This window comes from Pseudarthrobacter sp. NPDC058362 (assembly GCF_042723515.1).
GTDB lineage: Bacteria > Actinomycetota > Actinomycetes > Actinomycetales > Micrococcaceae > Arthrobacter.
Genome location: NZ_JBHXIW010000001.1, coordinates 450,624 through 504,976 on the forward strand (window position 1 = coordinate 450,624; position 54,353 = coordinate 504,976).

The 54,353-nt window shown below is 64.9% G+C and carries 65 protein-coding genes and 1 riboswitch (2 of these 66 cut by a window edge); of the genes, 47 read left to right on the top strand and 18 right to left on the bottom strand.

Annotation, left to right across the window (positions count from 1 at the left end):
• A protein-coding gene (locus ACFWIX_RS02070; RefSeq protein ID WP_377214446.1) for a DUF1540 domain-containing protein crosses the window boundary here: on the bottom strand, window positions 1-147 show its 5' portion. 138 nt of this gene lie to the left of the window's left edge; the window shows 147 of its 285 coding nt (coding positions 1-147); its start codon is at window positions 145-147; its stop codon lies off the left edge, out of view.
• Between the two features lie 220 nt (window positions 148-367).
• Between ACFWIX_RS02070 and ACFWIX_RS02075 the strand changes: the two genes are divergently transcribed.
• The 3 genes from ACFWIX_RS02075 to ACFWIX_RS02085 all read left to right on the top strand — a co-directional run bounded on the left by ACFWIX_RS02075 (window position 368) and on the right by ACFWIX_RS02085 (window position 1,857).
• Entirely contained in the window at window positions 368-724 is a 357-nt protein-coding gene (locus ACFWIX_RS02075; RefSeq protein ID WP_377214447.1) for an SPW repeat protein, read from the top strand.
• Window positions 725-1,029: 305 nt separating this feature from the next.
• Window positions 1,030-1,401, top strand: a complete 372-nt coding sequence (locus tag ACFWIX_RS02080) for a response regulator transcription factor (RefSeq protein ID WP_377214448.1) — start codon at window positions 1,030-1,032, stop codon at window positions 1,399-1,401.
• A gap of 120 nt (window positions 1,402-1,521) precedes the next feature.
• Window positions 1,522-1,857 (top strand): hypothetical protein, encoded by a 336-nt coding sequence (locus tag ACFWIX_RS02085; RefSeq protein ID WP_377214449.1) that lies wholly within the window; start codon window positions 1,522-1,524, stop codon window positions 1,855-1,857.
• A gap of 13 nt (window positions 1,858-1,870) precedes the next feature.
• Here the strand turns inward: ACFWIX_RS02085 and ACFWIX_RS02090 are convergent, their stop codons facing one another.
• The 6 genes from ACFWIX_RS02090 to ACFWIX_RS02115 form a co-directional block, all read right to left on the bottom strand.
• Window positions 1,871-2,563, bottom strand: a complete 693-nt coding sequence (locus ACFWIX_RS02090; protein WP_377214450.1) for a potassium channel family protein — start codon at window positions 2,561-2,563, stop codon at window positions 1,871-1,873.
• On the bottom strand, window positions 2,556-3,905 hold the full coding sequence (locus ACFWIX_RS02095) for a TrkH family potassium uptake protein (RefSeq protein ID WP_377214917.1): 1,350 nt from the start codon (window positions 3,903-3,905) through the stop codon (window positions 2,556-2,558). Before ACFWIX_RS02095 ends, ACFWIX_RS02090 begins: the two co-directional genes overlap by 8 nt.
• A 171-nt stretch (window positions 3,906-4,076) precedes the next feature.
• On the bottom strand, window positions 4,077-5,660 hold the full coding sequence (locus ACFWIX_RS02100) for a signal peptidase I (protein ID WP_377214451.1): 1,584 nt from the start codon (window positions 5,658-5,660) through the stop codon (window positions 4,077-4,079).
• 69 nt (window positions 5,661-5,729) lie between these two features.
• Window positions 5,730-6,140, bottom strand: coding sequence for a hypothetical protein (locus ACFWIX_RS02105; protein ID WP_377214452.1), 411 nt, complete (start codon window positions 6,138-6,140; stop codon window positions 5,730-5,732).
• Window positions 6,141-6,162: 22 nt separating this feature from the next.
• Window positions 6,163-6,238, bottom strand: a riboswitch (cyclic di-GMP riboswitch).
• A 200-nt stretch (window positions 6,239-6,438) separates the two neighbouring features.
• Window positions 6,439-6,945 (bottom strand): hypothetical protein, encoded by a 507-nt coding sequence (locus ACFWIX_RS02110; RefSeq protein ID WP_377214453.1) that lies wholly within the window; start codon window positions 6,943-6,945, stop codon window positions 6,439-6,441.
• Window positions 6,939-7,403: a hypothetical protein gene (locus ACFWIX_RS02115; RefSeq protein WP_377214454.1), complete on the bottom strand. Its 465-nt coding sequence runs from the start codon at window positions 7,401-7,403 to the stop codon at window positions 6,939-6,941. The genes ACFWIX_RS02110 and ACFWIX_RS02115 overlap by 7 nt, the downstream gene beginning before the upstream one ends.
• Before the next feature lie 330 nt (window positions 7,404-7,733).
• Between ACFWIX_RS02115 and paaA the strand changes: the two genes are divergently transcribed.
• From paaA to ACFWIX_RS02145, 6 genes are read left to right on the top strand one after another with little or no spacing between them, the layout of a single operon-like run.
• Complete coding sequence (gene paaA / locus ACFWIX_RS02120; RefSeq protein ID WP_377214455.1) at window positions 7,734-8,756, top strand: 1,2-phenylacetyl-CoA epoxidase subunit PaaA; 1,023 nt, start codon at window positions 7,734-7,736, stop codon at window positions 8,754-8,756.
• Window positions 8,753-9,130 (top strand): 1,2-phenylacetyl-CoA epoxidase subunit PaaB, encoded by a 378-nt coding sequence (paaB, locus tag ACFWIX_RS02125; RefSeq protein WP_377214456.1) that lies wholly within the window; start codon window positions 8,753-8,755, stop codon window positions 9,128-9,130. Before paaA ends, paaB begins: the two co-directional genes overlap by 4 nt.
• Window positions 9,127-10,050, top strand: a complete 924-nt coding sequence (gene paaC / locus ACFWIX_RS02130; RefSeq protein WP_377214457.1) for a 1,2-phenylacetyl-CoA epoxidase subunit PaaC — start codon at window positions 9,127-9,129, stop codon at window positions 10,048-10,050. The genes paaB and paaC overlap by 4 nt, the downstream gene beginning before the upstream one ends.
• Before the next feature lie 5 nt (window positions 10,051-10,055).
• Window positions 10,056-10,583 (top strand): 1,2-phenylacetyl-CoA epoxidase subunit PaaD, encoded by a 528-nt coding sequence (gene paaD / locus ACFWIX_RS02135; protein WP_377214458.1) that lies wholly within the window; start codon window positions 10,056-10,058, stop codon window positions 10,581-10,583.
• Between the two features lie 11 nt (window positions 10,584-10,594).
• Window positions 10,595-11,821 (top strand): 1,2-phenylacetyl-CoA epoxidase subunit PaaE, encoded by a 1,227-nt coding sequence (gene paaE, locus ACFWIX_RS02140; protein WP_377214459.1) that lies wholly within the window; start codon window positions 10,595-10,597, stop codon window positions 11,819-11,821.
• A gap of 27 nt (window positions 11,822-11,848) precedes the next feature.
• Window positions 11,849-12,628 carry an enoyl-CoA hydratase/isomerase family protein gene (locus ACFWIX_RS02145; protein WP_377214460.1) on the top strand — a complete coding sequence of 260 codons (780 nt, stop codon included), beginning with the start codon at window positions 11,849-11,851 and terminating at the stop codon, window positions 12,626-12,628.
• Here ACFWIX_RS02145 and ACFWIX_RS02150 read toward each other — a convergent pair.
• Window positions 12,625-12,999 carry a response regulator transcription factor gene (locus ACFWIX_RS02150; RefSeq protein ID WP_377214461.1) on the bottom strand — a complete coding sequence of 125 codons (375 nt, stop codon included), beginning with the start codon at window positions 12,997-12,999 and terminating at the stop codon, window positions 12,625-12,627. The genes ACFWIX_RS02145 and ACFWIX_RS02150 overlap by 4 nt on opposite strands.
• A 146-nt stretch (window positions 13,000-13,145) precedes the next feature.
• The gene (locus ACFWIX_RS02155; protein WP_377214462.1) at window positions 13,146-13,370 is read right to left on the bottom strand and encodes a hypothetical protein; all 225 of its coding nucleotides are present in this window, start codon (window positions 13,368-13,370) and stop codon (window positions 13,146-13,148) included.
• Window positions 13,371-13,806: 436 nt separating this feature from the next.
• Between ACFWIX_RS02155 and ACFWIX_RS02160 the strand changes: the two genes are divergently transcribed.
• From ACFWIX_RS02160 to ACFWIX_RS02170, 3 genes are all read left to right on the top strand, one after another.
• Window positions 13,807-14,337 carry a hypothetical protein gene (locus ACFWIX_RS02160; protein ID WP_377214463.1) on the top strand — a complete coding sequence of 177 codons (531 nt, stop codon included), beginning with the start codon at window positions 13,807-13,809 and terminating at the stop codon, window positions 14,335-14,337.
• A gap of 531 nt (window positions 14,338-14,868) precedes the next feature.
• Window positions 14,869-15,369: a hypothetical protein gene (locus ACFWIX_RS02165; protein WP_377214464.1), complete on the top strand. Its 501-nt coding sequence runs from the start codon at window positions 14,869-14,871 to the stop codon at window positions 15,367-15,369.
• 148 nt (window positions 15,370-15,517) lie between these two features.
• Window positions 15,518-16,210 (top strand): D-alanyl-D-alanine carboxypeptidase family protein, encoded by a 693-nt coding sequence (locus ACFWIX_RS02170; RefSeq protein ID WP_377214465.1) that lies wholly within the window; start codon window positions 15,518-15,520, stop codon window positions 16,208-16,210.
• Window positions 16,211-16,221: 11 nt separating this feature from the next.
• Here ACFWIX_RS02170 and ACFWIX_RS02175 read toward each other — a convergent pair whose 3' ends face one another.
• From ACFWIX_RS02175 to ACFWIX_RS02195, 5 genes are read right to left on the bottom strand one after another with little or no spacing between them, the layout of a single operon-like run.
• Complete coding sequence (locus ACFWIX_RS02175) at window positions 16,222-16,725, bottom strand: hypothetical protein (RefSeq protein ID WP_377214466.1); 504 nt, start codon at window positions 16,723-16,725, stop codon at window positions 16,222-16,224.
• Window positions 16,726-16,746: 21 nt separating this feature from the next.
• The gene (locus tag ACFWIX_RS02180; RefSeq protein WP_377214467.1) at window positions 16,747-17,121 is read right to left on the bottom strand and encodes a flagellar assembly protein FliW; all 375 of its coding nucleotides are present in this window, start codon (window positions 17,119-17,121) and stop codon (window positions 16,747-16,749) included.
• On the bottom strand, window positions 17,118-18,005 hold the full coding sequence (flgL, locus tag ACFWIX_RS02185; protein WP_377214468.1) for a flagellar hook-associated protein FlgL: 888 nt from the start codon (window positions 18,003-18,005) through the stop codon (window positions 17,118-17,120). The genes ACFWIX_RS02180 and flgL overlap by 4 nt, the downstream gene beginning before the upstream one ends.
• Window positions 18,006-18,008: 3 nt before the next feature.
• Window positions 18,009-19,430, bottom strand: coding sequence for a flagellar hook-associated protein FlgK (gene flgK / locus ACFWIX_RS02190; RefSeq protein WP_377214469.1), 1,422 nt, complete (start codon window positions 19,428-19,430; stop codon window positions 18,009-18,011).
• 8 nt (window positions 19,431-19,438) lie between these two features.
• On the bottom strand, window positions 19,439-19,921 hold the full coding sequence (locus tag ACFWIX_RS02195) for a flagellar protein FlgN (protein ID WP_377214470.1): 483 nt from the start codon (window positions 19,919-19,921) through the stop codon (window positions 19,439-19,441).
• Between the two features lie 245 nt (window positions 19,922-20,166).
• On the opposite strand from ACFWIX_RS02195, the gene ACFWIX_RS02200 reads away from it, so the two are divergent.
• From ACFWIX_RS02200 to galU, 32 genes are all read left to right on the top strand, one after another.
• On the top strand, window positions 20,167-21,030 hold the full coding sequence (locus ACFWIX_RS02200; protein ID WP_377214471.1) for a flagellin: 864 nt from the start codon (window positions 20,167-20,169) through the stop codon (window positions 21,028-21,030).
• Window positions 21,031-21,189: 159 nt separating this feature from the next.
• The gene (gene fliD / locus ACFWIX_RS02205) at window positions 21,190-22,524 is read left to right on the top strand and encodes a flagellar filament capping protein FliD (RefSeq protein ID WP_377214918.1); all 1,335 of its coding nucleotides are present in this window, start codon (window positions 21,190-21,192) and stop codon (window positions 22,522-22,524) included.
• Entirely contained in the window at window positions 22,521-22,952 is a 432-nt protein-coding gene (gene fliS, locus ACFWIX_RS02210; RefSeq protein ID WP_377214472.1) for a flagellar export chaperone FliS, read from the top strand. The genes fliD and fliS overlap by 4 nt, the downstream gene beginning before the upstream one ends.
• On the top strand, window positions 22,939-23,268 hold the full coding sequence (locus tag ACFWIX_RS02215; RefSeq protein ID WP_377214473.1) for a hypothetical protein: 330 nt from the start codon (window positions 22,939-22,941) through the stop codon (window positions 23,266-23,268). The genes fliS and ACFWIX_RS02215 overlap by 14 nt, the downstream gene beginning before the upstream one ends.
• Before the next feature lie 139 nt (window positions 23,269-23,407).
• Window positions 23,408-23,749 carry a flagellar basal body rod protein FlgB gene (gene flgB / locus ACFWIX_RS02220; protein WP_377214474.1) on the top strand — a complete coding sequence of 114 codons (342 nt, stop codon included), beginning with the start codon at window positions 23,408-23,410 and terminating at the stop codon, window positions 23,747-23,749.
• On the top strand, window positions 23,749-24,141 hold the full coding sequence (locus ACFWIX_RS02225) for a flagellar basal body rod protein FlgC (protein ID WP_377214475.1): 393 nt from the start codon (window positions 23,749-23,751) through the stop codon (window positions 24,139-24,141). The genes flgB and ACFWIX_RS02225 overlap by 1 nt, the downstream gene beginning before the upstream one ends.
• Complete coding sequence (fliE, locus tag ACFWIX_RS02230; RefSeq protein WP_377214476.1) at window positions 24,141-24,446, top strand: flagellar hook-basal body complex protein FliE; 306 nt, start codon at window positions 24,141-24,143, stop codon at window positions 24,444-24,446. Before ACFWIX_RS02225 ends, fliE begins: the two co-directional genes overlap by 1 nt.
• Window positions 24,446-26,041, top strand: a complete 1,596-nt coding sequence (gene fliF, locus ACFWIX_RS02235) for a flagellar basal-body MS-ring/collar protein FliF (protein WP_377214477.1) — start codon at window positions 24,446-24,448, stop codon at window positions 26,039-26,041. Before fliE ends, fliF begins: the two co-directional genes overlap by 1 nt.
• Window positions 26,038-27,054, top strand: coding sequence for a flagellar motor switch protein FliG (fliG, locus tag ACFWIX_RS02240; protein ID WP_377214478.1), 1,017 nt, complete (start codon window positions 26,038-26,040; stop codon window positions 27,052-27,054). Before fliF ends, fliG begins: the two co-directional genes overlap by 4 nt.
• Entirely contained in the window at window positions 27,038-27,676 is a 639-nt protein-coding gene (locus tag ACFWIX_RS02245) for a FliH/SctL family protein (protein WP_377214479.1), read from the top strand. The genes fliG and ACFWIX_RS02245 overlap by 17 nt, the downstream gene beginning before the upstream one ends.
• On the top strand, window positions 27,673-29,001 hold the full coding sequence (locus tag ACFWIX_RS02250; protein WP_377214480.1) for a FliI/YscN family ATPase: 1,329 nt from the start codon (window positions 27,673-27,675) through the stop codon (window positions 28,999-29,001). Before ACFWIX_RS02245 ends, ACFWIX_RS02250 begins: the two co-directional genes overlap by 4 nt.
• Window positions 29,001-29,426: a flagellar export protein FliJ gene (locus ACFWIX_RS02255; RefSeq protein WP_377214481.1), complete on the top strand. Its 426-nt coding sequence runs from the start codon at window positions 29,001-29,003 to the stop codon at window positions 29,424-29,426. Before ACFWIX_RS02250 ends, ACFWIX_RS02255 begins: the two co-directional genes overlap by 1 nt.
• Complete coding sequence (locus ACFWIX_RS02260) at window positions 29,426-30,163, top strand: C40 family peptidase (protein WP_377214482.1); 738 nt, start codon at window positions 29,426-29,428, stop codon at window positions 30,161-30,163. The genes ACFWIX_RS02255 and ACFWIX_RS02260 overlap by 1 nt, the downstream gene beginning before the upstream one ends.
• Complete coding sequence (locus tag ACFWIX_RS02265; RefSeq protein ID WP_377214483.1) at window positions 30,160-31,650, top strand: flagellar hook-length control protein FliK; 1,491 nt, start codon at window positions 30,160-30,162, stop codon at window positions 31,648-31,650. The genes ACFWIX_RS02260 and ACFWIX_RS02265 overlap by 4 nt, the downstream gene beginning before the upstream one ends.
• Before the next feature lie 18 nt (window positions 31,651-31,668).
• On the top strand, window positions 31,669-32,091 hold the full coding sequence (locus ACFWIX_RS02270; protein WP_377214484.1) for a flagellar hook assembly protein FlgD: 423 nt from the start codon (window positions 31,669-31,671) through the stop codon (window positions 32,089-32,091).
• A 32-nt stretch (window positions 32,092-32,123) separates the two neighbouring features.
• Window positions 32,124-33,296: a flagellar hook protein FlgE gene (locus ACFWIX_RS02275; protein WP_377214485.1), complete on the top strand. Its 1,173-nt coding sequence runs from the start codon at window positions 32,124-32,126 to the stop codon at window positions 33,294-33,296.
• A 143-nt stretch (window positions 33,297-33,439) separates the two neighbouring features.
• The gene (locus ACFWIX_RS02280; RefSeq protein ID WP_377214486.1) at window positions 33,440-33,721 is read left to right on the top strand and encodes a flagellar FlbD family protein; all 282 of its coding nucleotides are present in this window, start codon (window positions 33,440-33,442) and stop codon (window positions 33,719-33,721) included.
• 8 nt (window positions 33,722-33,729) lie between these two features.
• Window positions 33,730-34,551 carry a motility protein A gene (locus tag ACFWIX_RS02285; RefSeq protein ID WP_377214487.1) on the top strand — a complete coding sequence of 274 codons (822 nt, stop codon included), beginning with the start codon at window positions 33,730-33,732 and terminating at the stop codon, window positions 34,549-34,551.
• Window positions 34,551-35,345 carry a flagellar motor protein MotB gene (locus ACFWIX_RS02290; protein WP_377214488.1) on the top strand — a complete coding sequence of 265 codons (795 nt, stop codon included), beginning with the start codon at window positions 34,551-34,553 and terminating at the stop codon, window positions 35,343-35,345. The genes ACFWIX_RS02285 and ACFWIX_RS02290 overlap by 1 nt, the downstream gene beginning before the upstream one ends.
• 40 nt (window positions 35,346-35,385) lie before the next feature.
• A complete protein-coding gene (locus ACFWIX_RS02295) occupies window positions 35,386-36,294 on the top strand; it encodes a flagellar motor switch protein FliM (protein WP_377214489.1) in 909 nt (302 codons plus the stop codon).
• A complete protein-coding gene (fliN, locus tag ACFWIX_RS02300; protein ID WP_377214490.1) occupies window positions 36,291-37,013 on the top strand; it encodes a flagellar motor switch protein FliN in 723 nt (240 codons plus the stop codon). The genes ACFWIX_RS02295 and fliN overlap by 4 nt, the downstream gene beginning before the upstream one ends.
• Window positions 37,013-37,543 carry a FliO/MopB family protein gene (locus tag ACFWIX_RS02305; RefSeq protein WP_377214491.1) on the top strand — a complete coding sequence of 177 codons (531 nt, stop codon included), beginning with the start codon at window positions 37,013-37,015 and terminating at the stop codon, window positions 37,541-37,543. Before fliN ends, ACFWIX_RS02305 begins: the two co-directional genes overlap by 1 nt.
• A 77-nt stretch (window positions 37,544-37,620) precedes the next feature.
• Window positions 37,621-38,382: a flagellar type III secretion system pore protein FliP gene (gene fliP / locus ACFWIX_RS02310; RefSeq protein ID WP_377214919.1), complete on the top strand. Its 762-nt coding sequence runs from the start codon at window positions 37,621-37,623 to the stop codon at window positions 38,380-38,382.
• Window positions 38,382-38,657, top strand: a complete 276-nt coding sequence (gene fliQ, locus ACFWIX_RS02315) for a flagellar biosynthesis protein FliQ (RefSeq protein ID WP_377214492.1) — start codon at window positions 38,382-38,384, stop codon at window positions 38,655-38,657. Before fliP ends, fliQ begins: the two co-directional genes overlap by 1 nt.
• Before the next feature lie 2 nt (window positions 38,658-38,659).
• Window positions 38,660-39,418: a flagellar biosynthetic protein FliR gene (locus ACFWIX_RS02320; protein WP_377214493.1), complete on the top strand. Its 759-nt coding sequence runs from the start codon at window positions 38,660-38,662 to the stop codon at window positions 39,416-39,418.
• Window positions 39,419-40,543: a flagellar biosynthesis protein FlhB gene (locus tag ACFWIX_RS02325; protein WP_377214494.1), complete on the top strand. Its 1,125-nt coding sequence runs from the start codon at window positions 39,419-39,421 to the stop codon at window positions 40,541-40,543.
• Entirely contained in the window at window positions 40,540-42,591 is a 2,052-nt protein-coding gene (locus ACFWIX_RS02330; RefSeq protein WP_377214495.1) for a flagellar biosynthesis protein FlhA, read from the top strand. Before ACFWIX_RS02325 ends, ACFWIX_RS02330 begins: the two co-directional genes overlap by 4 nt.
• Before the next feature lie 188 nt (window positions 42,592-42,779).
• The gene (locus ACFWIX_RS02335) at window positions 42,780-43,601 is read left to right on the top strand and encodes a sigma-70 family RNA polymerase sigma factor (protein ID WP_377214496.1); all 822 of its coding nucleotides are present in this window, start codon (window positions 42,780-42,782) and stop codon (window positions 43,599-43,601) included.
• 8 nt (window positions 43,602-43,609) lie between these two features.
• Entirely contained in the window at window positions 43,610-44,551 is a 942-nt protein-coding gene (locus tag ACFWIX_RS02340) for a hypothetical protein (RefSeq protein ID WP_377214497.1), read from the top strand.
• 58 nt (window positions 44,552-44,609) lie between these two features.
• On the top strand, window positions 44,610-44,849 hold the full coding sequence (gene csrA / locus ACFWIX_RS02345; RefSeq protein ID WP_377214498.1) for a carbon storage regulator CsrA: 240 nt from the start codon (window positions 44,610-44,612) through the stop codon (window positions 44,847-44,849).
• A gap of 60 nt (window positions 44,850-44,909) precedes the next feature.
• On the top strand, window positions 44,910-45,329 hold the full coding sequence (locus tag ACFWIX_RS02350; RefSeq protein WP_377214499.1) for an Hpt domain-containing protein: 420 nt from the start codon (window positions 44,910-44,912) through the stop codon (window positions 45,327-45,329).
• Between the two features lie 9 nt (window positions 45,330-45,338).
• The gene (gene galU, locus ACFWIX_RS02355; protein ID WP_377214500.1) at window positions 45,339-46,232 is read left to right on the top strand and encodes a UTP--glucose-1-phosphate uridylyltransferase GalU; all 894 of its coding nucleotides are present in this window, start codon (window positions 45,339-45,341) and stop codon (window positions 46,230-46,232) included.
• 55 nt (window positions 46,233-46,287) lie between these two features.
• Here galU and ACFWIX_RS02360 read toward each other — a convergent pair whose 3' ends face one another.
• From ACFWIX_RS02360 to ACFWIX_RS02375, 4 genes are all read right to left on the bottom strand, one after another.
• A complete protein-coding gene (locus ACFWIX_RS02360) occupies window positions 46,288-46,644 on the bottom strand; it encodes a VanZ family protein (RefSeq protein WP_377214501.1) in 357 nt (118 codons plus the stop codon).
• Between the two features lie 291 nt (window positions 46,645-46,935).
• Complete coding sequence (locus ACFWIX_RS02365; RefSeq protein WP_377214502.1) at window positions 46,936-47,493, bottom strand: LPXTG cell wall anchor domain-containing protein; 558 nt, start codon at window positions 47,491-47,493, stop codon at window positions 46,936-46,938.
• A gap of 174 nt (window positions 47,494-47,667) precedes the next feature.
• The gene (locus tag ACFWIX_RS02370) at window positions 47,668-49,518 is read right to left on the bottom strand and encodes a DUF4012 domain-containing protein (RefSeq protein WP_377214503.1); all 1,851 of its coding nucleotides are present in this window, start codon (window positions 49,516-49,518) and stop codon (window positions 47,668-47,670) included.
• A gap of 57 nt (window positions 49,519-49,575) precedes the next feature.
• Window positions 49,576-51,048, bottom strand: a complete 1,473-nt coding sequence (locus ACFWIX_RS02375; RefSeq protein WP_377214504.1) for a sugar transferase — start codon at window positions 51,046-51,048, stop codon at window positions 49,576-49,578.
• Window positions 51,049-51,494: 446 nt separating this feature from the next.
• On the opposite strand from ACFWIX_RS02375, the gene ACFWIX_RS02380 reads away from it, so the two are divergent.
• The 3 genes in view from ACFWIX_RS02380 to ACFWIX_RS02390 are tightly spaced (at most 37 nt apart) and all read left to right on the top strand, a layout consistent with a single transcriptional unit that may run on beyond the window.
• Window positions 51,495-52,940 (top strand): lipopolysaccharide biosynthesis protein, encoded by a 1,446-nt coding sequence (locus ACFWIX_RS02380; protein ID WP_377214505.1) that lies wholly within the window; start codon window positions 51,495-51,497, stop codon window positions 52,938-52,940.
• Between the two features lie 37 nt (window positions 52,941-52,977).
• Window positions 52,978-53,898 carry a glycosyltransferase gene (locus ACFWIX_RS02385; protein WP_377214506.1) on the top strand — a complete coding sequence of 307 codons (921 nt, stop codon included), beginning with the start codon at window positions 52,978-52,980 and terminating at the stop codon, window positions 53,896-53,898.
• Window positions 53,895-54,353 carry the 5' portion of a glycosyltransferase gene (locus ACFWIX_RS02390; protein WP_377214507.1) on the top strand. Its footprint extends 372 nt past the window's final position, so only the first 459 of its 831 coding nucleotides appear in the window; its start codon is at window positions 53,895-53,897; its stop codon lies off the right edge, out of view. Before ACFWIX_RS02385 ends, ACFWIX_RS02390 begins: the two co-directional genes overlap by 4 nt.

Here is a 54,353-nt window from a genome sequence, read left to right on the forward strand (position 1 = left end):
CAGGCCGCCGTGGGATCCGGTGTCAATGAAGGTGGCGCAGTGCGCATGGTTTTCGGCGCCGCCGACCGTGATGGCGGCTGCGTTGCAGTTCGTGTGGTCGTTAAAGGAACAGTTCGTTACGCTGCAGTCAGCGACGTGCGTTGTCATGGAAAGTCCTCCTGCCAGGCCACCCCGGGCGGGCGGCTCCGTGGGACTACCGTAAACCCCCATCACCGGATCAAAAAGACCCAGTTGTGTTGCGTAATTGCTGGTCACTGCCCTGTAAAACACCTCCGCTTAGGAGTTCAATAGGAGTGTGGGCGGTTATCCGTCCACACGCCCGGAACGCCCGGTGCGTTCCCCGCGTCGAACAGGAAGGAAGGACCCAATGGAAAAGTGGCATCGTTGGCAGGATTGGGTCAGCGTGGCTGCCGGGCTTGTGGCAGCGGCGTCAGTCCTGTGGATGCGGCAGGAAGGCATGTCCACCACCCTGATGCTCGCGTTCGGCGGGCTTTTGGTAGTCAGCGGAATCATCAACCTGGCCATGCCCGGCACGCCGGTCATGGAGTGGGTGCAGGCGGTCCTCGCCGCCGGCCTGATCCTTTCCCCTTGGCTCGGTAGCTACTCAAGCACCGTGGGGGCTGCCTGGACTTCGTGGATCGCAGGTGGTGTGGCCCTGGTTGTGACAGCGGCCGCCATCAAACCGAGCACGGAGCTCCACCACCAGTACCGCATGTCCCACTAGGAGAAGCGTTTCCCGGATGCCCGGCCCGGCCGTCAAGGCCCGGCCCGCACCCGGGAAGCACGCTTGCGGAATTCACTCGCCCGAGTTATTCCATTTGTTGTCAGAACCCTTATTCGTCCGTTATGTATTCCGCGTTGGCGAGGGGCGATTCGGCATTTCGATATTTCGGCGGCAATATTTTTGATTTTCCGCTATCACTTGCGCTCATACCGGGGCCGGAAGTAAGTATTAAGCGTAGACTGCAATTTATCGGGGGAATGCGGCTTTTGCGCTGGGCAAGGGCTGGGGGACTTCCGGGAGGCACCATGGGCGGCATACGCGTGGTTGTCATTGAAGACGATTTGGACATGCGGAACCTGCTGGAGGCAGTGCTGCATCAATCCGGCTATGAGGTGTTCTCCGCTGCGGATGGCCGCTCCGGAATTGAACTGGTGCGCACCGAACAGCCGGATGTGGTGACCGTCGACGCGGGCCTGCCGGACCTTGACGGAATGGAAGTCCTGCGGAAAGTCCGCGAGATCAGCTGCAGCCGCGTTGTCATGCTCACTGGCCGCGCCCACGCTGCGGACCAAGAAGCCGCACTCGAGGCCGGCGCCGCGGACTACATCATCAAGCCGTTCCGTCCCCGCGACGTTCGTGCCCGGATCGCAGCGCTGCTGGAGACATCCAAGCACTGACTACCATCCCTGGAACGGCCCTCGCCGCATTACTACTTTGCGGAGACCCTTTCATCAGCTTATTAAGGCTACTTATCATGATGGCTCCGGAACAGATCATTAGAGACGGAGATGAAGAACATGACCGATGCACCTGAGCACAAGGATCTGCCACTGCCCGATTACGACCATTTGCCGGTGGGAACTTTGCCCACCCGGATCGCCGGATTGAACCAGCAGGACCTGTCCCTGCTGGTCGCCTATGAAAAGGAGCACGGAAACCGCCTGCCCGTCCTGCAGATCCTCGAAAAGAGGGTGAAGGACCTGGAGGGCGGCGCCGTCCCGAGCGGTCCGGAGACTCCCGCGAGGCCGGAGGCAGGCTCGGGTGAGCCCAGTACCCCGCCGCCGGCCAACGTTCCAGGTCCGCCGGTCAATCCGCCGCCGCATGGCGTGCCGGGCAATCAGGATCGGCGATAGCTGCCAAGGGCGGCTATGCCCGCGTGCTGAACCCCTCAGCGAGGTTCTTGGGACCCTGCACGATGATCTGGTCCTCTTCGTAGAGCACGGTCTGGGCAGTGGTGTGCTGCCACGTTCCGCCGGGACGCTTCACCGCAACGATGGTGATCCCGTACTGGTCGCGCAGGCCCAGGACGCCGAGCGGACGGTCGCGGGCTTCGGACGGCGGCTGCGTGCGGATCATCACGAAGTCGTCCTCGAACTCCACGTAATCCAGGATCGCGCCGCGGACCAGGTGCGCCACGCGCTTTCCCATGTCATGCTCGGGCCGGATGACGTGCTGCACTCCCAGCTGGTCCAGGATTTCGGCGTGCGGCTCGCTGATGGCCTTGGCCCAGATCTCGGGGTGTTTGAAGGTCAGCAGGCGGGAGGTGGTGAGGATGCTGGCTTCAAGGTCGGAGCCGATGCCCACCACGGCCCGGTCGAACTCGTGGACCGAGAGCTGGCGCAGCACCTCTTCGCGGGTGGAGTCCGCGCGGACCACATGGGTGAGCCGGCCGTTGTAGGACTGCACGATTTCCTCATTGGTGTCGATGCCCAACACCTCGGTGCCCTGGGCCTCGAGCTCGAGGGCGAGTGCCCCGCCGAAACGGCCAAGGCCGATCACGGCCACGGAGTCCGTCTGCGCCACGCGCTCGGCCTTGCGGGAGAAGATGTCCTTAGCCAATGAGGGGCCTTTCCTTCGGGTATTCGAACAGTATGGGGCGGCTGCGGAGGGCCAGTGCGGTTCCCAGTGTCACGGGACCCAGGCGACCGATGAACATCAGCAGGATGAGCACCACCTGCCCGGCTGGCGGCAGCCCGGCGGTGATGCCGGTGGACAGGCCCACGGTGGCAAACGCGGAAATCACCTCGAAGAGGATCCGCTCCTGCCCGAAGTCGGTGATGAGCATCAGGAACATCGTGGAGGCCACCACCAGCGCGATGGCCAGCAGGACCACGGTAATCGCCTGCCGGTGCACCGCGCGGGAAAGGCGCTTGCCGAATATATTCACTGCGGTGCCGCCGCGCAGTTCCGTGGACAGGATGAAGAACAGCACCGCGAACGTGGTGACCTTCAGGCCGCCGGCGGTTCCGGCCGGGCCACCGCCGATGAACATCAGGATGTCCATCCCCATCCAGGAGACCGGGTGCATCTGCGAGATGTCGATGCTGTTGAAGCCCGCGGTGCGCGTGATGACGGATTGGAAGAAACCGTTCAGTATGCGGTCGCCCGGGGAAAGGCCTGCCATCGTGCCCGTGTTGGTCCATTCGGCGGCGGTGAGGAACAGGGTGCCGCCAGCCAGGAGCGTTGCGCTGCCGGCCAGGACCAGTTTGGTGTTCATGCTCCAGTGGATCGGGCGGCGGTACCGGCGTCGCAGTTCGAACAGCACGGGGAAACCGAGCCCGCCGATGATCACCGCGGCCGCCACCGGCAGCAGAACCCAGGGATCGGACGCGAACCCCATCAGGCTGTCCGAATACAGGGCGAAGCCGGCGTTATTGAACGCGGAGATCGAGTGGAAGGCGCCGAACCAGATGGCTTCACCGGCCGGGTAGTCGTACGCCAGCGCGAAACGCAGCGTCAGTACGGCGGCCAGGATGACCTCGGCCGCGACGGTGATCTTCAGGACCCCGAACAGCACCGACCGGACGTCACCAAAGCCCGTGCTCTTGGTTTCGGCGGCCGCCAGCATCCGGGAGCGCAGCCCCAGTTTCCGGGCCATGAGCACACCCAGGAGCGTACTGAAGGACATGACGCCGAAGCCACCGATTTGGATCAGTCCGAGGATCACGGCCTGCCCGAACCCGCTCCAGAACACAGGGGTGTCCACGGTGATTAGTCCGGTGACGCACACGGCGGAGGTGGCGGTGAACAACGATTCGAGGAAGGACGCGCCTCCCGGTCCGGGCGTGGCCACCGGCAGCATCAGCAGCCCGGTGCCCACTGCGATCGCCAGCAGGAAGCCCATGACGATGACTTGGGCCGGATGCCTGGGGACCAGCAGCTGGCCCACCTTGCGCAGCATGGCCACTTGCCTGCCTGCGAAGGATGCGGAGGAACGCCCGACGTCGGCGATAACCTTCCGCGGTTTTCTCTTCTTGGGGCGCTGCGGGATGGGGCCTCGCTGGTAGGCCTTGAGATGCATAGGCGTCACGGTACCACCGGCCGCCGTCGGAACCCATTTTGACGTGCGCGGTTATCGCTTGGGCAGCAATTCGACGGCGGAGGCGTCCTGGACGTCTGGCGTTACGGCCGGTTCTGCGGGGGAGTGGCCGGCGCCCGATCGGTACCGGTAGGTGATGTTTTCGTCCTGCACAATGAAGGTCTCGACGCCGCTGCGGTTCCAGTGGAGGACCAGCAGGCCATATCGCTCGGCGAGCTTGGCCAGGGTTGCGAACGTGGTCACCTCGATGACCGGTCGGCCTTGGGCTGCCGGCATGGGGTGGACGCGGACCAGGAGGTTCGCATAGCGGCGGAGGATGGCCGTGGCTTCGTCCATAGGGGTACTCCGGTTTGCCAGGAGGAGAACAACCGCGGCCGTGATGACGCCGGCGAGCAGCAACAGGGCGGACAGTATCCGGGCGGCTTCGGCGGTGATGCTCCACGCATCGGGGCCAATGGTCCTCGGCACCATGACAGTGCGCTGGTTGGTAGAGCTGTCCGTCACCGTGAGCCCTCCTTCGCCGCCGACCAGCGAGAGCTGAAGCGGAGCCAGGCTGAGTTTAAGTTCGGGACGGAACTCGGCGCTGGATTCCGTGTTGACTTCCGGGACGACGGCGAGCGAGACGGGGGAAATGGCCAGTCCGGTGGCGGCAGCAGCGGCGTCGGCCTTGGCCTCCAGGGCGTCGAGATCCAGCGTGACGGTGCCCTCGTAGGTGTTGCCGCTGAAGGACTGTCCTTCTGCCAGCGGAACCGTTGAGCGCCAACCGCTCGGCGAGGAGAGTTCGGCGTTGACTGCAATGGTCCCGGGCTCGCCCTCGTAGGCGAAACCGACCTGCACGGTGTCGGCGAGCTTGCGGAAGACCGGGTCCGGGGAAGCGGCGGTGGTGCCGTCGTACGCGGCGCTCCGGCCGACGTCGGCGGTGTAGGAGAACTTCATGCTGGTGCCGCTCTGGACTGCGGCTGAACTGGATTCCTCGAGCGGGCCCGCCCAGGCGGCGGCGCCCAGGGAAGCGCCCAGGACTGCCAGAACAGCGGCGGTACCTCCGGCGATGCGCAGGGAGGGGGACAGGCTGCTGATCGACAGGCGGGCATCCGGCAGTCGCTTCGCGGGGCGTTCGCTGAGGTGGCGGGACACTGCGGCTCTCCTTTTTCTGCGGTTCTTGCGGGTTGCGGCGGCGGTTCCGCCGCTGGCGATGAGGGCGAATGCGATGAGGGCAAGGACGGGAGGGCTGGTCAGGACGTTGAGCCACGTTCCGGCGTGGGGGACGTGCAGGATGGCCCGCCCCACGAGGTTGTCGGCCCCCGGCTGGAGGGGGTCGATGGATTCGTTGTTGTCGCCTTGGAAAACAAAGGACTGGGCGTTGCCGCCGACGATCCGGTGAAGGGCGACGTCGTATTCGTTGGAAAGCTTGTAGGCGGCGATGTCGCCAACGGAGTAGGACTTGGCCTTGGAGACGACGACCAGGTCGCCTTGGTAGTACGTGGGCTGCATGCTGACGCCCTCGGTTACTACGATCGCCAACTGGCCGCTGGCCAGCGCTGTTCCGACCAATGCAACAAGACCGGCAGCCAGTGCAATGAACACTCCTGAGAGGCGTCGGGCCAGTCGGTTGGTCATGAACGGTACCTATTCACTAGAGAAGGAGGAACGGCCCGCCCCCAATCAGACGGGCCGTTCCCAGTGGTGCTAGGCCGGGTTAGCTACCGAAACCGCGAGGCTCGTGAGGCCGGTGTAGCCCGATTCGGTGGCAGTTGCCGTGAACGTGCAGTTGGAAACGTTGGCCGTGGCCGCTCCGATTGCTTCACAGGTGAACGTGCCGCCGCTGCCGCCCGTAGTGGTGACCGTGACGGCCTTGCCCTCAGCGCCGGCAGCGAAGGTCAGGGCGATGCTATTGATTTCGTTCTGCGTGTCGGTGTCGTAGAAGCCATAGCCGACGTTCGTCAAAGTGGCACCGGACACGGCCTGGCTGACGGTACCGCCGACGAACTGGGATTCGCCGGCGTTGTTGGTCAGACCGGTACCGGTGAAGGCGGAGCCGGCAGCAACAGCGAGGCCGGCGACGGACAGGGCGGTAACGATCTTTGCGGATTTGCGCATGGTGATTTTTCTCTTTCGGTTTGGTGGTGGCCCGGCTGACCCTGAGCGGTCCCGTGGCTTTGCGTCCCCGGCTTACGGCGGGTTTGCCTTTATCAATGAACCGGCCGTGCAGAAGAAGAAGTTTTTGCGTTTGGCTTGTTCCGATAAATCGAAGTTAGCAAGCAAAATGCGCCCAATTCCGGTATCTAGGGGGATCCTGCGGGAAGCTTTGGGGGATTAAATCCATCCAAGGGACTTATTGCGGAAAACCTGCGTTGGCTGTGGTTTCGTGGGGTTTTCGCTGCGCTGCCAGCGGGCGTCACTGCCGTCCCCGTGCCGAAGAACGCGTCGGACGGCGCGGCACGCCTGCCGCCGCCAGGTCGGCTTCCAGTCGCCCGGGTTCCATCAGGGCCGCCCAGTCCCACCGCACCATCTGCAGCCCGGCGGCGCGGATCCTGTTCTCGCGGTTCTTCTCCGCGACGACCGCCTGTGCTGTGGTGCGGCCCTTGAGGTATTCGGTCTTCACGTACTTCTCTACGCCATCGAACTCGCCCACCACCCTGGCCTCTTTCCAATAGAAGTCCGTATAGCCCAATGAGCCTTCCCTTGTCCGCACGTTGAACTGCAGGATTGGCGCCTCAAACCCCGCTACATGGATCAGTGCCCGGCTCAAGGATTCTCCTGGTGATCCCGAGTCAGGATCCGCGAACTTGATGACTGCCCGGATCCTGCGCGCCCCGGCCGTGGAGTAGTTCGAGCCAATGCCTGCTTCCAGTTCTGCCTTAGTAAGGGCGGGCAGGCCGCGCGCAGTATCCGGTTTCAGCACGTGGTCGAGGGGCGCGATCGCCTCGGTAAACGGGAGGAAAGCGGCCAAGTCCAGGAGGTGCGAAGGCGCCCGGTGACCAGCAGGCCCTCCCGAAGTACCCGATCCACGCTGCCTGGTGCAGCGAAGTGGCGGCGGACTCCCGCACGCGACCGGCCGCCGTCGTTCTTCTGCGTCAATGCTTCGACAGGATGGTGGTACCCGATAAAGGGAATGCCCCACACGCTTGCCGACGAACGCCGCGCAAAAACAGTGGGACTCTCGAAGGTCTCCGCGGCTGCCTGCACCCGGACCCGGTACTGCTCCCACGGCTTCAGGTCCCGCCAGGCCTGCCCGTCCACGTAGACGCCGTGGCGGACGCGGACCAGTTCGCCGTTACGCACGCGCTTTCCGAGGTCCTCCGACGTCAGCCCATGAGCGATTCGGTCCCGGGCCAGGAGCAGTCGCGGAAGGTCTTGCATGGATCCACGGTGGCAGCGCCAGACCGGCGGCGGGAGGGGGAAAGTCCGGCTATGTGGATAACCAAGCCCGTTCGCCACCGCCGCCGCGGGCGTGTTTTCGACGCGCATATTTGTCCTCGACCCCGGCCTGCACTGGCGCACCTCATATATGGGCCGCGCCGGCGCATCTGCGAGTCGATTCCGAATATGCGCATCGAAAACGGAGCAGCGGGCCCGGCAACGAACCACCCGCCCAACACGCTTGACGCCCCGCGCCCCTTCCGCATATCCTGAACGAACGGTCGGTAAATAATTCCGCACGTCCCCGAAGGTCATTGCATAGGAGCAACCATGGCAGCGCATACCCTGCAGTCAGTGCCCGCCGAGCCACCCGCCCAGAGCGGGCCAGGCCAGACGAACCAGGCGCAGCTGGACGCCGAAGGCCAGGCCAACTTCGACCGCATCATCGCCGAGGACTCGCGCATTGAGCCCAGGGACTGGATGCCGGCCGCGTACCGCAAAACCCTGCTCCGCCAGGTGAGCCAGCACGCGCACTCGGAAATCATCGGCATGCAGCCCGAGGCCAACTGGATCTCCCGCGCCCCCAGCCTCAAGCGCAAGGCCATCCTCATGGCCAAGGTCCAGGACGAGGCCGGCCACGGGCTCTACCTCTACTCCGCCGCCGAGACCCTTGGACAAACAAGGGACAAGATGATGGATGACCTCATCGCCGGCAAGGCCCGCTACTCCAGCATCTTCAACTACCCGGCCCTGACCTGGGCGGACATGGGTGCCATCGGCTGGCTGGTGGACGGCGCAGCCATCTGCAACCAGGTCCCGCTGTGCCGCGCCTCCTACGGCCCGTACGGCCGCGCCATGGTCCGCATCTGCAAGGAAGAATCGTTCCACCAGCGCCAGGGCTTCGAGATCCTCCTGGAACTCGCCAGCGGCACCGAAGCGCAGAAGCAGATGGCCCAGGACGCCGTGAACCGCTGGTACGCCCCGGCCCTGATGATGTTCGGCCCGCCGGACGACGATTCCCCCAACTCCAAGCAGTCCATGGCCTGGAACATCAAGCGCTTCAGCAACGATGAGCTCCGCAGCCGCTTCGTGGGCATGATGGTGGAGCAGGTCAAGGTCCTCGGCCTCACGCTCCCCGATGACAAGATCCGCTTCAACGAGGACACGAAGAAGTGGGAGCACGGTCCGCTGGACTGGGAAGAGTTCCATGAGGTGCTCGCAGGCCGCGGCCCGTGCAACGCCCAGCGCCTTGAGCGCCGCCGGGAAGCGCACGACGCCGGCGCCTGGGTCCGCGAGGCAGCGGCGGCTTACGCAGCAAAACAGTCAGCCAAGGCAAAGGAATACGCAGCATGAGTCCCCACGGCAACCCGGAAGCCCCCGCAAGCGCCGCCGCCGAGATCAACCGCGAAGCGCCCAAGGCAAGCCCCGCCCCGGAGCACCACGACAGGAGCGCCTGGGGCCTTTGGGAGGTCTTCGTCCGGTCCAGCCGCGGCCTGAGCCACGTCCACGCCGGCAGCCTGCACGCTCCGGACGCCGCGATGGCCCTCCGCAACGCGCGGGATCTTTACACCAGAAGGAACGAAGGCGTCTCCATCTGGGTGGTCCCCGCGGAGGCGATTGCCTCCAGCGACCCGGACTCCAAGGGCGCGTTCTTCGAGTCGCCGCAGGGCAAGGACTACCGGCACGCCACGTACTACACCAAGAGCGAAGGGGTGAAGCACCTGTGAGCTCCACCCATACCGAAGGCCACGGCGACATCTCCACCGGCGTGGCTGCACCCAGCGGCAGCGGCGACTCCAACGCTTCCGCAACCCGCATCACGCCCGGCAACGCGCTCCGTCCCGAGGACATCGCCCTCGAGGTCAGCACCGGTGCAGCCCGGCCCAGCCAGGACGCCGCCGAGTACGCGCTAAGGCTGGGCGATGACGCCCTGATCCTCGCCCAGCGCCTGGGCCACTGGATCTCCCGGGCCCCGGAGCTGGAAGAGGACATCGCCCTGGGCAACATCGCCCTGGACCAGCTGGGCCACGCCCGCAGCTTCCTCACGTACGCCGGCGCCGGCATGCCCCGCGAGGACGGCACGCCCCGGACCGAGGACGACTTGGCCTACTTCCGCCGCGAGCACGAGTTCCGCAGCGTCCAGCTGTTCGAGCAGCCCAACGGGGACTTCGCGGCCACCATCGCCCGCCAGTTCGTGGTGAGCTACTACCAGTTCCTGCTGTACACAGAGCTCACCAGGTCCACCGACCACACGCTCGCCGCCATCGCAGCCAAGGCCGTGAAGGAAGTGGACTACCACCGGGACCACAGCGCCCAGTGGGTCCTGCGCCTGGCCGGCGGCACGGAGGAATCCCGCCAGCGGATGATCCACGGCCTGCGCACCATGTGGCCGTACGTCAACGAACTCTTCCAGGACGATGACCTGGTGACGCGCCTCGCTGAGGCGGGTGCCGCCGTCGTGCCTTCCACGCTCCGGGAGGAGTTTGACCGGCTCACCGGCGAAATCCTGGCCGAGGCGGAGCTGGACGTCCCGGACGTCCCGCCCGCACCCGGCGGCGGACGCCAGGGCAGGCACTCGGAGTACCTCGGCTATATTCTCGCGGAGATGCAGGTCCTCGCCCGCGAGCATCCCGGGGCGAGCTGGTGACCGTCATGGCCATCGGGATTGACCAGCGCCAGAAGGCCTGGGACATCGCTGCCACGGTGTGCGATCCGGAGATTCCGGTGCTCACCATTGCTGATCTGGGCATCCTCCGCGATGTTGAGGTGACGCAGGGGACGGACGACGGCGGCACGCCCCAGGGCGTCCGGGTCACCATTACTCCGACCTACTCGGGCTGCCCTGCCATGGACGCCATCCGGGATGACCTGAAGACGGCCTTCGCGAAGGAGGGCTACCAGGACGTGCAGGTGGACCTGGTCCTCTCGCCCGCCTGGACCACGGACTGGATGTCGGACGAGGGCAAGGCAAAGCTGCAGGAGTACGGCATCGCCCCGCCCAGCGGCAACTCGAAGGCCGGCGGCCACTCCGGCCCCATCCGCCTGAGCCTGGCCGTGAAGTGCCCGCAGTGCGCCAGCCTCAACACCAAGGAACTCACCCGGTTCGGTTCCACCTCCTGCAAGGCGCTGTATGTCTGCCAGGACTGCAAGGAACCGTTCGACTACTTCAAAGTCCTGTAAAGGAAGCACCCATGCCTGTTGTCCGCCAGACCGCCGCCGAAGAAGCGCAGGTGACCGGCCGCCGTCGTCCGTCCTTCCACACGCTCACCGTGAAGGAGGTCCGCCGGCTCACCGACGACGCCATTGAGGTCTCCTTCCACGTGCCCGCGGAGCTCGCCGGCCAGTTCGACTACCTGCCCGGCCAGTACGTTGCCCTGCGCACCACGCTCCCGGACGAGACCGGGGAGCCGAAGGAAATCCGCCGCAGCTACTCCATCTGCGCCGAGCCCAGGAGCTTCGCGGACGGCACCAGCGAGATCCGCGTGGCCATCAAGAAGGACCTGGGCGGGCTGTTCTCCACGTGGGCCAACGCCGAGCTCAAGGCCGGCGACACCCTGGACGTCATGAGCCCGATGGGCGCGTTCGTGTCCAAGCACGGGCGGGACGGCCAGTCGGTGGACCAGAACGTCATGAATTCGATGAACCACCCGGAGGAGCTGGCAGGGGAGTCGGGCAGCTTTGTGGCCATCGCGGCAGGCTCCGGCATCACCCCGGTGATCGCGATCGCCCGGACGTTGCTGGCCGCCAACCCGGACACCCGGTTCGACCTGATCTACGCGAACAAGGCCGCCATGGACGTCATGTTCCTGGAGGAGCTGGCGGACCTGAAGGACCGGTACCCGCAGCGGCTGGCCATCCACCACGTGCTGAGCCGCGAGCAGCGGATCGCGCCGCTGCTGTCCGGCCGGATCGACGCCGAGAAGCTGCAGCAGCTGCTGGGCACTGCCATCCACGCGGACGATGTGGACGAATGGTTCCTGTGCGGTCCGTTCGAGCTGGTGCAGCTGTGCCGGGACACCCTGGCCGAGCGCGGCGTGAAGCCGGAGAACGTCCGGTTCGAGCTGTTCACCTCCGGCAAGCCGGACCGTCCCGAGGGCAACGCCGGCCGTCCCGTGCTGGTGGACGAGTCCAAGGAAACCTACAAGATCACGTTCAAGCTGGACGGCCTCCAGGGCGAGGTGGCCAGCCCCACGCACGCCCGCGAGTCGATCCTGAACGCCGCGCTGCGGGTCCGACCGGACGTTCCCTTCGCCTGCGCCGGCGGCGTGTGCGGCACGTGCCGGGCCAAGGTGGTCACCGGCAGCGTGACCATGGACGAGAACTACGCGCTGGAGCAGGATGAGCTGGACAAGGGCTATGTGCTCACATGCCAGAGCCACCCCACCAGCAAGGAAGTCACGGTCGACTTCGACGTTTAGCCTTTATTCCGCGATTTGAGGAGCTCCATGATTTCGCTGTCCATCAACAACCATGTTGCCGAGGTGGTGCTGGACGCGCCGCACAAGCTCAATTCGCTCGACGAGCAGGCGCTGAAGGATTTAGCACAGGCGTACGACGACGCCGCTGCCGCCGCCGAACGTGGCGAGGTGCGGGCGCTGCTCCTGCGCGGAGAGGGGCGCGCCTTCTGCGCGGGTCGGGACATCGCGGGCGTCACGCCGGAGAGCGACGACGCCGCAGCGTACCTGGGCGGGCTGGTGGAGCCCTTGCTGAAGAAGATGGCAGCGTTCCCCGCCCCGACCTTCGCGGCGGCGCAGGGGGCCTGCCTGGGCGTCGGGCTGGGGCTGCTGCTGGCCACGGACGTGGTGTACGTGGCGGAGAACGCGAAGTTCGGCTCGCCGTTCGCCAAGCTGGGGGCCACGTTGGATTCGGGCGGGCACTGGTACTTCGCGGAGCGGCTGGGCATGCACCGGACACTGGACCTGATCTACACCGCCGAGCTGATGTCCGGCGCCGAGGCCGTGGCGCAGGGAATGTTCAGCCGGGCGATGCCGGCCGGCTCGCTGCTGGAGACGACGCGGGGGATTGCTGGCCGGGTGGCTCTTGGGGCGACGGGGGCGTTCGTGGCGTCCAAGGAGTTGGTGGCGCACATCCGGGACCAGCGGCTGGGCCTGTGGGCGTCCATGCAGGAGGAGAACGCCGAGCAGGCACGACTCTGCAAGACGGATGATTATGCCGAGGGTTTCCGGGCTTTCCAGGAGAAGCGGGAGCCGCAATTCAAGGGCTAGTTTGACGGATGCGGGCAGCTACAGCGCGGTGTGGTGTCTTCGGGCCGACGCTGGTTCGCGCGCAGCTTTTCCACGCGCCTGCGCAGCTCCAGGGGGCTGAATGGTTTGGCCATGAGCTCGTTGACCCCCGCATCATAAGGGCTGTCCGCGAGTTCCCCGTGTCCGGTGAGCATCTTTACCGGCGTCTGACTGAACGTCCGGATCTGCCGGATGGCTTCGACACCATTGAAGTCCGGGAGCCCGAAATCGACAAGTACCACGTCGGGGCTGTACTTCCGCACGGCTTCGACGCCGGAGGCAGCGGTGCCGGTGGTCCGCACCTCCAGGCCTGCCCCGGTAGCTCGTGGGAAAACCGGTGCGCCTGTAACCATGCCACGCCATCGCCGGCCGGTGCCTTCGGCCTGCTCATGATCACCGGATGTTCCCCTTTGTTCCCGCGTGCAGTCCCTATGCAGAAGCTAGCACAGGCCTAAGGATGCTAAGGCTGAAGAGGAGGTTTAACAAGGTGAGTGGTTCCCTAGTGCAGAATGGCTCTGATCTCAGCTCGAATGAGCCGCTCGGCCAGTTCGCCAAGGTCCAGGTTCAGGACGGCTTTGAGGGCGCGAGCCATATCGGGCGCTGCCGCCACGAAGTCCGCCAGGCCTGGATCGGACTCCAGTTCCCTCCCAAGCTTTATCTTGACGTCATCAGCGGTCCAGTGGCTCTGAGTGTGCAAGCTGGTGAGTATGCTCTTGGCCGTCATGGCTGGTCCTTCGCTGTGCCCTGCAGCAGCCGTTGACGGCTGCTTCCGGATTCGCTTTATAGCTCTGACTATGCCGGACGGGGCTCAAGAACAGCGCCGGTAACAAGCCGGATTTAATCAGGATTTCCCCAAAATTCCGGAACCCGTGTCCGCGACCCATGACTTCGCTTTCCGTTGCTGATGTGTTGACCGCGATAGGAGTTGGGCGCACCGCAAATGCTGGCCCGCTGGATGTTCTGGTCCTAAGGGATTTAGCACAGGCGAACGATGGCGCCGCCGTGTATCCGGACACAATGCTGTGAGTTCAGGTGTATTGGCATATCGGCTGCTAAATTTCATGCAGTCGGGGGACAGCGGCTGACGTCGTACGTGGAGCGTGCGGTCGCAGGCAGTTTGCCTGTCTCCCAGTTCATGGCACTACAAGCGGAGGCCCCGAATGGATCGAATTTCCCATCTTTTCCTTGGTGTTGCGACTACGACGGTGCTGGTGGCTGCGATGGCGGTCCCCTCATCAGCCGCGACTTCATCGGATACCGCAACCACAGTGGTTGTTACTGGCGGTGGCTTATCCATTACGGCACCGGCGACGGCAGCTCTGTCTGATGCCGCCCCAAGTTCAACTGCCACTGCGAACATCGCGGGGGTGCAGGTTACCGACACCCGAGCAGGCACGATTGGATGGAGCGCCACGGTCAGGTCCACGGATTTCACGCCGTCCGTGGGAGGTGCAGGCAGTATTCCCGCAACAGCGGCTGCCTACATTCCTTCCGGCATGGCATCGGTGACAGGCCTAGCCGTGGTTACTCCTTCTAGCCAGTCTGATTTGTCGACGCCCAAAACCGTCCAGACGGCAACGATGGTGGTAGGCAACAACGCGGCGTCGTGGACCGCTGCGTTTCAGGTTGCGATCCCCTCAACCGCTGTAGCCGGCACTTATTCGGGCACGCTCACGCACTCGGTACTGTAACCGGTGCGTTATGCCGTAGCCATAGTCGCTGTTTTCCTCGCTGTCTTGCCGATGCCTGCGGCCTGGGCGTTCAGTCCGCAAGCGCCTGCCTCTCCGGAAGCAGCAGCAGTACTTTCTGACCCTGCGGGACTGGAGATACGGTTACTCGATATACCGGCGAAGGCAGCGGATGATCCCCGTGCGCGCGCCTATGTCGTGGATCGGGTTTCGCCTGGAACGGAAATCAACCGCCGGATCCAGGTCAGGAACAATACCGGGGCGCGCCAGTCGCTACACCTGTACCCCGGGGCCGCCCGCATCCAGGATGGATCCTTCATCGGAGAGGATGCAGGTACAGGGAACGAGCTGAGCTCCTGGGTCTCCCTGGAGACGCCGCGGATTGCACTTGGCTCAGGTGAATCCGCGGAGGTACGGACGACCATCCGGGTGCCGCGGAATGCCGCGGAAGCCGAGCACTACGGGGCCGTCTGGGCCGAATTGAGGAGCGCAAACCCGGACGCCCGGGCTGGAAGCGTCACAACGGTTAATCGGGTGGGAATCCGTGTCTACCTCTCCGTTGGCCCAGGCAACGGCAAACCGGCGGACTTCGCCATCGGTTCCCTCACCGCTGTCCGGGGCGTTGACGGCAAGCCCCGTCTGAGCGCGCTGGTAACGAACACAGGAGGACGGGCCCTGGACCTCCAAGGCAGCCTGACATTGGCTGACGGTCCAGGTGCCCTTTCTGCCGGCCCCTTTGACACCAAGAAGGCGTCAACCCTGGCCACGGGCGAGAGACGGGAGGTGGTCTTTGAACTTCCGGCGGAGATCCCGAACGGGCCGTGGACGGCTGAGGTGCGTTTGAAAAGCGGGCTGCTCGAACGTGTTGCGTCTGCCCGGATCACCTTCCCGGACGAGGGAGAGAACGCGGCCTCGGTCCCCGTTCCGGGATCCGGCGGGTTGCTGTTCATCCTGGGCGCGCTGTCCATATTCGTGCTGGCCTTGCTGCTGGCGATATTGATTCGACGGCACAGGCGGACCAGTCGGGTGCCCTAGTTCGTCCCGCAGTAACCGTCGTGAGAGTTGTGCCGATAGTTCAGCCGTGCCTTTGAAGGGAAACAGAGCGGGAGGTCACCGGCAACAACGCTCTTGGAAGCTTGTTGGTGCTGCCGACGATGGAACCGCGTCTCGGCAGCCCGTCGTCGTGCATCTTGCCCTGGTGGCCGCTGGCTGCCTGGCCGCTTTATCCGCAGCCTACGGTGCGGCCGGACCGGATGTTCAGGCTGCAGTTCCTGCCGGCTCTGCGATCCTTGGCGCCGAGGACCTCCCTGCGCACCAGCAGGATCTTCCGCTTCTGGTCACCAAGGAACGCCCCCTCCAGCCGCTGACGTACGTTCCGGGTGACTTGGTCTCCGTGGCCGGCACCCGGCTCACGGCGGGTGCTGCGCGGGACCTCGCATCCATGCTGAAGGCCGCCGCGGCCGATGGTGCACCTGTCCGAGTAATCAGCGGATACCGCTCTTATCAAGAACAGGACGCCCTGCATTCAGGATATGTGGCGAAGTTTGGCGCCGGGCGGGCATCGGAGTTGTCGGCGGAGCCGGGTCACAGCGAACATCAGGCCGGGCTCGCCGTGGACATCGCTGACCCCTCCGGTGGGTGTGCTCTGAGGCCGTGTTTCGCCGAGACGCCCGCCGGTGCCTGGGCTGCCGAGAACGCGTGGCGGTACGGGTTCATCGTCAGGTACCCGGCGGACGCGCAGGATGTCACCGGCTATAGCTATGAGCCATGGCACCTGCGGCATGTCGGCGTCACCACGGCGGCAAAGATGCACCGCGCTTCGGCAGCGACGCTTGAGGCGTACCTCCAGAGCCAGGAACGCCCTCCGGCGCACTGAAGCGGCTGGCGTCAGACCATTTGCCGGCTGAGTTCCCGGGCCCGGGCCAGCGCTTGCTGGCAGTCCTCGATGAGCTGGTCGCGGTGCCCGGTGGCCCGGTAGAGATCGCGCGCCCACTCGAATTCGGCTGCGGCATCACGGTAGCGTGCTTCGTCGAAGAACCGGCGGCCGATCTGGTGCCGGACGAGTGCTTCCCGGGCCCGGGTGCGTGCCTGGCGGAGTGCTTCTTCCTGGAGTCGGGCCGCTTCATGCCAGGAGTATTGCCGCTGGTAGGCGTGCGCGAGGACCAGCAGCGGACGTAACGGGTCTGTCGAGGCGTCCAAGAGCTGCCGGCCCTCGAGGATGGCTTCCCGTGTGCGGTCCAGCAGGCTGAGGATCCACACCCGTTCCAGCGGCGCGCAGTCCTCCAGGCGGGCTTCCATGGCGTCCCGGTCCAGAACGACGTCCCGCAGCGTCGCGGGGTCGGTCTGCCAGTTGCCCGAGGGTTCCGTCTCCAGGCCGGACGTCGCTGCCATGGCTTATGGTCTCCTTGCTGCTTACCCGGCGAGGGGAAGCTGGGCGCGTACCGGCCAGTTGCTGCCTTCAAGGACCACCTGTGCGCACTTTCCGCTGTCCGGGTTCACCACGATGGGCGCCATGAGGTTCACCGTGGTGCCTTCTTCCGCCGGGTTGGCCACCAGGAGGAACCGCACACCGGCGTCGCCGGGGGCCAGCGGTTCCAGCTGGGCAGCTGACAGGCGGGGCTGGTAATCCGGAGCGTAGATGGCAGGATCCAGCAGGAAGAGTCGAAGTGCTGCTTCGTCAGCCGAGCGGAGCGAATAAAGGCCCTCGGCTCCGTCAACGGCTTCGAGATCGAACTCTACGAACGGCGCAAGCCCGGGTAACGGCGCTGTGAAAGTCAAAGCGCTCATCGCAGGAAGTCCATGAGCGCAGGCTGCAGTACTTTCGCTGTCACGGCCAGAGCGGTCCGGTAATTGACCTCCTGGAGGTTCATTTCCAGGATGGCCTGCCCGGCGTCGACATCCTCGACACCGGAACGCTGGGCCTCCAGCAGGCCGGAAAGGTCCATGTTTATCTCTTCCGCACGTAGGAGCTGGGCATGGCGGGTGCCAATGTCGGCATATTGTCCAATGAAAGCTTCATGCCTGGCGTCGATGGGCGCAAGGTGCCTGCCAACATTCACACCGCCTCGAAGATCAGCCACGATGTTATCCACCAGGCTGAACACGGAGCCTGCGCCGGTGCCGAAAACTGCCGCGCCTTCAGCATCCACCCGGACGGTGGTGCCGGGAGCTATCCGACGCTCCACCGCGGCACCGGGAACGCCGGTAAAAGCCGGGGGATTGTCAGCGGTGAAGGCACCCGCCGCATCCGAGGTGCCGGCGAAGACGCTGCGGCCCAGGTACTGGGTGTTCGCCTGGCTAAGCAGGTCGGCGCGCAGGCCCTCAAGCTCGACGGCGATCGCCTGGCGCGCTGCCGGCGGCACCGAATCGTTCGCTCCCTGCAGGGTCAGGTCCCTGACGCGGTTGAGGATGCCCGTCGCAGTGCCCATCGCGGTATCAAGGGTGGTCAGCCAGCCGTTGCCGTTGGCGATGTTGCGGCCATACTGGCCCACGGCTGCCTGCTCGGCGCGCACCCTGAGGGACGCTGCGGTGCCCGAAGGGTCATCAGAAGGGCGGGTAATTTTTTGCTGCGAGGAGACCTTTTCCTGCAGGGCCGCCATCCGTGTCATGTTCGACTGCAGGTTCCGCTGCGCAGCGATGGTCAGGGTCTGGTTCGTTGAGCGCGCAATCATGGGTTACCTTCCTACCAGGCCGGTGCGGTTGATGAGCACATCCAGCATTTCATCTACAGCAGTCATGACCCGCGCTGCGGCTTGGTACGCGTGCTGGTTACTCAGGAGGTTGACGTTTTCCTCGTCCAGGCTCACGGCAGCCTGGGATAACTGGGCATCCTTCGCGGTGTTGGCAGCGGCTTCCGCCAGCACACCGCGCTGCAGTTCAGTCCTGGCGGCGGAACCGAGTTGGATCACGAAGGTGTTCCAGGCATCGTCCGGGGAGCCGGCGCCTGAACTGATCTGCGATACCGTGTCGGCGTTGCTGCCATCGAACGGTCCCGCGCCGGGCCTGCCGGTGGCGAGGCCGGAGGCATCCGTGGGTACAACGCGCAGGCCGGCCGCCGGGGCCAGGTCGGGGGCGAGGCCGAAAAAGTCCAGGCCGGTGCTGCCATCCACGCTGTTCCCTGAGCGGTGCACGGTGTTCACGGCGCTGGACAGCTTCTCCGCGAAGGCGTTGTAGGACGCTGCTGCCTCGGCGATGGCGCCTCCGGAACCGGCGCTGGCCGGGGCCAGCAGGGACAGGGAACCTGCCATTTCGCCGCTTTCAAGTCCGACGGCGGTACCCGGGCGGTGCGTCCACTCCAACTGGAGGGGGGTCGTGGACGCCTCTTCCATGCGGTTTGCCCCGGCGATCTGGACTGTCCGGTGCCGGTCGCCCGAGACTAGGCTGTTGCCGCCGACGAAAACATCTACGGTGCCGTCCGCATTGTCGCGTACGGTTCCCCCGGCCAGAGCGGCAATCTCCGCGGTGAGAAGGCTTCGCTGGTCCACCAGTTCATTCACGGAACCACCGGCGGAGAGCGCGGTGCGGATGCGGATATTCAGGTCTGCTACCTGCGATGCAGCTGCATTGAGCTGGTGGGCCATACCGGATACCTCGGAGCGGGTGCGGCTCCAGAGGGCGTCGATATCCCCATATCCTCGGCTGAGCTGGGCTGCCAGGGCCCCCGCTTCCTGGAGCACGGCATTGGTGGGTGCGGCTTCGCCGGCCTGGTTGGCCAGGTCCTGCCAGGCACCCCAGAACCGCTGGAGCTGGGCGCTGAGGCCGTTCTTGCCGGGTTCGCCCAGGACGTCCTCCAAGGAGGTCAGGACCTCGGCCCGGATGGCGGTGTAACCGGCCGTTGCGGTGCTGGCCCGGGCCCGTGCGTCGAGGTAGGCGTTACCCAGCCTGGCGATCGCGTCCACCGAGACTCCTTGGCCTGCGGAGGGCCCGCTGGCGAAAAGGCCGGTGCGGCCAACAGGCCCGGTGGCGGAAGTCTCCAGCCGTTGGCGCGTGTAGCCCTCGGTTCCCGCGTTGGCCACGTTCTGGCCTGCGACGTTGAGCGCCTGGCGGGCGGCGGACAGGCCCGTGTAGGCCGTATTGAGGCCGCTGAATGTACTCACGGATTTCCTTAAAGTTGCCGGTCCAGAAGGGACGTACCGGAAGTAGGAGAGGCAAGGCCTTGGGAGTCGTAGGTCCCTGCCTCGGTGCGGAGATTAGCCAGCGTTTCCTGGCTGGACTTCACGGCCGCCCGCAGGAAGATTTCATTGGCGTCGCGCAGCTCCTTGATGCGGCTGGTCAGTGCGAGCAATTCCCTGAGGTGCCCCTCGAAGATTTCCGCCCAGGGCCCGGCCGGCGCTTTCGCCACGATGTCCCGCAGCGTGGGCTGCTCGCCGAGGTTCCATTCGGCTGCAAGTGCCGCTACGGCCACTTCACGCGAGAGTGCCTCGGAGCGCAGGTGCTCCACCACCTGTTCCACCTCGCGGGTGGCGTGGTGGAGCCATTTGGTGTTGCCCGTAGTTAACAGCAGCTGTTCTTCTTCAAGCTTGAAGGTGAGGAGTCCCAGGAGCTCCCGTTCGCGCCAGAGCAGTGCCGACAGTTCATTGGCCGCCACGCGCCTATTCAACTCCCTTGGATGCCAGTGCAGTGATGCGTCCCGCACTTCTTACGCTGTTCACTGTCGTCCTGTATGCAACCGGCGTTAGGCATTGGGTCCAAGGGAAGGTGCAAGCTTGCATCAAGGTTAAATCAAGAATTTTTTTGTATCGGCTAACGGACGCGGGCGCCGCGGCGATAGTGCTTGGTGTCGCCCCACGGATGGAGCGGCTTAGTTTCACCCACATCACGGAGGAATTCATCATGGGTATGCAGATTAACACCAACATTTCCGCGCTTAACGCTCACCGGAACCTGTCCAACACGCAGAACGACCTGTCCAAGTCGCTGGAGAAGCTTTCCAGCGGCCTGCGCATCAACCGTGCAGCTGATGATGCTGCCGGTCTTTCCATCTCGGAGGGCCTGCGTTCGCAGATCAACGGCCTGAACGTTGCTGCGCGCAACGCCCAGGACGGCATCTCGGTCATCCAGACCGCTGAAGGCGCCCTGTCCGAGGTTCACTCCATCCTGCAGCGTATGCGTGACCTGGCCGTCCAGGCCGGTAACGACTCGAACAACGCAGAATCCCGTGACGCCATCAAGACTGAGATTGATGGCCTGGCTTCGGAACTGAACCGAATCCAGACCAACACCGAGTTCAACGGCATCAACCTCATGGACGGCTCCACTAAGTCGTTCCAGGTAGGGGCCAACGGTAACGCAGGCACGGACGTCTCCAACACCATCGCCGTCGATCTGACTGACCTCGCCACCGCTCTGACCGGCGTCGTCACCACTAACGCCACCGGTGGCGACGTGACTGCAACGATCACCGTAGACACTGCAGCTAACGCTGCTCTCGCGATCGAGGCGCTGGACACCTCCATCACGGCGATCAGCACCTCCCGCTCTGAGCTGGGTGCAAAGCAGAACCGCTTTGAGTCGGCGATCAACAGCCTGAACGTCACCCGCGAGAACCTGCAGGCCGCAGAATCCCGCATCCGCGACACCGACATGGCGGGTGAAATGGTCAGCTATACCCGCTCGAACATCCTGTCCCAGGCCGGTACCGCCATGCTCGCGCAGGCCAACCAGTCCAACCAGGGCGTGCTGCAGCTGCTGGGCTAATACCAGTAACACGGTAAGTAAACGCCGCCGGCAGTGGCCAGGAAGGACAAACAAAGTCTTCCTGGCCACTGCCGGCAGCGGTCCCGTCCGCAACAGCTGCTTCATCTAGTACATCCAAGGATTCTTATGGGCTTCGCGCTATCTGGTATCGCCACGGGAATGGACACCGCTGGGATCATCAAATCATTGATGAGGATTGAAGCAATCCCGCAGACGCTGCTCAAGAACCAGGTTTCGGCCTCGCAGAGCATGGTGACGTCCCTGCAGACGCTGAATGCCAAAATCGCGTCCCTGGCCGAGTTGAGCAAGGCAACTGCCAAGACTGGCGCCTTGGACCTCTTCGTGGCAACGTCCAGCACCGACGGCGTAACGGCCAAAGCCGGTCCCGGCGCCACCGCCGGTTCCGTTGACTTCACTGTTGATCGGCTGGCCCAGACCCATGCGGGCGTCAGCGCCGCCATGACTGCCTGGCCTAACGACCCGCCGGTCCTCACCTTCGTAGCCGCCGACGGCACCCGCACCGAGGTCACCGCAGCATCCACGAGTCTCGACGACGTTGTCTCCGCCGTGAACGCTTCAGCGGCGGCCGGAGTGACCGCGATGAAGGTCGCCACCGGCAACGGGGAGCACAGGCTCCAGCTGACCTCCGAAACTTCTGGTGCTGCAGGATCCTTTTCCGCCTACCGTGGCAGCATCGCTGACCTCGAGGCCGGTACCGCCACCGATCTCTTCGCAGAAACCGGCGCCGCCGTCATCAAGACGGGCCGGGACGCCCAGGTCACCCTGTGGGCCGGAACGGGCGCAGCGCAAGCCATCACGTCGTCGTCCAACACCTTTACGCGGTTGCTGCCGGGGGTAGACGTGACGCTCACCTCTGTGCCCACCGCGCCGGTCACCGTCACCGTTGCCGGAGACAGCGAACAGGTCACCAAGAAGGCCGAAGACCTGGTCAGCGCGCTCAACGGCATCTTCGCCTACATCAAGTCCAACAGCGCCGTCACCCCGGCGGCCGGATCCGCCGGCACCAAGGCGGGCAACTTCACCGGCGACAGCACGGTACGTGATGCCAACCACCGGCTGCTCTCGGCGGCATCCCAGCCGGTAGGTGGAAAATCACCCTCGGAGATCGGTATTACGATCACCAAGGACGGAAACTTCACCTTTGACTCCGCGAAGTTCTCCGCCGCGCTGGCAGCAGATCCCGCGCTTGTGGAGTCGACGCTGCAGACGATCGCTGGCCTGGTGGAAGCTGCTGCCACCATCAGCTCCGACAAGTACACCGGGCTGATCACCGCCAGTATTAACGGCCGGCAGTCCGTGGTTAAGAACATGCAGGACCAGATCCTGAAATGGGACGATCGTCTGGCAGTCCGTGAAGAGACGCTCAAGCGTGTCTACTCGGGACTGGAGGTCCAGATCAGCCGCATGAACTCACAGTCGGCTTGGCTCGCCTCCCAGCTCGCTACCCTTCCCCGAGGAGACTCAGGATCATGACAACAGCCGCAATCTTCAACCGGCAGCGTGACCAGCTCCGCCGTGAGGCTATCCTCTCGGCCACGCCGGCTCAGCTCGTGACCATGCTGTATGACCGTCTGCTAGTGGACCTGCGCCGGGCGGAAGCGGCCCAGGACGCTGCAAACTGGCCGGTTGCCTCCGAGAACCTGCTGCACGCCCAAGCCATCATCGCCGAGCTCACGGCGTCCCTGGACACCAAAGCCTGGGATGGCGCAGACAACCTGCTGGGCATCTACAACTACGTTTCCTCCGCCTTGGTCTCCGCCAACCTGCACCGGAGTGTGGACCGCACCCGCGAAGCCATCCGGCTCCTGGAACCGCTGCAGCAGACGTGGCATGAAGCTGCGGCGCAGCTGCCCGCCCGTACGCCGGCGACGGCATCCGGCGCGAGCCTTGGCATTGCCTGAGGTGGCAGGCCAAAAATCCGGTGCGGACGCCGACTGGGAGTCCGTGCTGGCCGATTTTGAGGCTGACCTGCTGTCCGCCCAGGATCGCGATACTGACGAGGCTCCCGTATCCGCACCGTGGAATGCCCCCCGGGACCTTGGCCCGCTGCCCGCGCGCCTCGCCGGAAGGGCCGACCGGATCCTCCGCGCCCAGCGACAGGCGCTCATCGCGCTGCAGCAGGCTAAGGAAGACACCGCAAAACACCTCGCTGCCCTGGACGCCATTCCCTCCGTCCGGCCGCCACTGCAGTCGGTTTACCTCGACGTCGAAGGCTAACCCAACCGACTGGTAACAAATCCCCGGATGCCGCTTACGTGCCCGGAAGCTGTGCCGATAGAACTAGGTGAGCACGGATGCCTCACCTCCCAGGCCATGGATCGGCCGCCACAAACTTCTGCACAAGTAGGGCTTCTCTGTGTTTAATTCGGTATCAGCCGTGGCGCTGGAAAGCGCCTTGGACGGGTTGGCGTTGCGCCAGCGCACCATTGCGAACAACATCGCCAACGTCAACACACCGAACTTCAAGGCCCAGAGGGTAGCGTTCGAAGCAGCCCTGGCCGGTTCCGTCAAGGCAGGCGATGGCCGCGCCCAGGCGAGCGTTGAGGGCTCCCTCGAACCCACGCGACTGGACGGAAACAACGTCAACCTCGAAACAGAGACGCTCTCCAACATCGACACCGTCCTGCGCTACCAGTTCGCCGCACGTGCGGCCGAGGGAAGCTTCTCCGCAGTGCGCGCAGCAATGAGGACCAACTGATGACCTTTGACGCCATCGGCATCGCCGGGACCGGCATGACCGTCCACCGTAAATGGCTCGACGCCGTCTCGGACAACCTGGCCAACATCAACAACGCTTCCTCTACAGACGGGGCTGCCTTCCAGGCCAGGTACGTCCTGGCCCAGGCCGGACAGGGCAACGCCGGCGTCTACGTCGCCGGAGCCGAATTCGGCGACGCCGAAGGCCGCGTGGTGCACCAGCCCGACCACCCGCTGGCCGACGAAGACGGTTACGTCCGCTACCCGGACATCGACATGGCCGAACAGATGGGCTCGCTCATCATGGCCCAGCGCGGCTACCAGGCAAATGCAGCGGTTGTTGACCGCGCCAAAGAGACCTACCAGGCCGCACTCCAGATCGGAAAATCCTGATGCCCATCAGCCCCATTGGCGCCGTCCAGTCCGTCGCGCCCACCGGTTACCTCGCCAATCCAGCAGCAGTCAGCCCCAGCGACGGGGACGGCTTCGCTTCTTCGCTGACGGGCGCCGTGGACAACCTCCAGCAACTGCAGGCCACGTCCAAGGAGCTGGCCATCAAGGCCGTTACCGGCGATCTTGACGACATCCACTCCGCCACCCTGGCGTCCACCAGGGCGCAGGTGACCCTGGAGCTTGTCGCTGCCGTGCGGAACAAGGGCGTTGACGCCTTTAACGAGATCATGAGGATGCAGGCCTGATGCCACCGAAGATTAACGGCTTCCTGCAGCGGGCAGGCGGGGTGGTCCAGGGCTTCAGCGTGGCCCAGCGCACCTTGGTGATCCTTGGTATCGCAGTACTGGCATTGGGCGGCTTCGCCCTGACCGCCGTGCTGACCAAGCCCTCCTACACGCCGCTCTTCTCCGGGCTCCAGGCCTCCGACGCCAGCACCATTGTGGAGCAGCTGCGGGCCGACGGCGTGCCCTACGAATTGAGCGGCGGCGGAAGCACCATCCTGGTGCCCGAGGCCAATGTCTATGACCAGCGGCTCAAGGCTGCCTCTGCAGGCCTGCCCTCCTCCACGGCCACCGGTTATGCCTTGCTCGATGACATGGGCGTGACGTCCTCCGAGTTCCAGCAGTCGGTCACCTACAAGCGTGCCCTCGAAGGCGAACTGGCTGCTACGGTGACCGCCCTGGAAGGCGTCAAGAAGGCGTCCGTCCGGCTCGCCATCCCCGAAGAGACCGTCTTCGTCTCTACCAAATCCGAGCCCACTGCGTCAGTCTTCGTGGAAACACAGAACGGCGTCACCCTCAGCGCAGACCAGATCCAGGCCATCGTGCACCTGACTTCTGCCTCAATCGAGGGTATGAAGGCCGAAAACGTGGCCGTCATCGACTCGAAGGGAACCGTTCTTTCCGCCGTCGGCGCAGGAGCCACCGGCTCGGCCGACAAGCAGGCCGCCGATTACGAAGAAAACGTCCGGAACTCCGTCCAGTCCATGCTGGACCGTGTGGTGGGACCCGGCAATGCCACGGTCGCTGTGGCAGCGGACATCAGCCGCGAATCCGCTGAACGGGTTGAAGAGGCTTTCACGTCACCCCGGGAAGACCTGGCCCTGAACGAGTCCACCAAGACCGAAACCTATGAGGGTACCGGCGGCCCTGCCGCGGGCGTCCTGGGCCCGGACAACATTGCCGTTCCGGGCGGTACCGGCGACGGCGGGACGTTCAACTCCGAAGAGAGCACCCGCAACAACGCCGTCAACAAGGTCACCGAATCCCGGAAGATTCCCGCCGGAACGCTGACCCGCCAAACCGTCTCCGTGGCCGTCAACGACGCCGCAGCCGCTGGAATCGACGTCGGCCGCATCACCGATCTGGTTCAGGCGGCCGCTGGCATCAACGCTGACCGCGGCGACGAGGTCACGGTTCAGGTCGTTCCTTTCAACACCGCAGGGGCCGATGCGGCAGCGGAGGCATTGGCAGCCGCCGACGCAGCCGCCGAGGCAGAAAGGATGGCGGGCCTCATCCGCACCGCCATCATCGTGGCCGGCGTCCTCCTCCTCATGCTCCTGGCCGCTGTCCTCTATGCCCGGCGCTCCCGCCACCAGCTCAGGGAACCGGTGGATCTGGGCGAACGCTACGACCCGCAGCCGGAACTCGTGACGGTCCCCGCCCCCATTGCCCTCGGTCCGCCCACGGCGGCCATCGACATCCAGGCCCTGCCGGTACCCCCGGTCGAAGCAGCCGACATTGAACTCAAGCGCGCCCAGATCGACGCGTTGGCGGGCAGCGATCCGGAACGGACCGCGGAATACCTCCGCAGCCTGATCGATGACAGGCAGCCGGTATGAACACCGTCCAAAAGGAACTGACCGGGATCCAAAAGGTCGCGGTGGTGCTGATGCAGATGAACCAGGACAAAGCCGTGCTGGTCATGCAGCAGTTCTCCGAGACCGAGGCGCAGGAAATTGCCGCGGAGATCGTCAAGCTGCGCAGGGTGGACGCCGGCGTTGCCGAAAGCGTCATCACCGAATTCCACGAACTGACGGTCAGCGGCCGCCGGCACGCCCACGGCGGCAAGGGATTCGCCGTCGGCCTCCTGGAGGCATCCTTCGGTGTGGAGCGCGCCGCAGGCGTGATGGACCGGCTGACATCCTCCATGGCCGGCAAGTCGTTCGAATTCCTGGACAACGCGGAGCCGGGCCAGATCATTGCAATGCTCGACGGCGAGCTTCCGCAGACTATCGCGCTGGTGCTCGCCCACCTGCCGCCGCACGCCGCCTCCGCCGTCATGTCCGGGCTGTCGGAGGGTTCCCGGACCGAGGTGGCACACTGCATCGCCACCATGGGCACCGCCACCCCGGAAGCCGTGGCCGCAGTGGCGGACACGCTCAAGGCCCGGGCCGGCGCCGTCGTTGCACCTGAACACGTAGACGCCGTGGGCGGCATCCAGCCGCTGGTGGAAATCATCAACCGTGCGGATGTCCTGACCGAAAAGTCCGTCCTGGACGGCCTGCAGGACCTCGACCCCGAGCTTGCCGAGGAAATCCGTTCCCGCATGCTCACCTTCGCTGACATCGTCAAGCTGGAGCGCCGCGACATCCAGCGCATCCTCCGCGGCGTCAACGTCTCCGTGCTTGCGTTGGCCATGAAGGGCGCCAGCCCTGCCGTGCTGGAAGCCATCCACACCAACGTGTCTGAACGCAACCTCGAAATCCTGGAATCCGAGATCAGTTCGATGGGCCCTGTCCGTTCTTCCCAGGTGGAGGAGGCCCGGTCCGAGATCGTCCGGTCCATCCGCGAGCTTGAGGCCGAAGGTTCCATCACCGTGCGCAGGGGCGACGAAGATGCCTTTGTCTACTAAGGACGGGTTCGCCCAGATGGCGTTTCCGCAGCTGCGCCGGCCGGAGCCGGAAATTCACGACGACGGGTACGTCCACGGGCATGCCGCCGGCTACACCGCCGGGCTCCGCGCCGCCGAAGCCGAGCGCCTGCGCCTGCTGGAGGAACTGGAAGCCGACCTGGCTGCGCGCCGCGACGAGCAGCAGCGTGAAGCCCGTTACCTGGCCCGGCTGCTACAGTCTGCAGCCGAGGTCCTTAGTGCGCGCACCGTTCCGACCGTTGCCGCCGCGGAGGAGACCCTGGTGGTTGCCGCCGTCGAGCTCGCCGAAGCCATCCTGGGCTATGAGCTGGCGGACCGCTCCAAGGCAGCCCGGGCGGCGCTGGACCGCGCCCTCTCCGGCAGCAAGGGGCTGGAGGTCGTCACCATCCGGATGAACCCGCAGGACCTCGATGTCCTGGAACGGGCAATGGCCGACGGCGTGTCCCCGGCCGGCGAACCTGGCCGGCCCGCCGTCGGACTCACTCCGGATCCCGCGCTCAGCTGCGGTGATGCCGTGGCGGAACTTCCGCACGGTTTCCTGGATGCCAAAATCAGCACTGCCCTGGCCCGGGCCAAGAGCGCACTGGCGGTGGAACAACCGTGACGATCCTCGACTGGCGGCCCCGGGCCGCCAACTTTTCTGCCGCGATCGGCGCAGCCCGGCCCGAGCGGGTGGGCACTGTCTCCTCTGTCCTCGGACTGGGGCTGGAAGCGGCCGGCATTGACGCCGCGATCGGTGACCTGGTCACCGTGGGCGACGGCGAAGGCATCGACGCCGAAGTGGTGGCCGTGTCAGCAACGGGCTTGCGGTGCATGCCGCTGGGCAGCATCGCCGGCATCAGCGCCGGGGACCCCGTCCGAACCAAGGGCGTGGCCCTGCTGGTGCCCACCGGCCGCGGACTGCTGGGCAGGGTGATCGACGGCCTGGGCCGGCCCATTGACGGCAAGGGCCCGCTCCGCACCGAGGCGCTGGTTCCGCTGGACCACCCCACCCCGTCGGCGATGCACCGCGCACGGATCAGCACGCCATTGCAAACCGGCGTGCGCGTCCTGGACACGCTCACCACCCTGGGCCGCGGCCAGCGGCTGGGTCTCTTTGCCGGCTCGGGCGTGGGCAAGTCCTCGCTGCTGTCCATGATCGCCCGCGGCACGGATGCCGAGGTGTCAGTGATCGCCCTGGTGGGGGAGCGCGGCCGCGAAGTGCGCGAATTCCTCGAGGACGATCTCGGCGCCGAGGGCCTGGCCCGGTCGATCGTGGTGGTCTCCACCTCGGACGAGCCTGCCCAGATGCGCCTGCGGGCAGCCTTCACGGCCACGCGCATCGCCGAAGCGTTCCGCGAAGGGGGCTCCGACGTCGTCCTGATGATGGATTCCCTGACCCGCGTGGCGATGGCGCAGCGCGAGATCGGCCTGTCCGTTGGCGAGCCGCCGGCCACCCGCGGCTACCCGCCGTCGACCTTTTCGGTGCTGGCCCAGCTGCTGGAACGCGCCGGTACCGACCGCGAAGGATCCATCACCGGCGTCTACACCGTGCTGGTGGACGGCGATGACCACAACGAGCCGATCGCGGATTCGGCCCGCTCCATCCTGGACGGGCACGTGGTCCTGGACCGCCGGCTGGCAGTCTCCGGGCACTTCCCCTCCGTTGACGCCCTGGCGTCCATCTCGCGGCTGGCCTCCAAGGTCAACCCGCCGGAGTATTCGGCAGCCGCGGCGAAGCTGCGGAAAGTCATGGCGGCCCGGAACGCCGCGCAGGACCTGATCGACGTCGGCGCCTACTCCCGCGGCAGCAACCCCCTGGTCGACGCCGCACTGGACCATGAAGGCGCCATCGCGGCGTTCCTGCAGCAATTCATGAACGAAAGCACCCCGGCGGACCACGCCTGGACGCAGCTGATCAACCTCACCACCACCCTCGGAGAATCCTGATGGCACGACCCTTCCCCCTCGCAGGCCTGATGCGCCTGCGCCGACTCCAGGAGGACGAAGCCGCGAGCACGCTGGCGGCAGCGAACCGGACTGCCGGACTGCACGCGGACCGGCAGCGGGCCGCCCGGCACGAACTGGACTCCACCAGCAGCGAAGCCAGCGGCACGCCTGCCCTGCTGGCTGTTGCCGCGGCCCGGGCATCGGCGCGCAGCATGCTCGCCACCCTGGACGCGCTGGCCGTCGAACATCAGGCCGCTGCCGCCGCAGCGCACGAAAGCTACCTTCAGGCGCGCCTGCACGCGGCCGGGATCGAAAAGCTGGAGGCCCGGCACCATGCTGCCGCCCGCGGCGAAGCGCTGCGCGCCGAACAGATCGGCCTGGACGAACTCGCAGTGCGCGGCCGGACGATCGGCGGGCAGCACTGATGCCGATGATCGAAGCCGTAGGACGGATGCAGGAAATCCGCGCTGCGCTGACGCAGATGTCGGGACAGACCCCTCCGGTGCAGCAGATCCAACAGCGCCCGGCTCCGGCCGGCACTGCCGCAGGACTTCCGGCCGACCCCGCGGCGTTTGACCAGGCCCTCGAAGCCCTGACCGCGTCCATGCCGGGCCTCGGCGGCACCGGCACCGCGGGCTTGAACCCGGCAACGCCCGCGGCCACGGCACCCGGCGCAGACGGCCCGCCCGCCAGCGCGGGCAAGATCGGCGAGACGGCGGCCAAGTACGTCGGCCTGCCCTACATCTGGGGCGGCAACGACCCCGCCGTGGGCCTGGACTGCTCCTCTTTCGTGCAGAACGTGTACCGGGACCTCGGTTACGAGCTGCCCCGCGTCACGTGGGACCAGATGAAGCAGGGCACGGCCGTGCCGTCCATGGCCCAGGCCAAGCCCGGTGACCTGCTGTTCAGCTTCAACGGCGGCCACGTTGCCCTCTACCTGGGGAACGGCAAGGCCATCGATGCGCCCCAGCCGGGGAAGACCATCCAGGTCCGCGACGCCTGGGAAACGGACGCGAACGTCACCGCCATCCGCAGGATCCTGCCCGCCGGCGACGTCGCGGCCGCTTCCGTGCCCGGCGGTGCCGGGACCGCGGGTGCTGGCGACCTTTCCGGGCTGCTGGCCGCGGCCCGTTCACCCCTGATGGCCGGTGCCGTCAGATGATAACCATTGACCAGTCCCGCCTAGGGACATCAGCTCCCCTGCCCCGCAAGGACAAATCCGCGGGCATGGGGGACGCCGGGTTCGGCGTCCAAATGCGGAAGGCTTTAGCAGCAGGGCCTTCTGAGCGCCGCGGGGACGGGGACCGCTCCGCGGCGTCCGCACCGGAACCCGCGGACCGCGGAGCCATTGAGAGGGCACGCCAGCGTGCCGTCGAAGATGCCCGCACTACGGCCCGGAACGACGCACGGAACAGCGGGATGGAGGGCGCCGGACCTGAGCCCGGCGCATCCGCACCCTCCGTGCAGAGGTCCGGGCGGGCTGGGTCCGCGGCGAACGAGGCAGTGCCGGCCGATGCAGCTACCGTAGCCGCGCAGGCAGGCATGGTCTCCGGTGCAGGTCCGGCAGCCGGGGAGTCCCTCGCGGGTCCGTCGGCTGCCGGGCCGCTTGCGGCGCAAACAGCTGCAGAAGCGGTGCCGTTTCCCCTTCCGGGAGGTCAGTCCGCAGGGACGGCCGCGCAGGGTTCCGAGGCAGCATTGAGCACGACGGCGGCCCGGCAGCTTCTGCAGCACGGGGCCACTGACGCCGCGGTCAGCGCCACTGCGGCAGCGCCCGGCCTTCCAGCGGCATTCGCCGTGTCTGGCGGCACGACGGGTTCCACCGGAACTCCGGGCACCACCTCAGCCACGGCCTTGAGCACGGCATCCGCCACCCCGGTGACGCAGCAGACTGCGGCTCCATTGGTGGGCAATGCGCAGGGTGCCGCCGGTAACTTGGGCGGAACCGCTGCCGATGGCGGGACCGCTGCCGGGGCCGCGGAGGGAAGCCTCGCCCCTGCAGTAAGCCTCGACCCTGCGGGAACTCTCGCCTCTGCGGCAACTCCGGCCGCTAGCGGGGGGAACATGCTCCCCGCCGCAGGTGACCTGCAGGAGCCGGCGCAACCCGCCGTCGTCGGCCCGGTCTCTGGAACACTCGGTCAAGGGACGCCAGCGCAGGCGCTCTCTCAGGCACCCGCGCCGGCAGCCGGGCAGGTTCCTGCCTCAGCCCACGCGCCGCTGGCAGGGCAGCTGGCCGGCCCGGTGTTTTCCCTGGCCACGGCAAAGCCCGGCCAGCACACCATGACCCTGAGCGTCACTCCGGAAAACCTGGGTCCGGTGACGGTCCGGGCGCACATCGGCGCCGAGGGCGTGCGGGTGGAACTGTTCGCCCCGAACGACGCCGGCCGTGACGCCCTCCGGTCCATCCTGCAGGACCTGAAGCGCGACCTCGCATCAGCGGGGCTCGGCAGCAACCTCGATCTCTCGGCCCGGAGCGGCCCGGACGACCATGCCCATGAAGGCGCCCAGGACGGTACTGGCGGCCGCCCCGCCGAACGTGCCGGCAACAGCCCGCGGCAGTTCCAGGCTGTCAGTTCCCCTGCCCTCCCCGGACAGGAAATCCACCCCCACCTCCGGTATGCCGGAACAACCGGCCTCGACGTACTGGCCTGAAGCAAGGAGAACCAAAGGATGCCAATTGAAGCTGTCACGGCCCCGCGGGATGCAGGCCTTTACACCGGGGCCCCGGCACGGGCCCCCAAGCAGACCATGGACGGGGAAGTGTTCATGCAGCTGCTGGTCACCCAGCTGCAGAACCAGGACCCCAGCTCGCCCATGGACACCAACGAGATGATCGCCCAGACCACCCAGCTGGCCATGATGGAAAAGCTGAACCAGCTCTCCACCAACGCCGAAGAGAACTTTTCCCTGCAGATGCGCTCCGCGGCGGCGGCCTTGATCGGACAGCAGGTCAGCTACACCGGAGCCGACGGCCAGACCGCCACCGGCCTGGCAACGTCCGTCTCCTACGCAGGCAAGGTCCCCTCGGTCACCGTGGGCGGCCAGGCCGTTGCCCTCGACGCTGTAACCGGCATCGCCGCCGGCGCTTCCTAACTTCAAGAATTCCTTCCCGAAAGGCACATACCATGCTCCGCTCCCTGTACTCCGGCATTTCCGGTCTCCGCTCCCACCAGACCATGCTGGACGTCACCGGCAACAACATCGCCAACGTAAACACCACCGGCTTCAAGGCCTCGGCCACCCAGTTCCAGGACACCCTGTCGCAGATGACGCAGGGCGCCGGTGCCGGTGGCGCCACGGTAGGCGGCACCAACCCCGCCCAGGTGGGCCTCGGCGTCCAGGTGGCGGGCATCTCCACCAACTTCGCCCAGGGGTCAGCACAGTCCACCGGCCGCTCCACGGACATGATGATTTCCGGGGACGGTTTCTTCGTCACCCGCAAGGGCGGCGAGCAGCTCTACACGCGCGCCGGCGCGCTGGACCTGGACGCCCAGGGCCGCTTTGTCACGCCGGACGGCGCGCTCCTGCAGGGCTGGAAAGGCGTCAACGGCAAGGTACCCACCGGCGGGGCCGTCGGAAACCTGACCGTTGACCCGCAGGCTACGGCACCCGCGGCCGCCACCACCGGTGCCAGCATGGGCGGCAACCTCCCCTCCGAAGCCGCCGTGGGCACGCAGCTGGTGCGCGACGTCGACGTTTTCGACGGCACCGGCAACGCCCGCACCATGGTGCTCACCTTCAGCCGCACGGCCGGCGGCTGGGCAGTAACGGGCGACGACGGCGCCGGGGCCACCGGGGCAACCAACCTCGCCTTCACCAACGGCAAGCAGACCGGCGGGGGCACCATGGCCGTCGGCGGCATCACCGTGGACCTCACAGCTGTCACCGGCTACGCGGGCCTGAACACCCTGGTCAACACCGGCCAGAACGGGCGTGCCGCGGGCACCCTGCAGTCCTTCACCCTGTCGCCCGACGGCACGATTGTTGGTTCCTTCAGCAACGGCGCCAAGGAAGCGGTCGGAAAGGTCGCACTTGCCACGTTCACCAACCCTGGTGGCCTGGAAAAGGCCGGCGCGTCGGGCTACCGGTCCACCCTTAACTCGGGCGGCGCCGTCATCGGCAGTGCGGGGGATCCGGGCGTGGGCACCCTCTCCGGCGGCTACCTGGAAATGTCCAACGTGGACCTTTCCCAGGAGTTCACCAACCTGATCGTGGCCCAGCGCGGCTTCCAGGCGAACTCACGCATCATCACCACCTCGGATGAGGTCCTCCAGGAACTGACCAACCTGAAGCGCTAGCCTTCGGGAGTCTTGTCCACTCAGAGGGCTTTGTCGGCCGTTTAGGGCCCATGTGGACAAAACCCGAATGCTAACGGCTGGCCCTGGACTGCCGAAAGTCTAGGGGGAAAGCCCGCCGGGCTCGGAATGCAGGAGTGGGCCCCGTGATCGTTGTAACCCGTCTGAATGGTGCGCAGTTTGCCGTCAATCCGGACCTGATCGAACGCATGTACGCCAGCCCGGACACCACGTTGGTGATGGTGGACGGGGCCAAATACATCGTCACGGAGCCGCTGGGCGCAGTCATTGACCTGATCGCCGACTGGCGTGCCCGGGTCCTGGCCACCGCCCGTGATCTTCCGGTCCTGGCCCCGGAGCCCGGAGCGCGGCCCCTGAGCATCGTCCACCCTCCGGCCCCCACGGCCGAGCAACCCCCCACACACTGAGAGTAACTATGGATCCCGCAACAATTATCGGCCTGCTGCTGGCGTTCGGCTCGCTCTACGCCATGATCACGCTCGAAGGCTCCAGCGTGAACTCCATCCTGCTGCCGGCGCCGATGATCATGGTCCTGGGCGGCACGCTGGCCGTGGGACTGGCGGGAACCACCATGCGTGAGGCGCTCCGCGCGTTCAAGTCACTGCCCAAGGCATTCATGGGCCGTGCCACCAAACCCCAAGACAGCATCGACCAGATCGTGGTCCTGGCGGAAAAAGCGCGCAGCGAGGGACTGCTCGCCCTTGAAGAGGAAGCCGGCAAACAGGAGGATCCCTTCCTGCGCGGCGCCCTGCAGAACGTTGCGGACGGCACGGACGGCGAAGACCTGCGCATCATGCTCGAGGACGAAATCGCCACCAAGGCAAAGTCGGACCACGCCTGCTCCAAATTCTTCATGGGCATGGGTGGCTACGCGCCCACTATCGGCATCATCGGCACCGTAGTGTCCCTGACGCACGTGTTGGAGAACCTCTCCAACCCGGACGAGCTGGGCCACATGATCGCAGCCGCCTTCGTTGCCACCCTGTGGGGTCTGCTGTCGGCCAACTTCATCTGGCTTCCCCTGGGCAGCCGCCTGGCCAAGGTCAACGAAATGGAACTGGCCCGGATGCAGCTGCTGATGGAAGGCGTCCTGGCGATCCAGGCCGGCAGCCAGCCGCTCCTGCTGCAGGAACGGCTGCGGGCCCTGGTCCCGGCCCACGCCCTGCCCAAGGAAGGAACCGGGAAGAAGGGCGCAGGGAAGGACGGCGTGCTGCCCCGCCTCGAGGACGCCGCCTGATGCCCCGCCGTCGCGGACGGCAGGCCTACGTCCCACCGGACGAGCACCCGGACGAACGCTGGATGGCCTCCTACACGGACATGGTCACGGTCCTGATGTGCTTGTTCATCGTGCTCTTCGCCATGTCCTCAGTGGATGCCCAAAAATTCGAGAAGCTGAAGAACTCTCTGGCGAGTGGTTTCGGGGTCGTGGATGAGGGCAAGGTGGACACCGCAGAAGGCGTGGTGGTTCCGCCCGAAAAGGTCGATGTAGAGCTCGAAGGCATGACGGACCTTGAACTTGCCATGGCCGAAACGGACGAACTGCTTGCCATCAAGGCCCGCATCAGCAAGGACCTCGCCCGGCAGGGCCTGCTGGATTCCGTCCGGTTCGCCATCGACGAGCGCGGGCTGAGCATCCGGCTGGTGGGCGCCGAGTCCTTCTTCAGGCCAGACTCCGCGGACCTGACGGACCAGACCGTGCGCGTGCTGGACACGATCCGCCCGGTGGTGTCCCTGACCAAGCGGGAGGTGGCCGTCGAAGGGCACACCGCCAAGGTCGCCGCACCAAACCCCCGCTACTGGGAGCTGTCCTCCGAACGCGCCACCAACGTGGTGCGGAACCTCATCAGGCCCGGTGGCATCGCACCGGAGCGCATCCGCGCCGTGGGGTTCGGTTCCGCGCGTCCGCTGACGCCCGGCAAAACGGCGGAGGAGTTGATGCTCAACCGGCGTACCGACGTCGTGGTCCTTTCGGATGAAAGCGAAACGGTCCGTGCCCTGATTCCCGGCGTGCTCAAATCACGCAGCACCTGACCGCCTTACGAGCGGCCGGCCGCGGCCGATAGTGGGAGCCGTGAGTCCACAGGAAAACCAGAATCCCAACCCGAGGGCGAGGGCACCCCGGACGGTGGAAGTCTATGACTTCCGGCGTCCCACCACCCTTGCCCGCGAGCATAGCCGGATCCTGGAACTGGCCTTTGAGACCTTTGCCCGGCAGTGGGGCACCCAGCTGACCGCCAAGGTCCGGGTCAAATCCCAGGTCACGTTCGGCAACGTCCTGATGCAGACTTATGACGCCTACGCCGCGTCCCTGCCGTCCACCACGGCCATGGTGCTGTGCCGGCTCGAGGGCCTGGACTCCAAAGCGGTGATCCAGTTTCCCACCGCCGCGGGCCTTGCCTGGGTTGGCCGGATGCTGGGCGGCAACGGAAGCCAGCCGGCGCCGGAGCGCAAATTCACGCAGATCGAGCATTCGCTGGTGCGGCGCCTGATGGAGGACGCCCTCGAGGACCTCCGTTACTCGCTGGGTTCACTCATGGAACCGGCCATCAGCCTCGAAAGCATTCAGCACAACTCCCAGTTCGCCCAGGCCGCCGCCACCACGGACCTCATGATCGTGGCTTCTTTCAGCATCCGGGTGGGCGAGGACGCGTCGGACGCAACCATCGCCATGCCCGCCGAGGTGCTGCTGGCGGGCCTCGGCGCCGCCAATCCCACTGCCTCAGCGGAGAACTCGAAGGACATGCTGCTGGAACAGCTGGGATACGTGCCCGTGGATGTCTCCCTGAGCCTCACCCCGGCCAGCGTGCGCCCCACCACCGTCCTGAACCTGGCGGTGGGGGACCTGGTTCCCTTGCCGCATCCCACCCACCGGCCGCTGGACATCACCGTGGAAGGCCGGGCGCTGGCACAGGCCGCGCCCGGAGCGAACGGTGCCCGGCTGGCCGCAGTTATCGTCAATACCCAGGAGACCCGCCGATGAGCGCAAACCACACCCTGCAAACCTCAGCCGCAGCTGCCCTGGTTGAGCTGCTGCCTACTCCGGTACCCCTGACTGCGGCTCCCGCCGCCGGCGCCCTTCCGCCAGGCGCCGCCGCCTCGGCTGTCAGCGCCAACTTCGTCGGCTCGGTTTCCGCGGACATCGCCTTGGCCCTGGTGGATGCCTCCTCAGTCCTTCCTGCCGGCGGCGGCGCAGGCCTGGTCACGGCCGCGAACGTGCTGCGGCCCGCCATGGAAAACGCCAGCGCGGCGCTCGGTTCAGGCGTCCTGGGCGAATGCCGGGACGAGGATGCCACCGCCCTGTTTAGCGACCCCGAGACAGTGGTGTTCGAGTTGCGGGACATGCAAAGCACCGCAGGCTGGTTCGGCATCCGTGTCCGGGAAAACGGGGTCCTTGGCGGGACCGCGTTTCCGTCAGCAGACAGCCACCAGCGCCAGCACGGCAGCATGGCCGGGAAGCTCGGCCGCATCAACAACGTAGAGATGGCGCTGACCGTGGAAATCGGCCGCACCCGCATGTCGGTACGCGACGTCCTGAACCTGGAGCCCGGCGGCGTGGTGGAGCTGGACCGTTCCGCGGGCGCGCCGGCCGATGTCCTGCTCAACGGACGGGTCATCGCCCACGGTGAAGTGGTGGTGGTGGATCAGGATTACGCCGTCCGGATCACGCGTATCCTCGACATTGCCGACGGCGTCCACTGATGGACGAGCTGATTCTCTGGCTGCGGGTTATCCTTTCGCTGGGAGCCGTATTGGCCCTGCTGTGGATCATCCAGCGGCGCGTTGGCAGGAACGCGGGGACCGCCGTCGGCAATTCCCGCCCCCTCCAGCTCATCGCCCGGCAGGGAATCGGCCAAAAAGCATCCGTCGTCATCGTCGAGGCGGACGGACAGCGCCTCCTGCTCGGTGTCACCGAGCAGTCCGTGACGGTGATCAACAGCACTGATGCCCGCACGGCCGAACCGGCCGCTGTCCAGGCTGCCCCGGCTGCGTCCTTCAGGGACGCGCTGGCGGCGGAAACGGGTGAAAGTACGACGGCGATCAGCCGGGAACGCCGTGAACGTCGCCGCACGCGCGGATCGCGCAACGGGCTGGAGGGCTCCATCCTCTCGCTCAAAACCTGGCAGGACAGCGCCGCGGCGCTGCGCACCGGAGCGGATGCGCTGAAAAACGGCACGGATGCCGTCCAATCAACCGGCACGGATGCCCTGACGAATGGTTCCAGGAACTGACCGTGCCCGCTTCATCCCTGCGCCCCCGGATCGGGGTGCTGCACCTTCTTGCTGCCGTTTTCGCGGCGGCGGCCCTGATGCTCCTGGCCTCCGCCACCGGCCACGCCGCACCGCTGCCGCCGGTGGACCCCACCCCGCCCTCGGATCCGGACGCTCCGGAGGACGCCAATGGCGGTTTCTCCGTCGAGATCAACGGCCCTGACGGGGCACCTGCGGGCGCCATCGTCACGCTGCTGGGCATCACCCTCCTTGCGGTGGCGCCCTCGCTGCTGCTGATGATGTCCTCCTTCACCAAGATCTTCGTAGTCCTGGCCATGGCCCGCAACGCCCTGGGACTGCCCTCCATTCCGCCCAACCAGGTGCTGGCCGGACTTGCCCTGTTCCTGTCCCTGTTCATCATGGGACCGGTCCTGACCCAGATCAACGAGACCGCCCTCCAGCCCTACCTCAACGGCGGAATGACGTTTGACACCGCCTACGAGACCGGGGTGAAGCCGCTGCAGGCGTTCATGCTCGCCCACACGCGGGAGGAGGACATCGCCCTGATGACGCGGGCAGCCAACATGGAGAACCCGGCCAGCCCGGAAGCGGTGCCCCTGCTGACGCTGATCCCCTCCTTCATGGTGTCCGAGCTCCGCGCAGCCTTCATCATCGGCTTCGTCATTTTTGTTCCCTTCCTGGTGATTGACCTGGTGGTGGCATCGGCGCTGATGTCCATGGGCATGATGATGCTTCCGCCGGTGATGATTTCGCTGCCGTTCAAGATCCTGCTGTTCATCCTGGTGGACGGCTGGGGCCTGATCATCAAGGCCCTCGTGGGCAGTTACGCGGGGACCTGATGAACACCAGCGCAGTCATGGACATCGGCCTGCAGGCCCTCTGGCTGGCGGCGAAGCTGTCCGCCCCGGTGCTGATCACGGCGCTCGCCGTGGGCTTCGGCATCTCGCTGCTGCAGTCCATCACGCAGATCCAGGAAGTCACGCTGTCCTTCGTGCCCAAGGCGATCGCCGTCGCGGTGGTCCTGATGGTGTCCGGGCACTGGATGATCTCCGAAGCCGTGACGTTCACCCAGATGCTGTTCGAGAAAATCCCTTCGCTGCTGGGGAACGGCTAGTAGTGGAAATCCCGCTTAACCAGGCATGGCTGGAAGCCGTCATGCTGGCATCCGTGCGGATGGTGACCTTCCTGGCCATCGCCCCGCCTTTCTCCTACAACGCCTTTCCACTGCGGGTCAAGGCCATGCTGGGCATCGGGCTGGCCTTGGCCGTCTCGCCGCAGACAGTGCCCGGCTACGAACCGCTGGACACCGCTGGATTCGTGGGCGCCCTGACCATGGAGATCCTCACCGGCGGCGTGCTGGGTTTCCTGGTCATGCTGGTGTTCTCCGCACTGCAGTCCGCCGGCAACCTGATCGACCTCTTCGGCGGCTTCCAGCTCGCCCAGGCCTTTGACCCACAGTCCATGGTCAATGGAGCCCAGTTCACCCGGCTGTTCCAGATGACCGCCCTGGCACTCCTGTTCGTGAGCGACGGCTACCAGCTCATCCTGGGCGGCCTCGCCCGCAGTTTTACGGCCCTGCCCATCGCCGGCACGGTGGACCTCGCCCGTGCCGGTGAGCTGATGGTCACCGGCACCACCGGCATGTTCCTGGCCGCAGTCCAGATTGCCGGGCCGCTGCTGGTTGTGCTGTTCCTGGCGGATGTGGGCCTTGGACTGCTCACCCGCGTGGCGCCGGCCCTGAACGCCTTCGCACTGGGCTTCCCGTTGAAGATCCTGCTGACCCTGATTTTCTCGGCCGTGATTTTCGTGGCGCTGCCAAGGGTGGTGGCTGCGATCAGCGGCGACGCCGTCAACACGCTGATGGGGGTGAGGTAGATGTCCCAGGACTCCGGCGAGCGCACAGAGCAGGCCACCGAGAAGCGCATGAAGGAGGTCCGGTCCAAGGGCCAGTTGTCCAAATCCCAGGACCTCACGGCGTGGCTGGGGATCGGTGCCGCGGCTGTGATGATGCCCTCCACCCTGGACCGGGCCGCGCAGGCAGCCAACGACCAGCTCTTCAACGTCTCTGCAGCGGTCCGCAGCCCGGACCCCGGAGAGGCGCTGCGCATGTTGGGTGATGGGCTCGGGTCCATGGGTGCCAGCCTCCTTCCGATGCTCGGGGTGGTCCTCGTGGCCGTGTTCCTCGGAGCGGCAGGCCAGGGCGGCATCAACTTCCGTAAGTTCCGCGGCAAGTTCGAGCAGTTCAACCTGGTCGCCGGGATGAAACAGACGTTCGGTACCCAGGCGCTCTGGCAAGGCGTCAAAGCCCTGCTGAAAACGGCGGTGGTGGGCCTGGTGCTGTACCTGGTGATCCAGGGCCTGGTGCCGGTGCTCATGACGGCCGGCGGCCTGTCGGTGGCATCACTGCTGGCCTCGGCCGGCGGCGGCATCGGCGCCCTCATCCAGTACGCCGTCGCCGCAGGCATTGTGCTGGCCATTGCGGACGTCCTGGTGGTCCAGCGCCGGAACCGGAAGCGCACCAGGATGACCAAGAAGGAGGTCAAGGACGAGCACAAGAATTCCGACGGCGACCCGCTGGTCAAGTCCCAGCGCCGGTCCCGGCAGCTTTCGATGAGCCGGAACCGGATGATCGCCGCGGTGGGCGAATCCGACGTCGTCATGGTCAACCCCACCCACATCGCCGTGGCGCTGCGCTATGAGGCCGGAAAGTCGGCCCCGCGGGTCACCGCCAAGGGCTCCGGACACATCGCGCTGCGGATCCGTGAAGAGGCGGAGGCCAAAGGCGTGCCGCTGGTCCGCGACGTGCCCCTGGCCCGCTCGCTGCACGCGTCCTGTGAGATCGGCCAGGAAATCCCGGCCGAGCTGTACAGCGCGGTGGCCGCGGTGCTGGCGTTCGTCATGCAGCTCAAGGCCCGCGGCTCCGCCGCCGGCACCCACGCCCTGAACACCCACCACACCCCCATCACACCCACTCCCGCAACCGGAAGGCGCGCACGATGAACCGCAACCTTGGCCGACTGGCGGTACCGGTCGGCGTCGTAGGCATCATCCTGATCCTGGTGGTGCCCGTCCCGGCAGCCCTGCTGGACTTCCTGATCGTGATGAACATCCTGTTCGCCCTGGTGGTCCTGCTGAACACGATGTTCGTCAAGAAGCCCATGGACTTCTCCGTGTTCCCGTCGCTGCTGCTGGTGGCCACGCTGTTCCGGCTGGGCCTCAATGTGGCCTCCACCAGGCTGGTCCTGGGCGAGGCGCACGCCGGCGCCGTCATTGATGCCTTCGGCCAGGTGACTGTGGGCGGGAACATGATCATCGGCATCGTGGTGTTCCTGATCCTGGTGGTCATCCAGTTCGTGGTGGTTACCAAGGGCGCCGAACGTGTGGCCGAAGTGGGTGCAAGGTTCACCCTGGATGCCATGCCCGGCAAGCAGATGGCCATCGACGCGGACCTGAACGCCGGCCTGATCACGGATGATCAAGCGCGCGAGCGGCGCTCGGAGGTTTCGGCGGAGGCCGACTTCTACGGCGCGATGGACGGCGCATCAAAATTCGTCAAGGGTGACGCGATCGTCGGCATCATCATCATCATCGTGAACCTGTTGGGCGGGGTGGCCATTGGCATGGCCCAGCGCGGCATGGAAATCATGGAGGCGCTGGACACGTACAGCCTGCTGACCATCGGAGACGGGCTGGTCAGCCAGATCCCGGCGCTGTTGATGGCCGTCGCCACCGGCATGATCGTTACCCGCTCCAACGCGGAATCGGACATGGGTTCCACTGCTTCCTCGCAGCTTGCCCAGTCCCGGAACGCCCTGATGATTACGGGATTGGCAGCGATCGTCATGGCCTTGATTCCGAGCATGCCGAAGCTGCCGTTCATCCTGGTGGGCGCATTCCTGCTGTTCGCCTCCCAACGGGTCAAGGCCGCCGCGGACACACAGGCAGCGGCGGACCTCGAAGCCGCAACAGAAAGCCAGGCCGCGGCGAAGCCGGATCCCACTGCAGAGATCATGGAACAGATGCGCGTACACGCACTGGAAATCCAGCTGGCCCCGGACCTGGTGGACATCGTCTCGGGAGCCTCTGACGACCTCCTGGCCCGGGTGCGTTCGCTGCGGCATAAGATCGCCATGGAACTTGGCATCGTCATCCCCCCGGTAAGGACCCGCGACAGCGTGGAGCTGCCGGCGTCCACCTACGTGATCCGGATCGCCGGGGTCGAGGCCGGGCGGGGCCAGGCCCCGTCGGGCCGCGTCCTGGCGCTGGGAGAGGGGCTGCAGGCGCTGCCCGGCACCATAACGGAAGAGCCCGTGTTCGGGCTCTCCGGCAAGTGGGTCCCTTCGGAAATGCGCCATGCGGCCGAGATGGCCGGTGCCACGGTCATCGACAGGGTGTCGGTACTGGTGACGCACCTGTCAGCGATCATCACCGAGAACGCGCCGCGGCTGCTGAGCCGCGAGGACGTGCGGGTGCTCAACGAGGGCGTGAAGGAGCAGAGCCCGTCCGCCGTGGAGGAGCTGGTTCCGGGGCTGCTGACGTTGGCAGAGGTACAGCGGGTGCTGCAGGGTCTGCTGGCCGAGCAGGTGCCCATCAACGACCTGCCCAGGATCTATGAGGCACTGACCCTGCGCGCCAAGGTCTCCACCGACCCCGAGGGCCTGATCGAGGCAGCCCGGCAGGGCCTAGGCCCAGTGGTGGCAGCCAAACATGTCAGCAATGGTTCCCTTGCGGTGCTCACCATCGAGCCGCTGCTGGAGCAAAGCCTGCTGGAGGGCATGCGCCCTTCGGAGCACGGCACGCAGATCATGATGTCGCCGGGACGGCTCGAGGCGCTGCTGGGGGCCGTGCGTGACACAGTGGCGCGGGCGGAGGCGGCCGGGCAGGCGCCGGTGCTGGTGTGCGCCCCGGCGCTCCGGCCTGCAGTCCACCGGCTGGTGTCTGCCCAGTCCGGCGGGCTGGTGGTCCTTTCCTACCAGGAGGCCACCGCCGCGAAGACCGGAATCGAGACCGTGGGCGTCGTCCGGATGGCCGAACCGATCTCCGCGTGAGGCGCTTTTGATGGCCTTGGAACGCGATAATTCGGCGGCTGGACGGATCCTGCGTAAAAACAATGGATAACCTGCGGCTGAGCGGGAATAACACCGGCAACTCGCTGGTAGCTTTATTCCCGGAGCCGCGCGTCACACAACTTGACACGCTGGTTGGCTCAAAAAGTTTCTTGTCAAAATGGGGAAAAATGGATCGGAACGAACGCGACAGACTGGTGCTCGAAAACCTTCCACTGGTGGGATATCTGGTTTCGGATATTTGCGCCAAGGCCACACATATTTCTCGTGAGGACCTGGCATCAGTGGGCGCCATCGCCCTCATCACGGCCGCCGATTCCTATGACCCGTCCCGAGGAGTCCCTTTTGGCGCCTACGCCCGGCGCCGGATCATCGGCTCCTTCGCTGACGACATGCGCTCCAGCGACTGGGCTCCCCGCTCTGCCCGGCGCCGGATCCGGGAGACCCTGGCCGTCCAGGAGACCCTGACCGCAGAACTTGGCCGGGCGCCGTCGTCCACTGAGATCGCCGCCGCCCTGGGCGTGGACCAGGCCACCGCGGATGCCGCCCTGGCGGACTCTGCACGGACGGTGTCCACCATCGACGGCACCATCGCCGAGTTCCTGGTGGCCGACGGCGGCGCCTCGCCGGAGAGCGAAGTCCTCCTTTCGGAGCGACAGGGCTTCCTGCGCACGGCCGTGGAGGCCCTGCCGGAGAAGATGCGCTTTATCGTGGAACAGGTGTACTTCGAGGACCGGACGGTCAAGGAGTTGGCGGAGGAACTGGGCCTGACCCACTCCGCCGTCTCGCAGCAGCGTGCCGAGGCGATCCGGCTTCTGCAGGACGGCCTGGCCACCCACTACACGGGCGAGGCCCCGGCCGCCGCGCCGCAGCTGCAGTCCCGCCTGTCTGCCAGCCGACGGACCGCCTACCTGGAGTCGCTGGGCGCCCACGCCCTGGGCGGCATCGTCCATGCAGGGCGCCGTCTTCCGGCTTTCGCGCCGGCACTCTAGACGTACCGATGGAAATCCAGCTCAGCGGCAGTTCCATGGAGGAACTGCGCGAACGGGTGCGGAGCCGGTACGGTCCGGATGCCCGGATTGTCAGCGCCGAGGCCGTCACCGTAGGCGGCATCAAGGGATATCTGGCCAGGCGCCATTATGAGGTGACGGTCCGCGTGCCCGAACTGCAACAGCAGCGCAGCGCCGCGGTCCGGCCGCGGGCCGGCATTGCCGCCCTGCTTGCGGAGGCCGACCAGGTCGAAGCCGGCTCCGGTCCCGCGGCCGCCGCAGCGAAGGCCACCGCTCCGGCGGTTTCCACCATGTCCGGCGGCTTTGATGAGCTCGTCAAGGACCTCGCACGATCCACCGGTGCCATGGCCAAGCTGGAAGCCCAACCCGGGGACGGGGCGGCGCCCGGTGTCCGGGGACGCCGGGCATACCGGGCCCCGCGGCCAGGCAGGTATCCGGGGGACCTCACCGTGGTGGTGGGCCTCCAGACGGACGCCCTGAAGGTGTGCCAGGACTTGGCGCAGGATGCTGCTGCGGCAGGCGGCGTGGGAAGGGCCGACGGCGATACCCGAGGCGTGTACACGGGCGGCAGTCACGCGGCGCAGGGGTATCTTCCGCTGGGCAATCGGGCCGGTGCGGTGGCAGCACGCGCTGCGGGAGTCGAAGGCGGCTACCCGGTGTTCGTCGCTTGGGGGATCGGTTCCGCGCGCGGGGGAGGCATGGACTTTGCCGGGCTGGCCTCGCTCGCTGCGGACCAGGTATGGGTGGCGGTGGACGCGCGGATGAAGGAGGCGGACACCGCGTCGTGGGTGGGGGCCGTCAAAGCGGCCGTAGAGGTGACCGGGCTGGCCGTGGAGCACAGCCATGGGACAAGCACGCCGGAATCGGTGAACCGGCTGGAAGTACCGGTGGGCTGGCTGGACGGCAGGCCCTCGCCCGCTCCAAGGCTATGACCGTGGCCCTTTTGTATATAGCAATCAGCGCGATTTTGCGTTGGGATAGAGTGGCGCTGTGCTGGTACTAACACGCAAAGTCGATGAAAAAATTCTCATTGGTGACGACATTGTCATTACCGTTCTTGAGTCCCGGGGAGACGTGGTGCGGATCGGGATCGAAGCGCCCCGCGGTATCACCATCCAGCGTGAGGAAGTGGTGCGGGCCATCACCGAGGCGAACCTGGCGGCAGCCCGCCCGGATGACGACGCCGAAGCACGGCTTAAAGCGATTTTGGGACAGAAAAAGAACAACTAAAGCAAAGCCGCAGGCGAAAGGCCTGCCGCCAAGAGATGCAGCACCGTTTTTGGGGGAAACATGAATATCGGAAGTGGCGACGCCGTGGATGGGGCGCCAGGCAGCGGCATTCCGCTCGTGGATCCCGCGGTCCTGGCGGATCTTGCGGATAAGTTGGAGAGCCCGGACATCGCATCCCGCTTTGCGGCGGATTATGTTGCCCTCTGGGAGGCGCGCCGGTCCCGGCTTGCGGCTGCCCTGGTGCGCAATGATTTTCCGGCTGCGGTGGACGCCGTGATCAGCCTTCGGGTGGCGTCGGTGATGGTCGGCGCCGAACGGCTGGCATGGCTGGCACAGCAGGTCGAGGACGCCATCAACAGTGCAAACTTCGCGGTCGGGCGGAAGCTCATGGATGCGGTAGGTGTTTGCGGGACGGCAACCATAGATGTGTTGGTGCTGCCGCGCAACCCCGAATTGGCATTGTGCAGCCGCCATTTGTAGGGTTCACCTATGACAACCGGGAAAAAAATCACCAAAGCCGTCATTCCTGCTGCCGGATTAGGGACCCGTTTCCTGCCAGCCACCAAGGCAATGCCAAAGGAGATGCTGCCAGTGGTGGACCGCCCCGCAATCCAGTATGTGGTGGAGGAGGCTGTGAACTCGGGCCTGAAGGACCTGCTGATGATTACGGGACGCAACAAGCGCTCCCTGGAGGACCACTTTGACCGTGAGCCGGGCCTGGAACGCGTGCTTGAGCTCAAAGGCGACAAGGACCGCCTGGAGTCGATCCAGTACGCTTCGGAGCTGGGCCCCATCCACTACGTCCGCCAGGGCGAAGCGAAGGGGCTGGGCCACGCGGTGCTGTGTGCCAGCCAGCACGTGGGCGACGAGCCGTTCGCCGTCCTGCTGGGTGACGACCTGATCGATGAGGCCGAGGACCTGCTGACCACCATGATGGAGGTGCAGCAGAAGACCGGCGGATCGGTGATCGCACTGATCGAGGTTGACCCGTCCCAGATCAGCGCCTACGGCTGCGCGGACGTCACTGCAGTGGAGGGCGAGGACTACGTCCGCGTCAACAGCCTTGTGGAGAAGCCATCGCCGGCAGAGGCACCCTCCAACCTGGCCCTGATTGGCCGGTACGTGCTGCACCCGTCCGTCTTCGGCGTGCTGGAAAACACCGAGCCGGGACGCGGCAATGAAATTCAGCTGACCGACGCCCTGCAGACCCTTGCCGCGGCCGAGGGTGAAGGTTCCGGAGTGTACGGCGTGGTGTTCAAGGGCCGCCGCTTCGATACGGGCGACAAGCTCAGCTACCTGAAGGCCGTTATCACGCTGGCCTCCGAGCGTGTGGAGTTCGGTGAAGAGCTGAAGACCTGGATGAAGGGCTTCATCAACGGCTAAGCCGCTGGTCGAGCTTCGGGGGCCCGTCGCCGCAAGGCGGCGGGCCCCAGGTTTTTTAGTGGACGGCGGCCAGCGCCGCCCCGATGACAGCTCCAGAGATGTTTGTGACAAGGTCCAGCGGACTGGGGAAGCGATTGTGAAGACACAGTAACTGTCCCAGTTCCACGCAGGTGGAGAGCCCGAGCCCGTACGCGCCGGGCAGCCACCAGTACTTCTTGGGAAAAGCGAGGCTGCTAGCAAATCCGACGGGGATGAATAACACGACGTTGGCCGAGGCTTCCAGAAATTTGTAATTCAACCACGTGGGTATTCCGTGGCGGTGGAGAAAATCGAAGGTGGCCGTCAAAGCGTCGTGGACTGGCTGGTCCACGGGGTGGGGCCAGTAGGCGACGAATGCCAGCAGGGCCAGCATTAAAGCCAGGATAATTCGCCAGGCGCGCAGATTGCAGAGGAAGGTCAAGCGCGCCTCAGGAGGTCCGCAGGAGGGCGAAGATGGCCACCGCTAAGGCCATGGCTGCAAGAAGTGCCAACAGTGCGCAGCGCAGGAGCTGTGGCCGGGGGAAGGGTAAGGCGAAATCCCATTCGGGGAGTGCTTTCGCCGATGTCTGCCCATGATGTTTAGCGATACCACACGCTTTAAATATGAAGGGCTGGCAGTTCGAAAGAACTGCCAGCCCTTCATGACGTCGCGGTGAGCCTATGACTAGGCGACCTCTGCCTTGGCACGGCGGCGGACAACGACCACGGAGGTTGCACCTGCGGCCAATGCGCCAGCGCCGACCAGGCCCCAGAGAATCAAGCCAGAGTCTGCACCAGTGTTTGCCAAGTCTGCGCCTCCACCGGTGCTGGCCAATGCTGCTACTACAGTGACATAAACGGGACCTACAACGACGCCGGAGGTGTTGCCCGTAGCCGTGATGCTATAGGTGCCGGGTTCATGGATAGTAAGCGGAACAGCGATCTTGCCCTCTGCATCCGCGGTCGCACCGAGCGTCTGCGGTGCTTGGTAGACAGGGATCTTGCCGGACAGCGCAGTGCCGCCGGTGTTCGCTGCCCCGGTAGTGGTAAGCGCGATGGAGATAGTCACGGTTTCCCCTGGCAGAAAGCCCTGCGCGGTGAAGATGAACTCCTCGCCAACTACGACCGTTGCGTCACTGACAGTGGCGGCAGGCGGAAGCGGCGGATATTCGCCGGCCATTGCAGGCGAACCGATGAAGGTGATGGATCCCGCAAGTGCGATTGCCGCGAGCGTTTTTTTCATGTGTCCCCCCGGAGACTTTGTGAATTTTTTGAACCCGATGTTGGGGAGTTTCCCCTCCGCACGAGACCTGTGCAGAACCACGGATGTGTATCCCAACCAGAGGCTATCACCACACTGTAGTGTGAGCAATGTCAATCCACTCGGTTTACATATTGTTAACCGGCTGCGGAGCCTTTAGCCGCACGGCTCGGAGATGGCTGGGAGAATAACTTCCTTGACTGGCTGCACTGTCGGTGTGACAACCAAGTTCGGTTCCGTGTGCTGCACAATATCGCCGAAAGTAAACTCGACTGTTTTGCTTTCGCCGGGGGAAAGGCGGATGGAGAGCATACCCACGGGACGGTTGCTGTGAAGGTACGGCGCGAAATTAGTCCTTTGTCCATCGACTTTGGCCACTTCCACATTGGCCTGGACAGGCCCGTAGGCTACGAGGTTGGTTTGGACCGACCCCGCGGGAACGCCGTATGTCCCACCGCCCGTGACGTAAGGGGGCAAGGAATGGGCGGCGTCTCCAGGGGCGTTGTTGGTACTGATGATACGGACGGTAACCTGCTGATAACCGTCCCGAGTACATTTTTTGACTACTTGGGCTGTCCGTGTGACATAGTAGTCCATTTTTGCCCCCGTTCCGTCGTTGAAGTAGACCCCGAATTGAGCTGGTGATATCCCCGGCCCGTCGATGTAGCCGCTGAGTGGATGGGGGGCGAGTAACGATTGCTCCTTTGTATCCCGGGACCACACAAGGATCCGTCCTTCCTGGGCACCTTGGGCGATGGCCTCCAGAAGCTTCTTTGGGTCAGCTTTTCCCATGGAGAGGGCGCCGAATATGTCGGCGGCAACACTTGCGAAATATGCGTCCTGACTAACGGGTTCTTCAATGGCGCCGTATACATCGGAAAGAAGCGTTGCAACGACGTTTTGTGAGGTGAGCTTAACGGGTAACCCAGCTTCGGGGCCGGCCGGACTGGACACTTGGACCGGACCCGTGGCACCGAGGATGTAGCTTAAAGACACTGGGTCAATCGACACCACCCCATCGACTCTCTGGCTGGTCTTCTTCTCCCACATCGCTTGGGCGAGGCTCGCGGTAGTGGGAAAATCAGGGGTGAGGTTGACATCTTGGATGAATCGTCCCATTCGGCCTGAATAAATGGCTTTCTGCTCCGTTGGGACAGGGAGAGGCGGAGCGAGCAGACCCAATTCGGAGGCGCTGGACTGTGCCTTTAGCCCGATCTTGCCATTATCGATAGTGAGTACTGCAAGGGCTCCGGGTATCCCACCCGTTGCCCTGGATTCTGCGTTGTTCTGGATCAGCAGAAGATATTCTCTGGGCTCGTCAGAACCCATCATTCGGGGCAGGAGGGCCGCGGCGCTGGCTGCAGCGTCCAGACTCCTGCTCGTGGAGATCAGTTGGTCCCGCAGTTCCACCAGGGGCCCTGAGAGTTGGGGAACCAGGTCGCTGCTGTCGATGCTGTTGATTCTCTGTGCTGATGCCCGGACGGCGTGGGCTGCAGATGCGATTTTAGGCTCCGCGGCTTGCAAGGGGGCAAGGTCTACGCCGGTGCTCTTGGGCGCGACCAGGTTCCAATCAAGTGAATGGAACTCGGTCACCAACGGCGCTGCGCCCAGCCGCACCACGTCGTCTACAGAGGCCGTGATCTCGCCGGCAGCCTGAAAATTGGGACCCAGCCATGGGACTATTCCGGCCGCTGCCCAAAGCGGTCCGGCGGACTGCTCGCGCGCAGATGCAGTGTGCTGTTTCAGGCGGTTGACCGTCTCTATCGCCGCTTCAGGGTCATCTCCAGCAATTTCCGCCTTGAGCTGCGTCAGCAACTGTTTAGACGTCTCGAGTTCCATTCGAATCGTGGACGCTTTTCCAGCCAAGGAGGCGCCCGCCGCCAGAATCAGGCCGACCAGCAGAAGGCTGCCTGTTACCACTGCGATAAGACGGGCAGGGCGCTTGCGCCTTCGGCCGGACGGTTTCAAGGCCGTTCCTTCGTCGCGCATTTCTTGGGATTCGTACATGGAGTATTTGCCTTTAATCTATGCAGAAGGGTAGTGAAAGTCCGGTTAACCGGGAAGCTAGAAAGCACCCGTGGTTCGCAAAACAGCCGTGAAGGTCTTAAACAGAATCACGATGTCGCCCATGAGTGACCAGTTCTCGACGTAGTACAGGTCAAGCCTGATACTCTCCTCCCAGCTGAGGTTGGAGCGGCCGCTGACCTGCCAAAGACCACTCATGCCGGGGCTCACGTACAGCCGCCGATGTGCTGCGTCATCGTACAGGGCTACTTCTCCCTCTCGCTGGGGACGGGGGCCAACGAGGCTCATGCTCCCGCCGATAACATTGAAAAGCTGAGGGAGCTCGTCGAGGGAGTATTTCCGCAGAAACCGCCCGATGGGAGTCACGCGAGGATCATTCGCCACCTTAAAGAGAGGGGTTTCCGTCGAACCCTGCGCCTGTAGGAGTGCAAGGAGCTCTGCGTCCGCGCCCTCCCTCATTGACCGGAACTTGAGCATCTTGAACGTCGTGCCGTGAAGGCCCACGCGTTCCTGCTTGTAAAGAACGGGGCCTGGGCTGCTCATCCGTACGAGGACTGCCAGCACCAGCATCAACGGTGCGAGCCAGATGCAAAGCAAGATCGCGCATGCGATGTCGAAGGTGCGCTTGGCCACGCGTTTTCCGCCGGTGAGCTTCGGCGTCGAAACGTGGATGAGGGGCAGTCCCGCAACAGGCTGGGTGTGAATCCTGGGCCCGGCAACATCGGTGAGAGCAGGCGCCAGGATCATTCCGATGTCCCGTGCAGCGAGTTCCCACCCTAACTGCCGGAGGTCTTGCGGGGTCATTTGTACTCCAGCAGACACAGCCACCGCGTCGATTTTTTGGGAGTCTATGACCTCCAGGATGGAAGGCACGTCCGGTTGCACGCCGGTAACGGGCACACCCTGTTCCTTGAGTATGGCCGACGAGGAGCTGGCGCCGGGCAGATGCGCCGCTACTGGCAGATACCCCGCGGCGGGGACGCTCCTCAAAGACCGGATCAAGTGGTCGGTCGCCGGTGGACTTCCAACGATGAGGACCCGGGAGCTGCTGGTCCCCTTTTTTCTGTCGACCGTAAGATGCTGTCGCACAAGCCATCGCCCTAGGAGCAGACCCACAGCCCCCGCCGGAAAAGCCAAGCCGACGAAACCCCGGGCCGTATCGATGCGGAGGGCGTAGGAAAAGATGGCCAGGAATCCGAACAGCCAGGCAGACGTCGCGAAAACCCGCTTGTATTCTTCTGATCCGGCACCAAGAATCGTAGCGTCGCGAGCGCCCCAGAGTCCAAGCATCGCCCACCAGACGGCTGCAAGCGCAACCGAGAGGGCTATATATGGCCCTTCCTGCCCCGGTCCTTCCGGTAAATCGGCCAGTACGAAACGAACCCCGTACGCACCGGCCACGGCCCATGCGACAAGGCTCGCATCGACGATTTGAAGTCGCCTTACGTAACGTCTCCGCCAAGGATCCGGTTCCTGCAAAACCCGCATGCCTGATTCTTGCTGGTTCACCATGAGGAGAGCTTCGTGGTGCTGTAAAGCCTGCCAATGCTGCCCGCCCCAGAAGGCATCGTGGCCACTAAGGGCAGCATCAAAAGATTCTCTAATCCGCCCTCGGCATCTGTCATCTTTCCGGAAAGAAGTCCGGAAGCATCCGTTTTCGCGTTCAAAGCCCCCCCTGTGACTCAAGCAGCGGCCGCACGCCCCGTAGCCAGCAGATTTTTACGGAAAGCCTACATGAGCCGGATGAGCCGCATGCACGGATACTTCATGATGCGAAGTTGCCTGCCTGACCCGCCATGTGTGCCCCTTTGGGACATTCGCAGTTTTTCCGGACTGCCGACACTGCTAACGTTGGTTCGTGGCGGGCGTTGGAATACGTCCATGTCGTCCGCCTGGAGGGTTGGGGGATTTCTTGGGCACCGGCAGTTTGGCATCTTGCAGCCAGAGCGTCGCCCATATTGGCGAATTCCAGCGGGGCGACGGTGAATAGCCGTTTTCTTGGCCGCGGCCTAGTTTACGCGTCGGTTTCCATTGCGCCCATCCTGATGAATTTTGTCGCAACGCCCTTCGTGACGCGTGTTCTGGGGCCGGAGTCCTATGGCGTGGTGGCTGTCTCGGTGTCAGTCTTTCAATTCGGGATTGTGCTTCTTACCCTGGGGTTGGCCGCGTCTATTACACGCCAGGCCATCTTGGAGGACTCGGGCAGGTCCGGTGCCGTGGCGACTGTCCTGGCCGGCGCCGGCTGCGCGGCCGTCTTGTTTTGTTTGGCCGTGCTGCTGTTGCCATGGTGGGGGCCTGGTGTGCTGCAAGGGGCAGATCCGGCCATCCTGATCTATCCGCTCGTCTCCTGCCTCGGTTTGGCATTACTTCAAAACGCTCAGTCCCTTTTCCGTGCTGAGCAGCAAGTGGCCAGCTTTGTGCTGCTGGGGGTCGCAGCCTCCGTGCTCGGGCCACTGGTAGGTCTCCTGTTGCTGTTAAACGTCGAGCGGACTGCACCAACATATTTGAGTGGTCTCTCCGCAGTTCACTTGACCGTGGGAATCGTGGCGGTCCTAGTGTGCCTCCTGAGGCAACGGCCGCGGTTCGTGGGCATGGATTTTGCAAAGAGCCTTAGCATCGGGCTACCCACTGTTCCGCATCAAATGGCGGTAAGCTTCCTGGCCCTGCTTCTCGTGGCCGGAACTTCGCGGGTAGTTGGCCTCGAAGCTGCTGGTGGCCTCCAACTCGGGTTGCTCATCGGTTCAGCGCCGATGATGCTCCTGGGCGCGATTAACAATGCCTGGGCGCCGATGATCTACCGAACCCCAAGCGATAGCCGCGGAGATATATTGCGTTCCTCCTACGGAACCATGATGCTTATGGTCGTACTCCTTGTCTGCGGGTTTGTTGTTCTTGCCCCAGCGGTTGTTCCATTCGTTGCAGGTCCAGTCGCCAACGGGCACGTAGTTACCCAGGTTGCCCTCATCGTGGCATCGGGCACCCCGTTCATGACGGCTTACCTGGCCAACATTCACCTTGTATTCATTTCGGGGAGAACAGCCATCCTTGCAATAACAACCCCCGTTTCTGCGATCTTGGCATTGCTGCTGGTAGGCCTCTCCGTGTTGGCAGGCTTGCCGCTGGACATCAGAGTCCTGGCTGTCGCGGTGCCGCTGTTCCACGTGTGCCAACTGGCAATGAGCATCGCAATCCGGCGCGGACGGAGTGAAATAGAGGTGCCGGCACTAAAGCTTTTCCCGGAAATTTCCGTCATTGCGGCCCTGATCGTGGCCGGCCTCTTGGTACCGGATAACTTCATGCTGCTGCCAGTCCTGAGCTTGGGCCTTCTCGCCACTCTCGCAGGTGTGCGCCGCAAACAGGTAGCCAGGTATGTGCGCCGCGTGGGGGTGCTTAATGCAGGATGAGTTTGGCGCCATATGCCTGGCCGTCTATAGACCAGATTTGCAGCTGCTGAAGAAGCAGGTCGCCTCAATTGCATGCCAGACGGCTCGGAATTGGACCTGCATCATCGGAATAGACGGTACTGATGCGGCCACTGCAGCCTACCTTCAAAGCATGGTTGGGAACGATGACAGGTTTGTAGTCCACGAATTCGGGAAGAGGGTTGGGTTCTATCGGAACTTTGAACGTATTCTTCGCCTGGTTCCGAATTCTTCCCACTGGATAGCTCTGTCCGACCAGGATGACTTCTGGTATGAACAAAAACTGAGTGTGTTGCTTGGACACCTCGACGACGCCTCCCTTGTCTCCGGCCAAGCCCGGATCGTCCGCCTACAATCCAAGGGAGACGCCCGGAAGCCGGTGGGAGTGACTGACCGCAGGTTTTTCAACGTCGGAGAACTCCTTCTGGACAATGTCATCAGCGGTGCCCTGGCCGTATTCCGGTCCGATCTCCTGACCAAAGCATTGCCTTTTCCCACGCCAACGGATGTTGCGTACCATGACCACTGGTTGGGACTCTGCGCGGCTCTCGATAGGGGCGTTCGGACGGTACCCGACATCGTGCAGGACTATCACCAGCATGAAGCGAATGTCATTGGCGAGGAGATGGGCCGAAACCCCCTATACCGGGCGGTCCGCCTCTGGCGGCGTTCACCGGGGCTCATTTCGTCTGTGCGCTACTTGGTTGATCACAGATGGCAGTGGCGGGTCAACATGTGCAGGCTGGCACTGGGCCGAAGCGAAAACCCCGCATCCCGCGAGGCAGCCGTCCTCAGAGTATTCAGTGCCGGCCCTCCTACTCCTGCCTTTGCCGTTCTCTGCGCGCGTGCGTTTGTCCGCGGACGTTGTTCGCGCATGCGGGTGGCATCCCTCTTTGTTGCCTCTGTTCTGGCCCCCGTGCTGAAAGGAGATCGCGATTGAATCAGGCCGCGTCCTCATGGACTTTGATTACCGTCACCTATAACAACCTGGAGGAACTCTGCACCTGGTGGCAGGGGGTGGAGTTGAACGGCGCACGTTGGATCGTCGTAGACAACAATTCCAGTGATGGCGGGCCCGAGTTCGCGGAACGCATGGGTGCGGAAGTTGTCCGGCTTGGCCAGAACTTGGGATTCAGCCGGGCGAACAACGTCGGGTTGAGGGCCGCCCGGAGCACCTATGTAGCTTTCGTCAATCCTGATGTGACGGTTGATACATCCTCACTGGAGATCCTGGAACGGGTAATCAGCGAGCGTGACGCCATTGTGTCTCCGCAACTGACCAATCCTGACGGCTCCATCCAGCCTAATGGCCGAGGACTACCGTATTTGGTGGACAAACTGGCACACCGCGGCATGGTTCTTCCAGGCAGCTCGGTCATGAACTACCTCCCTGAC

Coding starts and splice junctions, on each gene's coding strand:
- ACFWIX_RS02075 (WP_377214447.1), top strand. CDS start 368: ATGGAAAAGTGGCATCGTTGGCAGGATTGGGTCAGCGTGGCTGCCGGG.
- ACFWIX_RS02080 (WP_377214448.1), top strand. CDS start 1,030: ATGGGCGGCATACGCGTGGTTGTCATTGAAGACGATTTGGACATGCGG.
- ACFWIX_RS02085 (WP_377214449.1), top strand. CDS start 1,522: ATGACCGATGCACCTGAGCACAAGGATCTGCCACTGCCCGATTACGAC.
- ACFWIX_RS02095 (WP_377214917.1), bottom strand. CDS start 3,905: ATGCTGCGCAAGGTGGGCCAGCTGCTGGTCCCCAGGCATCCGGCCCAA.
- ACFWIX_RS02100 (WP_377214451.1), bottom strand. CDS start 5,660: ATGACCAACCGACTGGCCCGACGCCTCTCAGGAGTGTTCATTGCACTG.
- ACFWIX_RS02105 (WP_377214452.1), bottom strand. CDS start 6,140: ATGCGCAAATCCGCAAAGATCGTTACCGCCCTGTCCGTCGCCGGCCTC.
- ACFWIX_RS02115 (WP_377214454.1), bottom strand. CDS start 7,403: ATGCAAGACCTTCCGCGACTGCTCCTGGCCCGGGACCGAATCGCTCAT.
- paaA (WP_377214455.1), top strand. CDS start 7,734: ATGGCAGCGCATACCCTGCAGTCAGTGCCCGCCGAGCCACCCGCCCAG.
- paaB (WP_377214456.1), top strand. CDS start 8,753: ATGAGTCCCCACGGCAACCCGGAAGCCCCCGCAAGCGCCGCCGCCGAG.
- paaD (WP_377214458.1), top strand. CDS start 10,056: ATGGCCATCGGGATTGACCAGCGCCAGAAGGCCTGGGACATCGCTGCC.
- paaE (WP_377214459.1), top strand. CDS start 10,595: ATGCCTGTTGTCCGCCAGACCGCCGCCGAAGAAGCGCAGGTGACCGGC.
- ACFWIX_RS02145 (WP_377214460.1), top strand. CDS start 11,849: ATGATTTCGCTGTCCATCAACAACCATGTTGCCGAGGTGGTGCTGGAC.
- ACFWIX_RS02150 (WP_377214461.1), bottom strand. CDS start 12,999: ATGGTTACAGGCGCACCGGTTTTCCCACGAGCTACCGGGGCAGGCCTG.
- ACFWIX_RS02155 (WP_377214462.1), bottom strand. CDS start 13,370: ATGACGGCCAAGAGCATACTCACCAGCTTGCACACTCAGAGCCACTGG.
- ACFWIX_RS02160 (WP_377214463.1), top strand. CDS start 13,807: ATGGATCGAATTTCCCATCTTTTCCTTGGTGTTGCGACTACGACGGTG.
- ACFWIX_RS02175 (WP_377214466.1), bottom strand. CDS start 16,725: ATGGCAGCGACGTCCGGCCTGGAGACGGAACCCTCGGGCAACTGGCAG.
- ACFWIX_RS02180 (WP_377214467.1), bottom strand. CDS start 17,121: ATGAGCGCTTTGACTTTCACAGCGCCGTTACCCGGGCTTGCGCCGTTC.
- flgL (WP_377214468.1), bottom strand. CDS start 18,005: ATGATTGCGCGCTCAACGAACCAGACCCTGACCATCGCTGCGCAGCGG.
- ACFWIX_RS02200 (WP_377214471.1), top strand. CDS start 20,167: ATGGGTATGCAGATTAACACCAACATTTCCGCGCTTAACGCTCACCGG.
- fliD (WP_377214918.1), top strand. CDS start 21,190: ATGGACACCGCTGGGATCATCAAATCATTGATGAGGATTGAAGCAATC.
- fliS (WP_377214472.1), top strand. CDS start 22,521: ATGACAACAGCCGCAATCTTCAACCGGCAGCGTGACCAGCTCCGCCGT.
- ACFWIX_RS02225 (WP_377214475.1), top strand. CDS start 23,749: ATGACCTTTGACGCCATCGGCATCGCCGGGACCGGCATGACCGTCCAC.
- fliE (WP_377214476.1), top strand. CDS start 24,141: ATGCCCATCAGCCCCATTGGCGCCGTCCAGTCCGTCGCGCCCACCGGT.
- fliF (WP_377214477.1), top strand. CDS start 24,446: ATGCCACCGAAGATTAACGGCTTCCTGCAGCGGGCAGGCGGGGTGGTC.
- fliG (WP_377214478.1), top strand. CDS start 26,038: ATGAACACCGTCCAAAAGGAACTGACCGGGATCCAAAAGGTCGCGGTG.
- ACFWIX_RS02245 (WP_377214479.1), top strand. CDS start 27,038: ATGCCTTTGTCTACTAAGGACGGGTTCGCCCAGATGGCGTTTCCGCAG.
- ACFWIX_RS02255 (WP_377214481.1), top strand. CDS start 29,001: ATGGCACGACCCTTCCCCCTCGCAGGCCTGATGCGCCTGCGCCGACTC.
- ACFWIX_RS02260 (WP_377214482.1), top strand. CDS start 29,426: ATGCCGATGATCGAAGCCGTAGGACGGATGCAGGAAATCCGCGCTGCG.
- ACFWIX_RS02265 (WP_377214483.1), top strand. CDS start 30,160: ATGATAACCATTGACCAGTCCCGCCTAGGGACATCAGCTCCCCTGCCC.
- ACFWIX_RS02270 (WP_377214484.1), top strand. CDS start 31,669: ATGCCAATTGAAGCTGTCACGGCCCCGCGGGATGCAGGCCTTTACACC.
- ACFWIX_RS02275 (WP_377214485.1), top strand. CDS start 32,124: ATGCTCCGCTCCCTGTACTCCGGCATTTCCGGTCTCCGCTCCCACCAG.
- ACFWIX_RS02285 (WP_377214487.1), top strand. CDS start 33,730: ATGGATCCCGCAACAATTATCGGCCTGCTGCTGGCGTTCGGCTCGCTC.
- ACFWIX_RS02290 (WP_377214488.1), top strand. CDS start 34,551: ATGCCCCGCCGTCGCGGACGGCAGGCCTACGTCCCACCGGACGAGCAC.
- fliN (WP_377214490.1), top strand. CDS start 36,291: ATGAGCGCAAACCACACCCTGCAAACCTCAGCCGCAGCTGCCCTGGTT.
- ACFWIX_RS02305 (WP_377214491.1), top strand. CDS start 37,013: ATGGACGAGCTGATTCTCTGGCTGCGGGTTATCCTTTCGCTGGGAGCC.
- fliP (WP_377214919.1), top strand. CDS start 37,621: ATGCTCCTGGCCTCCGCCACCGGCCACGCCGCACCGCTGCCGCCGGTG.
- fliQ (WP_377214492.1), top strand. CDS start 38,382: ATGAACACCAGCGCAGTCATGGACATCGGCCTGCAGGCCCTCTGGCTG.
- ACFWIX_RS02325 (WP_377214494.1), top strand. CDS start 39,419: ATGTCCCAGGACTCCGGCGAGCGCACAGAGCAGGCCACCGAGAAGCGC.
- ACFWIX_RS02330 (WP_377214495.1), top strand. CDS start 40,540: ATGAACCGCAACCTTGGCCGACTGGCGGTACCGGTCGGCGTCGTAGGC.
- ACFWIX_RS02335 (WP_377214496.1), top strand. CDS start 42,780: ATGGATCGGAACGAACGCGACAGACTGGTGCTCGAAAACCTTCCACTG.
- ACFWIX_RS02340 (WP_377214497.1), top strand. CDS start 43,610: ATGGAAATCCAGCTCAGCGGCAGTTCCATGGAGGAACTGCGCGAACGG.
- ACFWIX_RS02350 (WP_377214499.1), top strand. CDS start 44,910: ATGAATATCGGAAGTGGCGACGCCGTGGATGGGGCGCCAGGCAGCGGC.
- galU (WP_377214500.1), top strand. CDS start 45,339: ATGACAACCGGGAAAAAAATCACCAAAGCCGTCATTCCTGCTGCCGGA.
- ACFWIX_RS02360 (WP_377214501.1), bottom strand. CDS start 46,644: ATGCTGGCCCTGCTGGCATTCGTCGCCTACTGGCCCCACCCCGTGGAC.
- ACFWIX_RS02365 (WP_377214502.1), bottom strand. CDS start 47,493: ATGAAAAAAACGCTCGCGGCAATCGCACTTGCGGGATCCATCACCTTC.
- ACFWIX_RS02370 (WP_377214503.1), bottom strand. CDS start 49,518: ATGTACGAATCCCAAGAAATGCGCGACGAAGGAACGGCCTTGAAACCG.
- ACFWIX_RS02375 (WP_377214504.1), bottom strand. CDS start 51,048: ATGGTGAACCAGCAAGAATCAGGCATGCGGGTTTTGCAGGAACCGGAT.